This window comes from Mycolicibacterium sp. SMGY-1XX (assembly GCF_059132455.1).
The window spans coordinates 3,270,355-3,328,025 of sequence record NZ_CP101139.1 but is presented as its reverse complement, the minus strand read 5'-3'; the positions used below and the strand labels follow the sequence as shown (position 1 = coordinate 3,328,025).

Annotated in this window: 48 protein-coding genes (2 of these 48 only partly in view); 23 read left to right on the top strand and 25 right to left on the bottom strand. The window is 68.3% G+C overall.

Annotation, left to right across the window (positions count from 1 at the left end):
- The 9 genes from zwf to NL241_RS16340 form a co-directional block, all read left to right on the top strand.
- Positions 1–1,435, top strand: the 3' portion of a protein-coding gene (zwf, locus tag NL241_RS16380; protein WP_494398097.1) for a glucose-6-phosphate dehydrogenase. It extends 113 nt beyond the left edge of the window; the window shows 1,435 of its 1,548 coding nt (coding positions 114–1,548); its start codon lies beyond the left edge, outside the window; its stop codon occupies positions 1,433–1,435.
- Positions 1,436–2,347: a glucose-6-phosphate dehydrogenase assembly protein OpcA gene (gene opcA, locus NL241_RS16375; RefSeq protein WP_494398096.1), complete on the top strand. Its 912-nt coding sequence runs from the start codon at positions 1,436–1,438 to the stop codon at positions 2,345–2,347.
- Complete coding sequence (gene pgl / locus NL241_RS16370) at positions 2,344–3,090, top strand: 6-phosphogluconolactonase (protein ID WP_494398095.1); 747 nt, start codon at positions 2,344–2,346, stop codon at positions 3,088–3,090. The genes opcA and pgl overlap by 4 nt, the downstream gene beginning before the upstream one ends.
- 25 nt (positions 3,091–3,115) lie before the next feature.
- The gene (locus tag NL241_RS16365) at positions 3,116–3,496 is read left to right on the top strand and encodes a DUF3450 domain-containing protein (protein WP_487693633.1); all 381 of its coding nucleotides are present in this window, start codon (positions 3,116–3,118) and stop codon (positions 3,494–3,496) included.
- A 98-nt stretch (positions 3,497–3,594) separates the two neighbouring features.
- Positions 3,595–4,113: a DUF7700 domain-containing protein gene (locus NL241_RS16360; protein ID WP_494398094.1), complete on the top strand. Its 519-nt coding sequence runs from the start codon at positions 3,595–3,597 to the stop codon at positions 4,111–4,113.
- Between the two features lie 6 nt (positions 4,114–4,119).
- On the top strand, positions 4,120–4,935 hold the full coding sequence (locus NL241_RS16355) for a siderophore-interacting protein (protein WP_494398093.1): 816 nt from the start codon (positions 4,120–4,122) through the stop codon (positions 4,933–4,935).
- 5 nt (positions 4,936–4,940) lie between these two features.
- A complete protein-coding gene (locus tag NL241_RS16350) occupies positions 4,941–5,990 on the top strand; it encodes an iron chelate uptake ABC transporter family permease subunit (RefSeq protein WP_494398092.1) in 1,050 nt (349 codons plus the stop codon).
- A complete protein-coding gene (locus NL241_RS16345) occupies positions 5,987–7,033 on the top strand; it encodes a FecCD family ABC transporter permease (RefSeq protein ID WP_494398091.1) in 1,047 nt (348 codons plus the stop codon). The genes NL241_RS16350 and NL241_RS16345 overlap by 4 nt, the downstream gene beginning before the upstream one ends.
- Positions 7,030–7,836, top strand: a complete 807-nt coding sequence (locus NL241_RS16340; protein WP_494398090.1) for an ABC transporter ATP-binding protein — start codon at positions 7,030–7,032, stop codon at positions 7,834–7,836. The genes NL241_RS16345 and NL241_RS16340 overlap by 4 nt, the downstream gene beginning before the upstream one ends.
- 3 nt (positions 7,837–7,839) lie before the next feature.
- On the opposite strand, the gene NL241_RS16335 is transcribed toward NL241_RS16340, so the two are convergent.
- Both NL241_RS16335 and ppc read right to left on the bottom strand, forming a co-directional pair.
- Positions 7,840–8,760: an ABC transporter substrate-binding protein gene (locus NL241_RS16335; protein WP_494398322.1), complete on the bottom strand. Its 921-nt coding sequence runs from the start codon at positions 8,758–8,760 to the stop codon at positions 7,840–7,842.
- A 202-nt stretch (positions 8,761–8,962) separates the two neighbouring features.
- On the bottom strand, positions 8,963–11,758 hold the full coding sequence (gene ppc / locus NL241_RS16330; protein ID WP_494398089.1) for a phosphoenolpyruvate carboxylase: 2,796 nt from the start codon (positions 11,756–11,758) through the stop codon (positions 8,963–8,965).
- A gap of 167 nt (positions 11,759–11,925) precedes the next feature.
- Between ppc and NL241_RS16325 the strand changes: the two genes are divergently transcribed.
- Positions 11,926–13,722, top strand: coding sequence for an HNH endonuclease signature motif containing protein (locus tag NL241_RS16325; RefSeq protein WP_494398088.1), 1,797 nt, complete (start codon positions 11,926–11,928; stop codon positions 13,720–13,722).
- Positions 13,723–13,849: 127 nt separating this feature from the next.
- On the opposite strand, the gene secG is transcribed toward NL241_RS16325, so the two are convergent.
- The 4 genes from secG to gap all read right to left on the bottom strand — a co-directional run bounded on the left by secG (position 13,850) and on the right by gap (position 17,188).
- The gene (gene secG, locus NL241_RS16320) at positions 13,850–14,083 is read right to left on the bottom strand and encodes a preprotein translocase subunit SecG (protein WP_068916689.1); all 234 of its coding nucleotides are present in this window, start codon (positions 14,081–14,083) and stop codon (positions 13,850–13,852) included.
- Positions 14,084–14,148: 65 nt separating this feature from the next.
- Positions 14,149–14,934: a triose-phosphate isomerase gene (gene tpiA, locus NL241_RS16315; protein ID WP_487693624.1), complete on the bottom strand. Its 786-nt coding sequence runs from the start codon at positions 14,932–14,934 to the stop codon at positions 14,149–14,151.
- Positions 14,935–14,938: 4 nt separating this feature from the next.
- A complete protein-coding gene (locus NL241_RS16310; protein ID WP_494398087.1) occupies positions 14,939–16,165 on the bottom strand; it encodes a phosphoglycerate kinase in 1,227 nt (408 codons plus the stop codon).
- The gene (gap, locus tag NL241_RS16305) at positions 16,166–17,188 is read right to left on the bottom strand and encodes a type I glyceraldehyde-3-phosphate dehydrogenase (RefSeq protein ID WP_487693622.1); all 1,023 of its coding nucleotides are present in this window, start codon (positions 17,186–17,188) and stop codon (positions 16,166–16,168) included.
- A 163-nt stretch (positions 17,189–17,351) separates the two neighbouring features.
- Between gap and ligD the strand changes: the two genes are divergently transcribed.
- Positions 17,352–18,218, top strand: coding sequence for a non-homologous end-joining DNA ligase (ligD, locus tag NL241_RS16300; protein ID WP_487693621.1), 867 nt, complete (start codon positions 17,352–17,354; stop codon positions 18,216–18,218).
- Here ligD and whiA read toward each other — a convergent pair.
- The 8 genes from whiA to NL241_RS16260 all read right to left on the bottom strand — a co-directional run bounded on the left by whiA (position 18,215) and on the right by NL241_RS16260 (position 26,178).
- Positions 18,215–19,192: a DNA-binding protein WhiA gene (gene whiA, locus NL241_RS16295; protein WP_487693719.1), complete on the bottom strand. Its 978-nt coding sequence runs from the start codon at positions 19,190–19,192 to the stop codon at positions 18,215–18,217. The genes ligD and whiA overlap by 4 nt on opposite strands.
- Positions 19,189–20,232: a gluconeogenesis factor YvcK family protein gene (locus tag NL241_RS16290; RefSeq protein ID WP_487693620.1), complete on the bottom strand. Its 1,044-nt coding sequence runs from the start codon at positions 20,230–20,232 to the stop codon at positions 19,189–19,191. Before NL241_RS16290 ends, whiA begins: the two co-directional genes overlap by 4 nt.
- 19 nt (positions 20,233–20,251) lie before the next feature.
- On the bottom strand, positions 20,252–21,160 hold the full coding sequence (gene rapZ, locus NL241_RS16285; protein WP_487693619.1) for an RNase adapter RapZ: 909 nt from the start codon (positions 21,158–21,160) through the stop codon (positions 20,252–20,254).
- The gene (uvrC, locus tag NL241_RS16280; protein ID WP_494398086.1) at positions 21,157–23,190 is read right to left on the bottom strand and encodes an excinuclease ABC subunit UvrC; all 2,034 of its coding nucleotides are present in this window, start codon (positions 23,188–23,190) and stop codon (positions 21,157–21,159) included. The genes rapZ and uvrC overlap by 4 nt, the downstream gene beginning before the upstream one ends.
- Before the next feature lie 63 nt (positions 23,191–23,253).
- Positions 23,254–23,718 carry a PH domain-containing protein gene (locus NL241_RS16275; protein ID WP_487693617.1) on the bottom strand — a complete coding sequence of 155 codons (465 nt, stop codon included), beginning with the start codon at positions 23,716–23,718 and terminating at the stop codon, positions 23,254–23,256.
- Positions 23,715–24,170: a 6,7-dimethyl-8-ribityllumazine synthase gene (ribH, locus tag NL241_RS16270; protein WP_487693718.1), complete on the bottom strand. Its 456-nt coding sequence runs from the start codon at positions 24,168–24,170 to the stop codon at positions 23,715–23,717. Before ribH ends, NL241_RS16275 begins: the two co-directional genes overlap by 4 nt.
- 20 nt (positions 24,171–24,190) lie before the next feature.
- Positions 24,191–25,477 carry a bifunctional 3,4-dihydroxy-2-butanone-4-phosphate synthase/GTP cyclohydrolase II gene (locus NL241_RS16265; protein ID WP_487693616.1) on the bottom strand — a complete coding sequence of 429 codons (1,287 nt, stop codon included), beginning with the start codon at positions 25,475–25,477 and terminating at the stop codon, positions 24,191–24,193.
- A gap of 89 nt (positions 25,478–25,566) precedes the next feature.
- The gene (locus NL241_RS16260; RefSeq protein ID WP_487693614.1) at positions 25,567–26,178 is read right to left on the bottom strand and encodes a riboflavin synthase; all 612 of its coding nucleotides are present in this window, start codon (positions 26,176–26,178) and stop codon (positions 25,567–25,569) included.
- A gap of 134 nt (positions 26,179–26,312) precedes the next feature.
- On the opposite strand from NL241_RS16260, the gene NL241_RS16255 reads away from it, so the two are divergent.
- From NL241_RS16255 to NL241_RS16220, 8 genes are all read left to right on the top strand, one after another.
- On the top strand, positions 26,313–27,017 hold the full coding sequence (locus NL241_RS16255; RefSeq protein WP_487693612.1) for an LppX_LprAFG lipoprotein: 705 nt from the start codon (positions 26,313–26,315) through the stop codon (positions 27,015–27,017).
- A complete protein-coding gene (locus tag NL241_RS16250; RefSeq protein WP_487693611.1) occupies positions 27,017–28,663 on the top strand; it encodes an MFS transporter in 1,647 nt (548 codons plus the stop codon). Before NL241_RS16255 ends, NL241_RS16250 begins: the two co-directional genes overlap by 1 nt.
- Before the next feature lie 118 nt (positions 28,664–28,781).
- Entirely contained in the window at positions 28,782–30,032 is a 1,251-nt protein-coding gene (locus tag NL241_RS16245) for a hypothetical protein (protein ID WP_494398085.1), read from the top strand.
- Between the two features lie 176 nt (positions 30,033–30,208).
- Positions 30,209–31,072 (top strand): glycosyltransferase family 2 protein, encoded by an 864-nt coding sequence (locus NL241_RS16240; RefSeq protein WP_494398084.1) that lies wholly within the window; start codon positions 30,209–30,211, stop codon positions 31,070–31,072.
- Positions 31,072–31,743 carry a hypothetical protein gene (locus NL241_RS16235; protein WP_494398083.1) on the top strand — a complete coding sequence of 224 codons (672 nt, stop codon included), beginning with the start codon at positions 31,072–31,074 and terminating at the stop codon, positions 31,741–31,743. Before NL241_RS16240 ends, NL241_RS16235 begins: the two co-directional genes overlap by 1 nt.
- Positions 31,743–32,570, top strand: coding sequence for a glycoside hydrolase family 16 protein (locus NL241_RS16230; RefSeq protein WP_494398082.1), 828 nt, complete (start codon positions 31,743–31,745; stop codon positions 32,568–32,570). Before NL241_RS16235 ends, NL241_RS16230 begins: the two co-directional genes overlap by 1 nt.
- Entirely contained in the window at positions 32,567–33,829 is a 1,263-nt protein-coding gene (locus NL241_RS16225; RefSeq protein WP_494398081.1) for a glycosyltransferase family 2 protein, read from the top strand. The genes NL241_RS16230 and NL241_RS16225 overlap by 4 nt, the downstream gene beginning before the upstream one ends.
- Positions 33,829–36,051, top strand: a complete 2,223-nt coding sequence (locus NL241_RS16220; RefSeq protein WP_494398080.1) for an AbrB family protein — start codon at positions 33,829–33,831, stop codon at positions 36,049–36,051. Before NL241_RS16225 ends, NL241_RS16220 begins: the two co-directional genes overlap by 1 nt.
- Here the strand turns inward: NL241_RS16220 and NL241_RS16215 are convergent.
- Complete coding sequence (locus NL241_RS16215) at positions 36,048–36,851, bottom strand: glycosyltransferase family 2 protein (protein WP_494398321.1); 804 nt, start codon at positions 36,849–36,851, stop codon at positions 36,048–36,050. The two genes, NL241_RS16220 and NL241_RS16215, sit on opposite strands and share 4 nt — an antisense overlap.
- Positions 36,852–37,225: 374 nt before the next feature.
- Between NL241_RS16215 and NL241_RS16210 the strand changes: the two genes are divergently transcribed.
- Positions 37,226–41,089, top strand: coding sequence for an alpha/beta fold hydrolase (locus NL241_RS16210; RefSeq protein WP_494398079.1), 3,864 nt, complete (start codon positions 37,226–37,228; stop codon positions 41,087–41,089).
- Here the strand turns inward: NL241_RS16210 and NL241_RS16205 are convergent.
- The 7 genes from NL241_RS16205 to NL241_RS16175 are packed head-to-tail and all read right to left on the bottom strand — an operon-like array spanning position 41,056 to position 48,452.
- The gene (locus tag NL241_RS16205; protein WP_494398078.1) at positions 41,056–42,024 is read right to left on the bottom strand and encodes an endonuclease/exonuclease/phosphatase family protein; all 969 of its coding nucleotides are present in this window, start codon (positions 42,022–42,024) and stop codon (positions 41,056–41,058) included. The genes NL241_RS16210 and NL241_RS16205 overlap by 34 nt on opposite strands.
- A 32-nt stretch (positions 42,025–42,056) precedes the next feature.
- Positions 42,057–43,061 (bottom strand): bifunctional diaminohydroxyphosphoribosylaminopyrimidine deaminase/5-amino-6-(5-phosphoribosylamino)uracil reductase RibD, encoded by a 1,005-nt coding sequence (ribD, locus tag NL241_RS16200; protein WP_487693602.1) that lies wholly within the window; start codon positions 43,059–43,061, stop codon positions 42,057–42,059.
- Positions 43,058–43,738: a ribulose-phosphate 3-epimerase gene (gene rpe / locus NL241_RS16195; protein WP_487693600.1), complete on the bottom strand. Its 681-nt coding sequence runs from the start codon at positions 43,736–43,738 to the stop codon at positions 43,058–43,060. Before rpe ends, ribD begins: the two co-directional genes overlap by 4 nt.
- Before the next feature lie 10 nt (positions 43,739–43,748).
- A complete protein-coding gene (locus NL241_RS16190) occupies positions 43,749–45,149 on the bottom strand; it encodes an RsmB/NOP family class I SAM-dependent RNA methyltransferase (protein ID WP_494398077.1) in 1,401 nt (466 codons plus the stop codon).
- Entirely contained in the window at positions 45,146–46,075 is a 930-nt protein-coding gene (fmt, locus tag NL241_RS16185) for a methionyl-tRNA formyltransferase (protein ID WP_494398076.1), read from the bottom strand. The genes NL241_RS16190 and fmt overlap by 4 nt, the downstream gene beginning before the upstream one ends.
- A 32-nt stretch (positions 46,076–46,107) precedes the next feature.
- Positions 46,108–46,644 carry a LemA family protein gene (locus NL241_RS16180; RefSeq protein WP_494398075.1) on the bottom strand — a complete coding sequence of 179 codons (537 nt, stop codon included), beginning with the start codon at positions 46,642–46,644 and terminating at the stop codon, positions 46,108–46,110.
- The gene (locus NL241_RS16175; RefSeq protein WP_494398074.1) at positions 46,638–48,452 is read right to left on the bottom strand and encodes a DUF2207 domain-containing protein; all 1,815 of its coding nucleotides are present in this window, start codon (positions 48,450–48,452) and stop codon (positions 46,638–46,640) included. Before NL241_RS16175 ends, NL241_RS16180 begins: the two co-directional genes overlap by 7 nt.
- A 186-nt stretch (positions 48,453–48,638) precedes the next feature.
- Between NL241_RS16175 and NL241_RS16170 the strand changes: the two genes are divergently transcribed.
- The gene (locus NL241_RS16170; protein WP_494398073.1) at positions 48,639–51,305 is read left to right on the top strand and encodes an alpha/beta fold hydrolase; all 2,667 of its coding nucleotides are present in this window, start codon (positions 48,639–48,641) and stop codon (positions 51,303–51,305) included.
- 10 nt (positions 51,306–51,315) lie between these two features.
- On the opposite strand, the gene NL241_RS16165 is transcribed toward NL241_RS16170, so the two are convergent.
- From NL241_RS16165 to NL241_RS16155, 3 genes are read right to left on the bottom strand one after another with little or no spacing between them, the layout of a single operon-like run.
- Positions 51,316–53,322 (bottom strand): primosomal protein N', encoded by a 2,007-nt coding sequence (locus tag NL241_RS16165; RefSeq protein ID WP_494398072.1) that lies wholly within the window; start codon positions 53,320–53,322, stop codon positions 51,316–51,318.
- Complete coding sequence (locus tag NL241_RS16160) at positions 53,319–54,080, bottom strand: lysoplasmalogenase (protein WP_487693590.1); 762 nt, start codon at positions 54,078–54,080, stop codon at positions 53,319–53,321. Before NL241_RS16160 ends, NL241_RS16165 begins: the two co-directional genes overlap by 4 nt.
- Positions 54,081–54,139: 59 nt before the next feature.
- Positions 54,140–54,982 carry a sugar phosphate isomerase/epimerase family protein gene (locus NL241_RS16155; RefSeq protein ID WP_494398071.1) on the bottom strand — a complete coding sequence of 281 codons (843 nt, stop codon included), beginning with the start codon at positions 54,980–54,982 and terminating at the stop codon, positions 54,140–54,142.
- A 502-nt stretch (positions 54,983–55,484) separates the two neighbouring features.
- On the opposite strand from NL241_RS16155, the gene NL241_RS16150 reads away from it, so the two are divergent.
- Both NL241_RS16150 and NL241_RS16145 read left to right on the top strand, forming a co-directional pair.
- Complete coding sequence (locus NL241_RS16150) at positions 55,485–56,420, top strand: alpha/beta hydrolase (RefSeq protein WP_494398070.1); 936 nt, start codon at positions 55,485–55,487, stop codon at positions 56,418–56,420.
- A 9-nt stretch (positions 56,421–56,429) separates the two neighbouring features.
- Positions 56,430–57,671 carry the 5' portion of a flavin-containing monooxygenase gene (locus NL241_RS16145; protein ID WP_494398069.1) on the top strand. Its footprint extends 255 nt past the window's final position, so only the first 1,242 of its 1,497 coding nucleotides appear in the window; it begins with the start codon at positions 56,430–56,432; the stop codon falls past the right edge of the window.

The following is a 57,671-nucleotide window of genomic DNA, read 5'->3' as shown; positions in this document are numbered from 1 at the left end:
CGGTGACCTGGCCCGCAAGAAGTTGATGCCGGCGATCTACGACCTGGCCAACCGGGGCCTGCTGCCGCCGACGTTCGCGTTGGTGGGCTTCGCCCGGCGGGACTGGGCCGACGAGGATTTCGCCCAAGTCGTCTACGACGCGGTGAAAAAGCACGCCCGCACCCCCTTCCGTCAGGAGGTGTGGGATCGGCTGGCCGAGGGATTCCGGTTCGTCCAGGGCACTTTCGACGATGACGCGTCGTTCGAGCGACTTGCCGAAACGCTGAGCAAGCTCGACGTGGAGCGCGGTACTCGCGGCAACCACGCCTTCTACCTGTCGATCCCGCCGGATGCGTTCCCGGTGGTGTGTGAGCAGTTGTCGAAGACCGGGCTGGCCAAGAAGTCGAACGACGGCTGGAGCCGCGTCGTCATCGAAAAACCCTTCGGTCACGACCTGGCCAGCGCTGAGGCGCTCAACGCCACCGTCAACAGCGTGTTTCCCGAGTCGTCGGTGTTCCGCATCGATCACTACCTCGGCAAGGAGACGGTGCAGAACATCCTGGCGTTGCGGTTCGCCAACGAGATGTTCGAGCCGATCTGGAACGCCCACTACGTCGACCACGTGCAGATCACCATGGCCGAGGACATCGGATTGGGTGGGCGCGCAGGATATTACGACGGAATCGGCGCCGCCCGCGACGTCATCCAGAACCACCTGCTGCAGTTGCTGGCGCTCACCGCGATGGAGGAGCCGGTCAGCTTCCAGCCCGATGAGTTGCAGGCCGAGAAGATCAAGGTCCTGTCCGCCACCCGGCTGGCCGAACCGCTGGATCAGACCACCTCGCGCGGCCAGTACGCCGCCGGCTGGCAGGGCGGCCAGAAGGTGGTGGGACTGCTCGACGAGGAGGGCTTCTCCAAGACCTCGACCACCGAGACGTTCGCCGCCATCACCCTGGACATCGACACCCGCCGCTGGGCTGGGGTGCCGTTCTACCTGCGCACCGGAAAGCGGTTGGGGCGCAGGGTCACCGAGATCGCGTTGGTGTTCAAGCGGGCGCCGCACCTTCCGTTCGACGCCACCATGACCGAGGAGCTCGGCAAGAACGCGTTGGTCATCCGGGTGCAGCCCGACGAGGGCATCACGTTGCGGTTCGGTTCCAAGGTTCCGGGTAACAACATGGAAGTCCGTGACGTGAACATGGACTTCTCCTATGGTGCCGCGTTCGCCGAGGAATCCCCCGAGGCCTATGAACGGTTGATCCTGGACGTGCTGCTCGGTGAGCCGTCGCTGTTCCCGGTCAACGAAGAAGTCGAATTGGCCTGGAAGATCCTGGATCCCGCGTTGCAGAACTGGGAGTCCCACGGGGCGCCCGAGCCATACGAGTCGGGTACCTGGGGCCCGGATTCGGCGGACGAGATGATGCGGCGCAGCGGCCGAGAATGGAGACGGCCCTAGATGATCGTCGATCTGCCTGACACCAGCACCGACCTGATCAACAAGAAGATCATCGGCCTCCGCGAAGAGGGCGGCGCGGTCACCATGGGCCGCGTGCTGACCCTGGTCATCGCGCCCGATACCGAGGCGGTGCTCGAGGATTCCATCGAGGCGGCCAACGCCGCCAGCCACGAACATCCGTGCCGCATCATCGTCGTCATTCCGGGTGACCGGCTGTCGACCGAGGCCCGGTTGGACGCCCAGATCCGGGTCGGCGGTGACGCCGGTGCCGGTGAGGTGGTGGTGCTGCGACTGTCCGGCCCGCTGGCCAACCACGCCAGCAGCGTCGTGCTGCCCTTCCTGCTGCCCGACACCCCGGTGGTCGCGTGGTGGCCCGATATCGCTCCCCCGGTGCCGGCCCAGGATCCGTTGGGCAAGTTGGCGATCCGGCGTATCACCGATGCCACCAACGGCACCGACCCGCTCGAGGCCATCAAGTCCCGGGCCCAGGGTTACACCGCCGGTGACACCGATCTGGCGTGGAGCCGGATCACCTACTGGCGGGCGCTGCTCACCGCGGCCATCGACCAGTCGCCGTTTGAACCCATCGAGTCCGCGGTGGTCTCGGGTCTGCAGAACGAACCCGCGCTCGATGTCCTGGCCGGTTGGCTGGCCAGCCGTATCGACGGGCCGGTGCGCCGGGAGGTGGGTGAATTGAAGGTCGAGCTGGTTCGCGCCACCGAGACCATCACGCTGAGCCGTCCACAGGAGGGTCGCACCGCGACGCTGACCCGGACGGCTCGGCCCGACGCGCTGGTACCGCTGGCCCGCCGCGAGACCCGGGAGTGCCTGGCCGAAGACCTGCGCCGGCTGGACTCCGACGAGATCTACTTCGAAGCGCTGCAGGGGATCGACAAGGTGCAATACGCATGAGCAAGACAGTCGTCGAAACCTACAACGACGCCGACGAATTGGTGGCGGCCGCCGGTAACCGGCTGATCGCCGCGATCACGGCCGCCGTCAACGAGCGCGGGCAGGCTTCCATCGCCCTGACCGGTGGAGGGACCGGTATCGGACTCCTGAAGCAGGTCCGCGCCAAAGCCGATGGCATCGACTGGTCGGCGGTACACATCTTCTGGGGCGACGAGCGTTACGTGCCGGAGTCGGACGACGAGCGCAACGACAAGCAGGCCCGCGAGGCGCTGCTGGACCACATCGACATCCCGGACCGCAATGTGCACGCGATGCCCGCCTCCGACGGCGAATTCGGTCCGGACATCGACGCGGCCGCGCTGGCCTACGAGCAGGTGTTGGCCGCCAACGCCCCCGAGGGCGAGCCCACCCCGGTTTTTGACGTGCACCTGCTCGGCATGGGCCCGGAAGGGCACGTCAACTCGCTGTTCCCGCACACCGTCGCCGCCGCGGAGAAGTCCCGGTTCGTGGTCGGGGTCGAGGACTGCCCCAAGCCACCGCCGCGGCGCATCACGCTGACCTTCCCGGCGGTGGTGCGGTCGCGCGAGGTGTGGTTGGTGGTCTCCGGTGGCGGTAAGGCCGACGCCGTGGCCGCGGCCGTCGGCGGGGCCGATCCCCTGGAATGGCCGGCCGCCGGTGCCGTCGGCACCGAGAAGACGGTGTGGCTGCTCGACTCCGACGCGGCCGCCACCATCGCCGACTGAGTGTGGCGGCCGTCATAATGGCGGCATGGCAGACAAAGACGTCACGGCATCGGGGAAACCAAGGCCGGCTCAGCAGCGCCTGCGGACGCTCGCGCAGGCAGCGCTGAATGCCGACGTCACGGTCGGTCAGGTGGACACCCTGCTCGCGGGTCTCACCGAGACGCTCGAGGACCTCAACAACTCCACCGACAATCTCGACGCCACCATGGAACGCTTCAACGCCACCATCAGCCGCATCGACGAACTCGCCCCCCGGCTGTTGTCGATGGTCGACCGGCTGGAGGCCATCGTGGACCGGGTGGAGCGGATCGTCGGTGTCGGCGAGGCGGTGGTCTCGCCCATCTCGGCGACGGAGAATGCGGTGCGTGGTGTGGTCAACGCCGTGCGCAGCCGTGCGGGCTTGTAGCGACCGATGAACTTCTGCTACCGAAAAGGCGTAGCAGCCCACCGTTGATCTGCACCGCCGGCCGACGGATGCTGTGCCTTGTCGAAAGGCGGTATCCCATGGCCGAATTCACCTACACCACCACCCGGCTCGGAAAGTTGTACCAGGGTGATCCGCTTCCGGTGGTGGTGGAGGCCACCACCTACTACCCCGCGGGCGCAGTGACATTCGGGGTGGAGGGCCGGGCGCTGTACGAGGACGGCGGTGACGCACCGTGGGCCGGCGGCCCCACCCTCCATGTGTTCGACACCGCCTCCGGTCTGGAACACCTGCGGTTCGACGCCTTCCCCGGCGAAGAGCACTACCACTACCTGACTCCGGGTGTGCAGAACCACTGGGTCGGTTTCGACACCGTGGCCGATGGACCGTTTGTGGACTGGATCCTCGAGCGGGTCAGGAACAAACTTCCCGAGCTGCTGAGGTTCGCCGGTGCCACCGCGCTCGCCGACGAGGTCGACCGCGACGTCATCGCCGCCGTTCTCGACGACGTGGAGGCGCATCTGCGCAGCCGTGATCTCCAGCTCGCCGAGGTGGGCGCAAGGGACAAGCCGACAGCGAGGGCGAACACGCTAACGTAAGGGCCGATGAGTTTCTCGTATGCCGCCGTTGTGGAGACGATTCAGCTCAACACACGGCTGGTCCGGATCACTCTCGAGGTAGAAGATCCTGACGTGCTGGACGTGAAACCGGCCGCCGATTCCGCGGTGGGTGTGTACTTCCCCGGTTCCGACGAAGGCCGCAACTATTCGGTGCGGTTTCAGGACGGCGCCCGGATCGACCTCGACATCTTTCTTCACGAGCCCGGTTTGCACTCCGCAGGTCCCGGCACCACCTGGGCATCGGGCACCAGACCGGGTGACCGGGTGGGCCTTGATCATGCCCGTTCGTGGTATCGCCCACCGGCCGACACCGACTGGCAGCTGCTGATCACCGACCTGTCCGGGCTGCCGGCCACCGCGCGCATCATCGAGGCACTGCCCGCCGATGTACCCGCCGTCGCGATAGTCGAAGTGGCCGACGACGACGACCTGACCTACTTGCCGGCCCGGCCGAACGTCACCGTCATCGCCACCGTCGGCACCGGAAACGGCCATGCACCAAGCCTTCTGGCCGAACTGACCCGCGATGTCGAGCTGCCTGCGGGCCGCGGTTACTGCTGGTTCGCCGGGGAGGCCGCGCAGTCCCGGGCGGTCCGCAAGTACGTCCGCGGTCTGGGCTGGGCCATCGACCAGTTCGACATCACCGGTTACTGGCGGTTGGACTCCGAGACCTGGGATCAGAAGTTCGCCGCAGTTCAGGACGACGTGCTGGCGGTCTACGAGAAGGCCCTGGCCGACGGCAAAGGCGACAAGGTGGCCTCCGAGGAATTCGACGAGGCGCTCGAGCGGGTTGGTTTGTAGCGCTTGTGATCGCGCAGGCACCGGCACGCACGCCGCCCCCGTCGGCGGCGCGCTACCTGACCGGCAAAGCCAGAATGGCCGGGTTCCTTACTGCGGTGGCCGTACTGGGCGGGATGTGTGTGGTCAGTCTGGCGATCGGCACCGAGAACGTCGCACTGTCCACCGTGTGGCAGGCCGTCACGGATTACCGCGACGTCGGCGACCAGTGGATCGTGCACGATCTGCGCATCCCCCGCACCGTGCTCGCGCTGCTGGTCGGGCTGGCCCTCGGACTGGCGGGCACCCTGATCCAAGCGGTCGGCCGGAACCCGCTCGCCGATACCGAGATCCTCGGAATCAACTCCGGTGCAGCCCTTTTTGTGGTCGGTGCCATCGCCTTCCTCGGGGTGCGCGGCGTGATGGGCTACATCTGGTTCGCCTTCGCCGGGGCCCTGTTCGCCATGGTCCTGGTGTACCTCGTCGGGATGACGGGCCGGTCCACGGTGACGCCGGTGCGCGTGCTGCTTGCCGGGGTGGCGATCGCCGCGGTGCTCGACGGTATCGGATTCGCGGTGCGGCTGCGCCATCCGCGGGCGTTCGACAACATGCGCTTTTGGGACGCCGGTGCGCTGGACGGCCGTGCTCTCGACGTGTCGGCGGCCATCGCGCCATTCATCGTCGCCGGGGTGATCCTGTGTGTGGTGGTGGGGCGTTCACTCAATGTCACCGCACTCGGTGAGGACCTGGCCAAGAGCATGGGCGGCAACGTGGTTCGCACGCAGGTGCTCAGTCTGGTCGCGGTCACCCTGCTGGCGGGTGCGGCCACCGCGGGCGCGGGGCCCATCGGTTTCGTCGGGCTGATGGTGCCGCACGCCGTGCGCCGGTTCACCGGACCGGATTGGCGCTGGATCCTGGCCTACGCCGTGGTGGTGGCACCGGCGCTGCTGTTGGCCGCCGACATCGTGGGACGTGTGGTCATCCGTCCGGCCGAGCTGCCCGCAGGCATCGTGACGGCGTTCATCGGTGCACCGGTGCTGATCTGGCTGGTGCGCAAGCGTGGGGCGGATCGCACATGACCGCCCTCGATTTCGGCAAGCGCCAGTTCGTGATTCGCCTCGCAGGCACGTCGGCGCGGATGTCCTGGCGAGCGGTGCTCGTCGTGTCGGCGCTGGCGGCCGGCGCGCTGGTGATCGCCGTGCTGGCCATCGGGATCGGCAAGTACGCCATCGAACCGGCTGATGTGCTGGGCGTGCTGGCAGGTACCAACACCTCGTTCGACCGGGTGGTGGTGTTGGAGTGGCGGATGCCGCGGATGTTGATGGCACTGTTGATCGGGGCCGCGCTCGGGGTGTCCGGCGCGATCTTCCAAGCGCTGACCCGTAATCCGTTGGGCAGCCCCGACATTATCGGCATCAACTTCGGCGCCTACACCGGCGCGCTGGTGGTCATCGCGACCGTCGGCGTGGGTTACTTCGCGGTGGCAGCCGGCGCACTGGTCGGTGCGCTGGCCACGGCCGTGCTGGTGTACGCGCTGTCGTATCGCAACGGCCTGGCCGGTTATCGGCTGATCGTGGTCGGCATCGGTGTCAGCGCCGTGCTGAACTCGGTCAACCAGTGGATCGTCATCAAACTCGATTTCCACACTGCGGTCACCGCGTCGGTGTGGCAACAGGGCACGCTCAGCGGGCTGAGTTGGACGCAGGTGGTGCCGATGGCGATCTGCCTGGCCGTCATCACCGTGATCCTGGTCGCGCTGGGTCCTCAGCTTCCGGTTCTACAGCTCGGCGACGACGCCGCCGGCGCCCTCGGCGTGCGCACCGAACCAACCCGGCTGGCTTACCTGGGTGTGGGCGTCGCACTGGTCGCACTGGCCTGTGCGGCAGCCGGTCCCATCACGTTCATCGCGTTGGCGGCCCCGCAGATCGCCCGTCGGCTCACCGCGACACCCGGCGTGGGTCTGGCGCCCTCGGCCGCGATGGGGGCGGTGCTGCTGCTGATCGGCGACGTCATCGCCCAGCATCTGTTGCCCGGCAATGAACTTCCGGTCGGCGCCGTCACGGTGTCACTCGGCGGTGCGTACCTGATCTACCTCCTCATCACCCAGGCAAGGAAACGATGAGCAATTCCCGGCTGCGCACCGAGCAGCTCACCATCGGCTACGACGGCAAGACGGTGATCACCGACCTGACGGTCGACATCCCGGACGGCCGGGTCACCGCGATCGTCGGGCCCAACGCGTGCGGCAAGTCAACGCTGCTGCGCGGTCTGGCGCGGTTACTGAAACCGTCTTCCGGGCAGGTGATCCTGGACGGCGCCGATATCAACGGCCTGCACACCAAGGAGGTGGCCCGGCGGCTCGGCCTGCTCCCCCAGACGTCCATCGCACCCGAAGGCATCACCGTGGCCGATCTGGTGTCCCGCGGCCGTTTTCCGCATCAGAAGGTGTTGCGCCAGTGGGCCCGTGAGGACGCCGACGCGGTGGCCGAGGCCATGCGCGCCACCGCCGTCGAGGAGTTGTCGGGGCGCCTGGTCGATGAACTGTCCGGCGGCCAGCGCCAGCGGGTGTGGGTGGCGATGGTGCTGGCCCAGGAGACGCCATTGGTGCTGCTCGACGAGCCCACCACCTACCTCGACATCGCCCACCAGGTCGAGCTGCTGGATCTGTTCGCCAAGCTCAACCGCGAACAGGACCGCACCGTGGTGGCGGTGTTGCACGACCTCAACCACGCCTGCCGCTACGCCGACCACATCATCGCCATGAAGGCGGGAACTATTGTGGCCCAAGGCGATCCGACGGACGTCATCACCGAGGACCTGGTGGGCGAGGTCTACGGCCTGGCCTGCCAGATCATCGACGACCCGCAGACGGGGACGCCGCTGGTGGTTCCCAGGGCGTCACCTCATCTGCGGGTGCGGCGGTGATGCTCAGGCGTTGGCCAGATCCTGCACCGGCCGGCCGTTCAAGGCGTTGGCCAGCTGCGGGGTCAGCACGTCGAGGGCGTACAGCAGCGCATCGGGACCGCTATAGGTCAGTGCCCCACTGAGGTTCGACTCGAAGGTGGTGTAGAGCGTGCGGTCCTCGGTCACCACCGGCAGCCGCGCGAACGCCGGCGAAGCCACCATCTGCTCCTTGGTGGCGCCGTTGACGAACAGCACGTCGCGGTTGAGCAGGTCCAGCTTCTCCTCGCTGACATCACCGTCGACCTCCTGGGTCGCGAAACCCAGTGCGGTGAACAGTGATCGGCGCGGGTCGTTCTCCGGCAGCAGCCAGTGCCCGCCGCTTTCCGGGCCGAAATCCACCACCAGTGTCTTGCCGGCGAATTCGGGGTTGGCGGTCTTGGCCTCATCGATGCGGCCCTGCACCTTGTCGACCAATTCCTTGGCCTGGTCTTCCTTGCCGAGTGCCTTGCCGGTGGTCAGCAGCTGCACATCCCACGGGGTTTCCTCGTCGGCGTAGTCGGCCGACTGGATCACCGTCGGCGCGATCTGGGAGAGCCGGTCGTAGGTCTGCTGGTCGATGGTCTCGTAGATGGCGAAGATGACGTCCGGCTTCTCCGCGGCAATCGCTTCGAAGTCGATCTCGTCGGCGCCCCAGGTGGGGATCGGCTTGTCGCCGGTGGCGGCCTTCACCCACGGGTAGTCGTTGTACTCCTCGAAGAACTCGCGGCTGGCGACGGGAACGACGCCGAACGGAAGAACGAAGTCCTGGTCGGTCCACCCCACGGTCACCACCCGGGCCGGGTTGGCCGGGACGACCGTCTCGCCGAACTTGTGGCTGATGGTGACACCTTCGGGCGCCGCTTCGCCACCGGACTGGCCGCTGTCCGACGAGCTACATCCGCTGATCAGGCCGATCAGCAGTATCAGACCGGCAATCCAGCGCAGCGCGCCGGGCCCCCCGCTTCTCACGTTCAAGACCTACTCCTTCAACCTAGCGCCATTGCACTAGGGATGTTAGAGCAGCCTAACCAAATGACAACCCCTATGTCTCACAGCAAGTTGACAGGAAAGGGCTGTGGCGCAACTACTTTGACGCACCTGTCAACGGTTACCCGCTGTTGCGCAGGGCGGTGGCCAACCCGCTCATGGTGAGCAGAATGCCGCGCTGCACCCGTTCGTCGGTGGCTCCGGATCGGTACTGTCGCAGCAGTTCGACCTGCAGATGGTTCAGCGGTTCCAGGTACGGGAACCGGTTGAACACCGAACGCGCCAGCGCCGGATTGTCGGCCAGCAGGTCGTCGTGACCCGTGATCGCCTTGTGCATGGCGATGGTGCGCTGGTGCTCAGCAGCGATCTTGTCGAACACCCGGTGCCGCAGCGCCTCGTCCTCGACCAACTCGGAGTAGCGCGCCGCCAGGCCCATGTCCGATTTGGCCAGCACCTGCGCCATGTTGGACAGCACGGTGCGGAAGAACGGCCAGCGCCGGTAGAAGTCCTGCAGGACTTCCAGCCGTCCGTCACCCTGGGCGATCCAGTCGGCGAACGCGGTGCCGGTTCCGTACCACCCGGGCAGCATCACCCGTGACTGGCTCCAGGCCAGCACCCACGGGATGGCCCGCAGATCGGAGATCGAGGTGGTGGGTTTACGCGAGGTGGGCCGGCTGCCGATGTTCAGTGCGCCGATCTCGCTGACCGGTGTCGACGCCTTGAAGTACTCCACGAAACCCGGTGTCTCATGGACCAATTCGGCATAAGCGCGTTGAGCGCGGGCCGCCAGGTCGTCGAGCACCTCATAGGCCGCCTCGGCGGCGTCACCGAGGCCTTCGATGTCCAGCAGCGTCGACTCCAGCGTCGCGGCCACCAGGGTCTCCAGGTTCCGGTGCGCGATCCGGGGCTCGGCGTACTTGGCGGCGATGATCTCGCCCTGCTCGGTGATCCGCAGCGAGCCACGCACCGCACCGGGCGGCTGCGCCAGGATGGCGTCATAGCTGGGCCCGCCACCACGACCGACGGTGCCGCCACGGCCGTGGAACAACCGCATCCGGATCCCGGTCTTGGCCGCCATCTCCACGAGGTCGAGCTCCGCGCGGTACAGCGCCCAGTTCGCGGCGAGATACCCGCCGTCCTTGTTGGAGTCCGAGTAGCCGAGCATGACCTCCTGGCTCTCGCCGCGGGCGTGCACCATCGCGCGGTAGAGCGGGATGTCGAGGACCGCCTCCATGATGGCGGCGCCGTGCTGCAGATCGTCGATGGTCTCGAACAGCGGCACGATGCCGACGGGGCTGTACGGCGACTCCTCTGAGGCGTCCAGCAGGCCGGCTTCCTTCAGCAGCAGCGCGGCCTCGAGCATGTCCGACACCGACTGGCACATCGAGATGATGTAGTTGGGCACCGCGCTGGGACCGAAGACCGCAACCGCCCGCGCCGCGGCCCGCACGATGTCGAGTTCCTTGCGCGCCAGTTCCGACAACTCGGCATGCTCGCCGGTCAGCGGTCGTCGTGTGCTCAGCTCACTCACCAGCAGCGCCACCCGCTCCTGCTCGGGAAGTGATGCATAGTCAGGGTGGACCCCGGCCCAGGCCAGCAGTTCGGCGACCACCTCTTCGTGCACCTCGGAGTTCTGCCGCATGTCCAGCCCCGACAGATGGAAGCCGAAGACGTGCACCGCCTCGCGGAGCCGGGCCAGCCGGTCGTCGGCGAGCAGGGCGCTGCCGTGGGCGCGCAACGACGCGTCCACGGTGTCCAGGTCGGCCACCAACTCGGCGGGGTTGTCGTAGCGGTCGAGCCCGATGTCCAGCAGGTGTTCCGGTTGCCGGTCCAGCACCTCGGCGGCGGTGGCGGTGAGCCGGGCGTGGATCACCCGCAGCGCCCGCCGGTACGGTTCGTCGGCGCGCGCCGGTTCGTGACACATATCGGCCAGGGCAGCGAGCTCGGGGCTGATCTCGACCAGCCGCGCCGACATGGAGAGTTCTTCCTCGAGCGCCGTCAGCTCGGTGAAGTAGTGCGCGAATGCCGTGTAGGCCGCGCTGCCGGTGGCCAGCCGCACCACCTCGGCCGTGACGTTCGGATTGCCGTCGCGGTCACCGCCGATCCACGACCCCGGCCGCAGGATCGGTGCGGGCAGCAGGTCGGCCTCGGGCCAGCGGGCGCGCAGCGCCTGGCGCACCTCTCTGTTCACCTTGGGGATCACGTCGAAGAACGCCGCCGGGTAGTACCGCAGCCCGGTTTCGATCTCGTCCTGGATCTTGAGCCGGGACAACCGGATCAGTGCGGTCTGCCAGAGCATGAGGATCTGCCTGCGCAGCTCGACGTCGATCGGCGCGCCGTCGGCCGTGGACGTCAGCCCGGCGGCGTGCAGGCGCATCAGCTCGGTGATGCGGTGCTGGGTGTCGAAGATGGTGCGGCGCCGCGTCTCGGTGGGGTGCGCGGTGATCACCGGCGACACCAGCGCGCCGGTCAACGCGTCGGCCACCGTGGCCGCGTCCAGCTCGGCGGCATCGAGTTTCAGGTAGGTGGCGGCCAGGCTGCTGTTCTGCGGCGGCTCCCCCGCCGCCACGTGGATTGCCCGCCGGCGCTCCCGGTGGATGTCCTCGGCGACGTTGGCCAGCAGCGCGAAATGGGTGAAGGCGCGGATCACCGGGATGGCTTTCTTGGCCTCGATCCCGTCGAACATCTGCGCCAGCTCTGCGCGGTCGATCTCCGAGCGGCGCACCCGGAACGACTCCACCCGGGCCCGCTCGACGAGATCGAAGATCTCGTCGCCGTTCTGGTCGCGCACCGTGTCGCCGAGCATCGCGCCGAGCAGGCGGATGTCCTCTCGCATCGGTTCGGTGGCCTCCCGTCCGACCTGGGTGCGGCGTACCGCGCCGATCGGTTCCAGTGCGGTGTCGGAAGGTTCAACCATGGCCACGATTATCGACGACGCGACGTAGGTGCGCCCGCCGGCGTTCGCCGGTGACCGAACGCGCCCCTACACACCTGGTTGTGGATGAGTTTCAGACTGTGGACAACTCGGCGGTTTGGCAGTTCGGCACGGCTCGGGCGTCGGCGCCCGCTGGCATGATCGAACACATGTTCGATGATTTGCCAGATCCCGCCGGCCTCGCCGACGCCGCCTCTGCGGTGGCGGCGATCCAGAGCTATGTGCGCGCCGAGGCGTTCATGGCGGCCCGGGTGCGGCAGGCGGTGGCGGTACTGATGCGCATCCGGGAGGCAGAAGCCTCCGAGGAGCGCCAACGCTGGGTGGTCGATGCGTGGGCCTCCACCAGCCACGAAGTCGGTTTGGCCGCGGGGATCAGCGCACGCCGCGCGTCGGGAGTAATGCGTCAGGCGCATGCCCTGTCAGTTCGATTCCCCCGGCTCGGCACCCTGCTGCAGGACGGGGTCATCAACGCCCGGGTGGCCGCGATCATCGTCTGGCGCACCGGGTTGGTCGACAACCCAGCCGTCGCCGCCAAGACCGACGCCGCCCTGGCCGAACGCGCCGAAGGATTCGGGGTGCTCTCCGATGACGATCTGGAACTGGCCATCGACGCGGTGATCGAAGAACACGATCCCGACGCCTCGCGCCGCTACCGGGACGCCGCCAAGAATCTGGATGTGCAGTTCGGCAAACTCGACGACGCCGCCGGCACCCGCAGCGTGCACGGCCGGGTGTCGGCGGTAGCGGCTGAAACGGCGCGGCAGGTGTTGGCCGCATTGGTGGCCACGGTGTGCAAGCAGGACCCGCGCTCCCAGGGGCAGTTACGGGCAGCGGCGTTCGAAGCGCATTTCGCCGGTCAGAATCGGTTGATGTGCCAGTGCGGCACCCCGGACTGCCCGGCCGCCGATGCCAACTATCGCAATGTGAGCAATGTCGTCATCCACGTGCTCGCCGATCCCGACACCGTGCTGGCCGCCCTTGAAGAAGCCGCCGACTACGCCGCGAGTCAGCCACCCCTACCCACCGATGCCGCCGCGGAGGCCGCCGACACTGCCGATCCGTTCGCGTGGCTGACCGCCACGCCCGAACCGAACGACGGTGACGAGGAACCACCGTGGGTCACAGCCCAAACCCCCGCTGCGCCTGCCCCCGCCGAACGCGACCACCCAGACTCCACTGCACCTCAACCCTCAGACCGCGGCCCCGCCGCGGTCGGAAACGGGCCGCCTGCAACATCTTCGGACGCGGCGGATGCTCAGCGTCAACCGGACGGCCACCCGCCACCCCCACCGCAACCCGAACCATCACCGAGGCGGTGGTGTCGGGCGGCGGTCATGCTCGGCGCCCGCGAGGTGATTCCGACGCCGTTGCTGGCCGAGCTGATTCGCAAGGGCGCCAGACTGGAAGCCCTGCCAACTCCCGCGGACGCGAGCGAGGGTGGCCGTTATCCATCTCCAAAGTTGCGGCGCTGGCTGCTGTGCCGCGATATGACCTGCCGGATGCCGGGCTGCTCCCGACCGGCCGAGTACGCCGATGTCGACCACACCATCCCCCACCCGGCCGGGCCCACCCACCCGTCCAACCTGAAGTGCTACTGCCGCCTCTGCCATCTGTTGAAAACCTTCTGGGACGGCCCCGACGGCTGGCGCGAGGTCCAGCATCCCGACGGCAGCATCACCGTGATCGCCCCGACGGGCCACACCTATATCGGCCATCCCACCAGCCGACTCCTCTTCCCCGGCTGGGACACCACCACCGCCGAACTACCACCGTCGTCAGCGCCATCGCCGAAGGCCACCAACCGCGGACTGAAGATGCCCAAACGCAGCCGCACCCGCGCCGAAGACAACGCTCAACGCATCAAAGCCGAACGAGAACGCAACGCCGCCCGCCGCCACGCCGAACGTGAACCCAACACCAAAGAAGACCGTCCCCCACCACCGTGACGGTAGCGCCGATGGGTCGCAACGGTGAGTCATGCCTGCGGCGCACAGCTACCCGTTGTCGAAGGTGGTCGGTCACCAAAGCGCCGCCGAATGGTGCTCCCATTCGACGGCGCTTTGAAAGGCTGGTTTAGCCGTACTTGATCTGCAGGCCCACACCGATGATGGAGACCACCCAGATGCCGGTCACGAACAGCGTGAGCCGGTCGAGGTTCTTCTCCACCACCGTCGAACCGGACAGGCTGGACTGCACACCGCCACCGAACAGCGTCGACAGGCCGCCACCCTTGGCACGGTGCAGCAGCACCAACAGCACCACCAGCAGGCTGGTGACGATGAGGACGATCTGCAGGGCCAATTCCATGGTGGTCACCTTACATGGTGGGGATTTGGAGGTGAAAACCGCCGGTCAACGGGCAATTACGCTGCCTACGGCAGGGGTCCGCCCGCGGCGATCGCCGACAGCGTGGCGAACTGCTCACCGTCCAGCGAGGCGCCGCCCACCAGGGCACCGTCCACGTCCTTCTGCGCGACGATCTCACCGACGTTCTTGGCGTTGACCGAACCGCCGTAGAGCACGCGCACGCTGTCCGCGATCTCCGCAGAGCTGAGCTCCACGAGTTCCTTACGGATGGCGGCGCAGACTTCCTGGGCGTCGGCGGCGCTGGCCACCCGGCCGGTGCCGATGGCCCACACGGGCTCATAGGCGATGACCACCGACGCGATCTGCTCGGCGGACAGCCCAGCCAGCGACGCCTTCAATTGCGCGACGTTGTAGTCGACGTGGTTTCCGGCCTCGCGGACGTCCAAGCCCTCGCCGATGCAGACGATCGGGGTCAGGCCGTGCTTCAGCGCGGCCGCAGCCTTGGCGGCCACCAGCGCGTCGTCCTCATGGTGGTACGTGCGCCGCTCGGAGTGCCCGACGACGACGAACGTGCACCCGAGCTTGGCCAGGAACGCGCCGCTGATCTCGCCGGTGTAGGCACCCGAGTCATGCTGCGACACATCCTGGCCGCCGTAGGTCAGCCGCAGTTTGTCCCCATCTACCAGCGTCTGCACGCTGCGCAGATCGGTGAACGGCGGAATGACGGTGACGTCGACTTTGTCGAAGTACTTGTCCGGCAACGAGAATGCGATCTTCTGCACCAGAGCGATGGCCTCGAAGTGGTTGAGGTTCATCTTCCAGTTGCCGGCTATCAACGGCTTACGGGCCATGAATCTAAGACTCCAGTACTTGGATGCCGGGCAGGTCTTTGCCCTCGAGGTATTCCAGCGACGCCCCGCCGCCGGTGGAGATGTGGGAGAAGCCGTCCTCGGGCAGGCCGAGTTGGCGCACCGCGGCAGCCGAATCGCCGCCGCCGACAACGCTGAACGCACCTTTACGGGTGGCCGCGATGATCGCCTCGGCGACGCCCTTGGTGCCCGCCGCGAACGCCGGGAACTCGAACACACCCATCGGTCCGTTCCAGAACACGGTTTTGGCGTTGGACAGCAGGGCGGTGAAACGCTTCACCGACTCCGGGCCGATGTCCAGCCCTATCTTCCCGTCGGGAATCTGGTCGGCGGCCACGGTCTCCGGCGGCGAGTCCGCGGCGAACTTCTCCGCCACCACGATGTCGACCGGCAGGTGGATCACGTCGCCGTAGTCCTCGAGCAGTTTGCGGCAGGTGTCGATCATCTCTTCCTGCAGAAGGGAACTGCCCACCGAAACCCCTTGCGCGGCAAGGAAGGTGAAGCACATGCCACCGCCGATGATGAGACTGTCGGCCTTGGTGGCCAGATTCTCGATCACCGCGAGCTTGTCGGAGACCTTGGAGCCGCCCAGCACCACGGCGTACGGGCGCTCGGTCGAACTGGTCAGCTGCCGCAGCACCTCGACCTCGGTGGCCACCAGGCGACCGGCGTAGTGCGGCAGCACCGTCGCGACGTCGTACACCGACGCCTGCTTGCGGTGCACCACACCGAAACCGTCGGAGACGAAAGCCGCCGGATTTCCGCCCGGGTCATCCACCAGTTCGGCCAACGCCTTGGCCAGCTTGAGCCGCTCGCTGTCGTCCTTACTGGTCTCACGCGGATCGAAGCGGATGTTCTCCAGCAACAACACGTCGCCGTCGGTCAGGCCTTCGGCGCGGGCCAACGCGTCGGTGCCCACCACATCGGCGGCCAGCTGCACGTGCCGGCCCAGCCGCTCGCCGAGCGCGGCAGCCACCGGCGCCAGCGAGAACTTCGGATCCGGCTCGCCTTTCGGACGCCCCAGGTGGGCCGTCACGATCACTTTGGCGCCCGCGTCCGACAACGCTTTCAGCGTGGGTGCCGAAGCGATGATCCGGCCCGGATCGGTGATCTGACCGTTGTCGTCGAGGGGGACGTTGAGGTCGGAGCGCACCAGCACGCCCCGACCTTCGACGCCCTCGGCCAGCAGGTCGTCAAGCGTCTTGACGGCCATTTACAGCGACTTACCGACCAGGCCGACCAGGTCGACGAGGCGGTTGGAGTAGCCCCATTCGTTGTCGTACCAGGAGACGACCTTGGCCTGATTGTCGATCACCTTGGTCAGGCCGGAGTCGAACAGCGAGCTGTGCGGGTCGGTGACGATATCGCTGGAGACGATGGGGGCGTCGTAGTACTTCAGGATGCCCTTGAGCGGTCCCTCGGCGGCCGCGGAGAACGCGGCGTTGATCTCGTCGACGGTCGCGGACTTCGAGAGTTCCGCGGTCAGGTCGGTCACCGAACCCGTGGGGATCGGCACCCGCAGCGCGTAGCCGTCGAGCTTGCCCTTGAGCTCCGGCAGCACCAGGCCGATGGCCTTGGCGGCGCCGGTGGAGGTCGGGACGATGTTGACGGCGGCGGCGCGGGCGCGACGCAGATCCTTGTGCGGCCCGTCCTGCAGGTTCTGGTCCTGGGTGTAGGCGTGGATCGTGGTCATCAGGCCCTTGACGATGCCGAACTCGTCGTTGAGCACCTTGGCCAGGGGGCCGAGGCAGTTCGTGGTGCACGAGGCGTTGGAGATGATGTTCTGGCTGCCGTCGTACTTGTCGTCGTTGACGCCCAGCACGATGGTGATGTCCTCGTCGCTGGCCGGCGCCGAGATGATGACCTTCTTGGCACCCGCGTCGAGGTGGCCCTGCGCCTTGGCGCGGGCGGTGAAGATGCCGGTGGACTCGACCACGACGTCGACACCCAGGTCGCCCCACGGCAGCGCCGCCGGTCCTTCTTTGACCTCGAGAGCCTTGAGCTTGTGGTCGCCGACGACGATGGTGTCATCACCTTCGAGGCTGACGTCGTACGGCAGCCGGCCCAGGATGGAGTCGAACTTCAGCAGGTGGGCCAGTGTGGCGTTGTCGGTGAGATCGTTGACCGCGATGATCTCGATGTCGGTGTTCTTGCCCTCCGCCTTCTGCGCGTCGAGTGCGCGGAAGAAGTTGCGTCCGATACGGCCGAAGCCATTCACGCCTACCCGGATGGTCACTTGTCTCTCCCTAGGTCCGCTTCGTGTAGTGCTCGGCAGTCAGCCTAGTAGTGCGCCAACATCGCTGTGCGAGTTGGTCGCCTAGAAGCCGGCGTAGTTTGACGCCGGCGAAAGTGATCCCCCCGACAAAGCCGGGTATCCGCCCCCTGTGATCGTCGCGAGGGTGGACATATCCAATCCGGACAAAGAGCTGTTCACGGACGGCATCACCAAGCTCGGCCTGGCCAAGTACTACCAGTCTGTGGCCGCCACAATGGTGCCCTACCTGGCCGAACGCCCCATCAGCATGCAGCGCTTCCCGGACGGGATCTCGGCTTCGGGCTTCTATGAGAAGAAGGCGCCGGCGCATTTCCCGCCGTGGATCGACACGATCAAAGTCGAGACCGCCGACGATGTGCAGTGCCAGGTGGTGATCAACGATCAGCGCTCACTGGTCTATCTGGCCGACCAGGCCTGTATCACCGTGCACACGTGGCTCAGCCGGGCACGCGCGTTGGACTCCCCCGATCAGCTGATGTTCGACCTGGACCCGTCGACCGACGACGTCGATGCGGTGCGGCGGGCCACCGCCATGACCGGTGAGCTGCTGGACCAACTCGGGTTGACGTCATTCGTCAAGACCACCGGATCACGCGGGTACCACGTCGTGGTGCCGCTGCGTCAGCGTGAGAGTTTCGACGAGACGCGGGCATTCGCGCGTGACGTGGCCGACGTGCTGGTGCAGCGGGCACCCGATCTGCTGACCACCGAACAACGCAAGGCGGAGCGCGGCGACAAGGTGTACATCGACATCGCCCGCAACGGTTACGGCCAGACCGCGGTACCTCCGTACGCCGTGCGGGCCCGGCCGGGCGCACCGGTGTCCACACCCATCGAGTGGTACGAACTCGACCGGGTGAACCCAGATGAATTCACCATCAACACGATCCTGAACAGGTTGTCGCGCCGCGGTGATGCCTGGCACGGAATGCGCCGCCGCGCCCACGGATTGGACCGGGCCCGCGACAAGCTGGCCCGCCTGCAGACCTAGCTGTCTTCGAGCAGGTCGGGGGTGACCGCCGACTCGGTGTCCGGGATACCGTCCTGCTTTGCTTTTCGGTCAGCCATCGACAGCAAGCGCCGAATACGGCCTGCCACAGCGTCTTTCGTCATCGGCGGATCAGCCAGTCGGCCCAGCTCCTCCAACGAGGCCTGCCGGTGCTCGACGCGCAGCTTGCCTGCCGATGCCAGATGGCTCGGCACCGAATCACCCAGGATCTGCAGCGCGCGCTCCACTCGGGCCGCCGCCGCCACCGCAGCGCGCGCCGAACGACGCAGGTTGGCGTCATCGAAATTCGCCAACCGGTTGGCCGTGGCGCGCACCTCCCGGCGCATGCGGCGCTCTTCCCACGTCAGCCGGGTGTCCTGCGCCCCCATCCGGGTGAGCAGAGCGCCGATGGCTTCGCCGTCGCGGACCACCACCCGGTCGGCCCCCCGCACCTCGCGCGCTTTGGCGCTGACGCCGAGGCGTCGCGCGGCGCCGACGAGGGCCAGCGCCGCCTCCGGACCCGGGCAGCTGACCTCCAGGGCCGACGACCGGCCGGGCTCGGTCAGCGACCCGTGCGCCAGGAACGCGCCGCGCCATGCCGCTTCGGCGTCGGCGACGCTGCCACCCACCACTTGAGCGGGCAGGCCGCGCACGGGGCGGCCCCGCAGGTCCAGCAATCCGGTCTGGCGAGCCAGCGCCTCACCGTCTTTGGCGACGCGCACCACGTAGCGGGTGCTCTTGCGGATTCCGCTGGCCGACAACACGTGGACCACGGCGTTGTACCCGTAGAGATCGAAGATGTCCTTGCGGAGCCGGCGCGCGATGATGCCGAGGTCCACCTCGGCTTCGACGACCACCCGGCCGGAGACAATGTGCAGACCCCCGGCGAAACGCAGCAGCGATGCCACCTCGGCCCGCCGGGCGCTCACCGAATTGACCACGAGTCGGCTCAGCTCGTCTTTGACCTCGGCCGTCATCGCCACGGATCGTCACCTCTCGGTCCATTCAGGTTTGCTCCATCCACACCGGGAGCCGTCGTTGGCGTGGTCGGTGCCACCGGGTCGCCCCCTCGTACCGAGACGCCTTGCAGCGCCGCGGCGAGCTTCGCCGGATCATGTAAAGGTGTACCAGGTCGGGACACGTCAGCGAACTGAACTCGAGCATCAAGTGCGTTTGCGGTGCGCTGGAGTTGCTGGCGTTCGCGTTCGCCGCGGACATTGCCGGCGTCGACGATGATGTCGTGCACGGTGAAGTCGGGAGCATGCTGGCTCAGCACGTGCAGGTGCCGCTCGGCGGAGAAGCCGGCCGTCTCCCCCGGTTCGGCGGCCAGGTTCAGCACCAGTGCCCGACGTGCGGTGGTGGCACGCAGCGCCGCCGCCAGGTCCGGCACCAGCACGTGCGGGATGACGCTGGTGAACCAGGAACCCGGTCCCAGCACCACCAGGTCGGCGTTCATGATCGCGTCGATGGCCTGTCGCGTCGCGGGCGGATGACCGGGCAGCAGCCGCACCCGCCGGACTTTGCCGGGAGTGGTGGCGATGGCGACCTGGCCGCGGATCACCCGGCTCATCCGCGGATCCGACTCCAGCCCGGCGACATCGGCTTCGATCTGCAGCGCGATCGGGCACATCGGCAGCACCCGCCCCTTGACGCCCAGGATCCGGCCCACCTCGTCCAGGGCTGCCACCGGATCGGCCAGCACCTCGTTCAGGCCGGCCAACAGCAGGTTGCCGATGGGGTGGCCGGCCAGCGCGCCGCTGCCGCTGAACCGGTGCTGGATGATGGTGGCCCACAGCCGACCGTGCGGACTGTCAGATGCCAACGCCGCCAAGGCCATTCGCAGGTCACCGGGCGGCACGATGTCGAGTTCGCTGCGCAACCGGCCCGACGAGCCGCCGTCGTCGGCCACCGTGACCACCGCGGTGACGTGGGCGGTCAGCCGCCGCGCCGCCGACAGCGTCGCGTACAGCCCGTGGCCGCCCCCCAGGGCGACGATGCGCGGGTTCGCCGAATTCATCGGCCGCTCGTCACGGATGTCATTCGCGCCCCAGGTCCCGGTGCAGCACCCGCACCGAAGTCTGCTCACCGCCGGACAGCCGGGCCGCCAGCGCCTCGGCGATGGCGACACTGCGGTGTTTGCCGCCGGTGCAGCCGATGGCGACGGTCATGTAGCGCTTTCCCTCCCGGCGATAGCCTTCGACTACCAGGCCCAGCAGCTCATGGTAGGTCTCCAGGAACTTCTCCGCGCCCGGCTGACCCAGCACGTAGTCGCGCACCTTGGGGTGCTGGCCCGAGTGCGGTCGAAGGTCGTCTACCCAATGCGGATTGGGCAGAAAACGCACATCCATCACCATGTCGGCGTCCATGGGCAACCCGTACTTGAAGCCGAACGATTCCACGGTGACCGCTGTCAGCGGCACGGTTTCCCCGCCGAAGGCCTGCTCGATGCTGGCGCGCAGGGCCGGCACCGGCAGGCTGGACGTGTCGATCACCAGGTCGGCGCCGGCCCGCACCGGTGCCAGCATCACCCGTTCGGCGGCGATCCCCTCGGCCAGCGTGAGCCCCGCCTGCAGCGGATGGCTTCGGCGGTTCTGCTCGTAACGCCGCACCAGGATGTCGTCGGAGGCCTCCAGGAACAGCACCTGCGGCGTGATACCGCGGGTGGCCAACTCGCTGCGCACGGCGTCGAGGTCACCGGTGAATCCCCTGGACCGGGCGTCCATGACCACCGCCAGTTGGGTGATCCGCGATCCCGCGGCCAGGCCGAAGTCGACCATGCGGGCGATCAACTCGGTCGGCAGGTTGTCCGCCACGTACCAGCCCAGGTCTTCGAGCACCTTGGCCGCTGTCCCCCGGCCGGCTCCGGAAAGCCCCGTCACCAGCACCACATCTATGCCGGGATCGATACCTCTACCCGGTTCTTGTTCGTCTGTGTTGTCCGTCATCCCCACACCCGTTGCCCGGTGTCATCATCGCTCACCTGCGCCTCCGGCGGGGCTGTCTCGGTGACAACGATTCCGGCGACCGGCTCATCAGCCTCCGGCACCACCCCCAGCGCCGCGAGCACAGCCGTTGCGGTGGTCACCCCGATCCCCGGGACGGCGGTGATCTCCTCCACCGATGCCTGCTTCAGTTTGGCCACCGAACCGAAATGCGTGACCAGCGCCTTGCGCCGATGCTCACCGAGCCCCGGGATGGCGTCGAGGGCGGAGGCGGTCATCCGCTTGGACCGTTTGCTGCGGTGGAAGGTGATGGCGAATCGGTGCGCCTCGTCACGGACCCGCTGCAGCAGGTACAGCCCTTCGCTGGTGCGCGGCATGATCAGCGGGTCGGGCTCGCCCGGCACCCAGACCTCCTCGAGCCGTTTCGCCAGACCGATCACCGCGACGTCGGTGACCCCGAGATCGTCGAGGACGGCTTGCGCGGCGTTCACCTGGGGCGCGCCCCCGTCGACCACGTAGAGGTTGGGCGGGTAGGCGAACTTGCGCGATTTGCCCTCGGGGGCGAGTTCCTGCGGTTCCTGGCTGTCCTTGAGATGACGCCAGAACCGGCGGCGGGTGACTTCCGCGATGGAGGCCACATCATCGGAGCGACCGTCGCCGGCGGCCTCTTTGATCGAGTAGTGCCGGTAGTCCGACTTACGCGGTAACCCGTCTTCGAAGACCACCAGTGAGGCCACCACATCGGTGCCCTGCACATGGCTGATGTCCACACACTCGATGCGCAGCGGCGCATCGGCCAGCCCGAGAGTGTCCTGAATGGCTTGCAGCGCAGCCGATCTGGCGTTGAAGTCACCGGCCCGCTTGAGCTTGTGCTGCTGCAGCGCCTCCTTGGCGTTGCGTTGCACAGTCTCGGCCAGGGCCTTCTTGTCGCCGCGTTGCGGCACCCGCAGAGTCACTCTGGACCCACGCAGCCCGGACAGCCAGCTCGACAGCTCGTCGTAGTTCGGCGGCAGGCACGGCACCAGCACCTCGCGCGGTACGGGGTTGGTGGCTTCGTCTGCGGCACTGCCCAATTCGGCTTGTTCGCCGTAGAACTGGGTGAGGAACTGTTCCACCAGCTGTGCGTGGGAGCCGCCGTCCGCATCGTCGGGTTCGCCGGCTTTCTCGACCACCCACCCGCGCTGGCCGCGGACCCGGCCACCGCGCACGTGGAACACCTGCACGGCGGCTTCCAGATCGTCGTCGGCGAACGCCACCACGTCGGCGTCGGTGCCGTCACCGAAGACCACCGCCTGCTTCTCCATCGCCCGCCGCACCGCGCCCAGGTCGTCGCGCAACCGGGCGGCGCGCTCGAAGTCCAGCACCTCGGCGGCCTCGTTCATCTGGCTCTCGAGCTCCCGCGCGAAGCGGTCGGTCTTGCCGGACAGGAAATCGCAGAAGTCCTCGACAATGGTGCGGTGCTGCTCGGCGCTGACCCGGCCCACACACGGCGCCGAGCACTTGTCGATGTAGCCGAGCAGACACGGACGGTCGATCTGTTTGTGCCGCTTGAACACTCCGGCCGAGCAGGTGCGCGCCGGGAACACCCGGGTCAACAGGTCCAGAGTCTCGCGAATGGCCCAGGCGTGTGAGTAGGGGCCGAAGTAGCGCACCCCTTTGCGGCGGGGCCCGCGGTAGACGTACAGCCGGGGGTACTCCTCGCCCAGGCTGACCGCCAGCACCGGGTACGACTTGTCGTCGCGGTAGCGGACGTTGAACCGGGGATCGAACTCCTTGATCCAGTTGTATTCCAGCTGCAGCGCCTCGACCTCGGTGTTGACCACCGTCCACTCCACCTTGGCGGCCGTGGTGACCATCTGGCGGGTACGCGGATGCAGGCCGGAGACGTCGGCGAAGTACGAGTTCAGACGGCTGCGCAGGCTCTTGGCCTTGCCGACGTAGATGACGCGTCCGTGCGCGTCGCTGAACCGGTAGACCCCCGGTTCCACCGGGATGGATCCCGGGGCTGGCCGGTACGTCGATGGATCAGGCACTGCACCAGCCTAATACCGAGGGGTGACGTGACCGGCGTCGCTTCGGGGCCCGGGCGGCGGGGTTCAGTGGCGCGGACCGGCTTGGTGTTGATACTTGTCGAGCATCACACGTACGTCCTCCATGGCCGCCACCGCACGCTCCTTGTCGACCGCCTGGATGGCCATCAGCGGGATGTACTCGTCGTCGGGCAGGTCCACCCGGGCCCACCGGGCGCCCTGCGGAAACGACACCCCCACCACATCGGACCACGGAATCAGCTTGTCGTTCACCAGGTTTCGCACCGAGAGGCCGGCGGCACCGATCCGCAGGCGGGGCCGGGCGAACAGCAGCACGACGCCCGCGATCACCACCCCGACGAGCGCGATGCCCACCTGATCGGCGGTCTGGAAGATCACCCCGCTGGACCCCACCTTCAGCAGGAACCCCACCACGATGTGCGCGGCGGCGATGAGGAACGCCGCCGCGTAGGCGAAGTACGGCGTCAGGTGGGGACGGACCGTGAGCTCCCACTCGGAGGGACTGGTCACGACGCCGTTCGCAGATCGCGCAGCAGCAGCGCGGTGGCCAGTGCGGCGGCCGCGGCCTGGGCGCCCTTGTCCTCGGCCGAGCCCGGCAGCCCGGCCCGGTCGATCGCCTGCTCTTCGTTGTTCACCGTCAGCACGCCGTTGGCCACCGGGGTCGAGGCATCCAGCGAGACCCGCGTCAGGCCTTGGGTGACGGCATCACAGACGTACTCGAAATGCGGCGTGCCACCGCGGATCACGACGCCCAGCGCCACCACCGCGTCGTAGCGGCGGGCAAGTTCCTGCGCCACCACCGGAATCTCGATGGCACCGAGAACGCGGACCACCTTCGGGTTGTCGACACCACCGGCTCGGGCCACCCGCAGCGCGCCTTCGAGCAGCGCGTCACACACGGTGTCGTGCCACGTGCTGGCGACGATCGCCAGCGACAATCCCGAGGCGTCCAGCTCGGGCATGTCCGGGACGCCGGTACCACTCACAGGGCTCCCCCGAAATCGCCCGGCAGCGGCATGTCTTCGCTGAGCTCGGAGAAGTCGTCCAGGCCGGCCAGGTCGTGACCCATCCGGTCCCGCTTGGTCATCAGGTACCGGATGTTCTCGGCGTTGGCCCGCACCGGAAGCGGCACCCGTTCGATGATGTGCAGCCCGTACCCGTCCAGGCCCACCCGTTTGGCCGGGTTGTTGGTCAGCAGGCGCATCGACCGGATTCCCAGGTCCACCAGGATCTGCGCGCCGATGCCGTAGTCGCGGGCGTCGGCGGGCAGACCCAGTTTGAGGTTGGCGTCCACGGTGTCGGCGCCCGCGTCCTGCAGCTGGTAGGCCTGCAGTTTGTGCATCAGGCCGATACCGCGGCCCTCGTGGCCGCGCATGTAGAGCACGACACCGCGGCCCTCGCGGGCCACCATCGCCATCGCGGCATCCAGCTGCGGGCCGCAGTCGCACCGGCGTGAGCCGAACACGTCACCGGTCAGGCATTCGGAGTGCACCCGGACCAGGACATCGTGGCCGTCGCTGTGGGGGCCGGCGATCTCACCACGGACCAGCGCGACGTGCTCGACGTCTTCGTAGACGCTCTTGTAGCCCACCGCCCGGAACTCGCCGTGCCGGGTGGGGATACGCGCTTCGGCGATCCGCTCGATGTGCTTTTCGTGTTTGCGCCGCCATTCGATGAGGTCGGCGATCGAGATCAGTGCCAGTTCGTGTTCGTCAGCGAAGACCCGCAGCTCGTCGGTCTGCGCCATGGCGCCTTCGTCTTTCTGGCTGACGATCTCGCAGATGGCGCCGGCGGGCTGCAACCCGGCCAGCCGCGCCAGATCCACGGCGGCTTCGGTGTGCCCGGGCCTGCGCAGGACGCCACCGTCCTTGGCGCGCAACGGCACCACGTGACCGGGCTTGGTGAATTCGTCGGCGGTACTGCCCGGGTCGGCCAGCAACCGCATCGTGGTGGCCCGGTCCGAGGCCGAAATGCCGGTTCCCACACCCTTTTTGGCGTCGACCGTGACGGTGTAGGCGGTCTGGTGCTTGTCCTGGTTGACCGCGTACATGGGCAGCAGGCCCAGCTTGTCGCAGATCTCGCCGTCCAGCGGCACACACAGGTAACCGGAGGTGTAGCGGACCATGAACGCCACCAACTCCGGGGTCGCTTTCTCGGCGGCGAAGATCAGGTCGCCTTCGTTCTCGCGGTCCTCATCGTCGATGACGACGACGGCCTTGCCTGCCGCGATGTCGGCGATCGCCCGTTCGACGGGATCGAGCCTCGTCATCTATGCCACCTTAGAAAAGAACTGGCGGTTCCCACCGGAACCACAGATTTCACTGCTGCCGATCAGTATGAACCACTATTCCCGGTCACTTATTGCCCGCTCCGGTCCATCAGTCGCTCGACATATTTGGCGATCACGTCGACCTCCAGGTTCACCGGCGTTCCGACAGGTGCCTCACCCAGTGTGGTGAGCTGGCGTGTCGTGGGGATGAGGGACACCTCGAACCAGTCCTGGTCGGAGTCCCGACCCAGGGCGGACACGGTCAGTGAGATGCCGTCGACGGTGATGGACCCCTTCTCCACCACATAACGCGCCAGGGTGTCCGGCAACCCGATCCGCACCACTTCCCAGTGCTCGGACGGGGATCGGGAGATCACCGAGCCGGTGCCGTCGACGTGGCCCTGGACGATGTGGCCGCCCAACCGGCTGTTGACGGCGGCGGCGCGTTCGAGGTTGACCCTGGACCCGACACCCACCTGCGCCAGGCTGGAGCGGTTGAGCGTCTCGGCCATCACGTCGGCGCTGAACTCACCGCCCGGCAGCACCTCGACGACGGTCAGACACACACCGTTGACGGCGATCGAATCCCCGTGGCCGGCGTCGGAGGTCACGACGGGCCCACGGATCACGAAGCGCGCCGCATCGGTCAGATCGTCTTTGCCGACGACCTCGCCCAGTTCTTCGACGATTCCGGTGAACACCGCACCAGGCTATCTCTGACGCAGGCGCGGGTCACACGCGCTTCCCCGCCGGAGAAGCTGGCGGCGGGGCCGCTCCACCGCAACGCGCGTTGTCAGAGAACAGCGAGAACAAGGGCACCCTTTACGATGCACCTATGCAGACCCCCCGCCTCAACAAGGCCACGAGAATGCTTGCCGCCCTGGGCGCAGCCGCGGTGCTGGTCGCCGGCTGCTCGTCCTCGGACACCTCCACCGAGAACCTCCCGGACGCCGCCGAGCTGCTGCAGCAGTCCAGCCAGACCACCAAGGGCCTGCAGAGCGCCCACCTCGACATCACCGTCACCGGCACCATCGAGGGCCTGCCGCTGAAGACGCTGACCGGAGATCTGACCAATGTGCCGGCCACGGCGGTGCAAGGTCAGGCGACCATCAGCATGGGGGGCTCGGACGTCGATGCCGGGTTGATCGTCATCGACAACATCCTCTACGCCTCGCTGACCCCGGACAGCTGGCTCGACCTCGGCCCCGCCGCCGACATCTACGATCCGTCCACGATCTTGAATCCCAACGGCGGCTTGTCGGCGATGCTGGACAGCTTCACCGAGCCCACCTCCGAGGCCGCCGAGAACGTCAACGGTGTGGACACCGTGAAGGTCTCCGGCAAGGTCAGCGCGGATTCGGTCAATGCGCTGATCCCGCAGCTGAAAGCCACGGAAGCCATCCCGGCCTCGGCATGGATCGAAAAGGACGGCGACCACAACCTGGTTCAGGCTCAGCTCGATCCGAGCGACGGCAACTCCATCCAGGTGAAGCTGTCTGAGTGGAACAAGCCGGTCACAGTCACCAAGCCGCAGGTCTGATGCGCGCGGGAATCCGGCCCGGACCCGCCGTAGGCACCAACCGCAGCATCGCCATCGGTGCCGGCGGGCTGGCCGTCCTGCTGGGTGCCCTCGACACCTATGTGGTGATCACCATCATCCGCGACATCATGACCGATGTCGGGATCCCGCTGAACCAGCTCCAGCGGGTGGCGCCGATCATCACCGGCTACCTGGTCGGGTACATCGCGGCGATGCCGCTGCTGGGCCGGGCGTCCGACCGGTTCGGGCGCAAACTGCTGATCCAGGTGGGTCTGGCCGGTTTCGCCGTCGGCTCGGTGGTCACCGCGCTGTCGACGGATCTGACGATGCTGGTGATCGGCCGGATCATCCAGGGCTCGGCCAGCGGTGCGCTGCTGCCGGTCACCCTGGCGCTGGCCGCCGACCTGTGGGCCGAACACAAGCGGGCCGCGGTACTCGGTGGTATCGGCGCCGCACAGGAACTCGGCAGCGTGCTGGGCCCGCTCTACGGCATCGGGCTGGTGGCGCTGTTCGCACACTGGCAGGCGGTGTTCTGGGTCAACGTCCCGCTGGCCCTGCTGGCCATGGTGATGATCCATTTCAGTGTTCCCGGGAAACAGGACAGCGAGGGTCCCCCGGTCAGAGTCGACGTCGTCGGCGGCGTGCTGCTGGCGGTCGTGCTGGTTCTCGTGGTGTTCGGCCTGTACAACCCCGAGCCCAGTGCCCGGGAGGTGGTCCCCACCTGGCGACTGTGGCTGCTGGCCGGCGCGGTCGTCGTGGCCATCGCGTTCTTCGCCTGGGAGCGGTACGCACGTACCAAACTGATCGACCCGGCCGGGGTGCGGTTCACGCCGTTCCTGGCGGCCCTGGCCGCCTCGTTCGTCGCCGGCGCCGCCCTGATGGTCACGCTGGTCAACGTCGAACTCTTCGGCCAGGGCGTCCTGGCGCTCGACCAGAACGAAGCCGCGTTCCTGCTGATGCGGTTCCTCATCGCCCTGCCGATCGGCGCCCTGCTCGGAGGCTGGCTGGCCACCCGGTTCGGTGATCGGCTGGTCACCTTCCTCGGCCTCATCATCGCCGCCGGCGGCTACTGGCTGATCTCGCACTGGCCGGTCGACTTGATGGCCGCCCGGCACGATCTCGGCCTGTTCACCGTGCCGGTCCTGGACACCGACCTCGCGATCGCCGGGTTGGGTCTCGGCATGGTGATCGGACCGCTGACCTCGGCCGCACTGCGGGTGGTTCCGCCGGTCGAACACGGCATCGCATCGTCGCTCGTGGTGGTGGCCCGGATGACGGGCATGCTGGTGGGTGTCGCCGCCCTGTCGGCGTGGGGCTTCTACCGCTTCAACATCATCCTCGCCGAACTGCCCAAGCCGCCGTCCGGCAATCTCCTGGAGACGGCCGCCGCGGTCCAGGCCAACTACAAGCTGGCCTTCGCGATGCAGTACGGCGAGATCTTCGGCATCACCGCGATCGTCTGTGTGGTGGGCGCGTTCGTCGGCCTGCTGATCGCGGCGAAGAACGCCCATCCGAAGAGCGGGCCAGGCGACTCGACCGGCCAACCGGCGGCGGACGACACCGACACCCAGGTGTTCTCGGTGCCGGTCGATCCGCCGACGGTGCAGATTCCCCGGCAGAACCCGCGTGGCCGGCACGCCCGCTGACCAACAGGTTGGTTTGCCCGGCGGGGACCTTGAGTCGATGACCTCCGCCATGACCAGCACGCCCGCTGGGACAGGCCCGGCGGCGGCCACGAGCATCGTTTGCTAGTGTTGGCCGTCTATGGCCGGCTACGCACCCCGTCGCGGCGGGATCGAGACCGTACGGGTTGCAGCTCTGGACGTGGCGCACAGCCACCGCAGATCGACGGTGGTCGTCGGGCCGTTGCGGTTGCCCCCGCTGGACGAGCTGAACCACCGGTTCGACGCCATGGCCCGCCACGGCGCCGGCACCCGCCTGAGCCTCGATCCGTCCACCCGGTCGTCCAGGTGGCGGCTGGCTCCCGGTCCGGGTCCCGCGGTGGTCGAGACACCGCCGCTGCCGCCCGGCGGTGACCCCACCACGCTCGTCGCGCGAGTCCGTGCGGCGCACGACCAGCGCGGCGTCGCCGTCATCACCGCAGGTGACTACCTCGCCATCGATTTCAGCCACGGCCTCGGTGAGGTCTTCTTCATCCATTCGCTGCTGGATTCCATGCTCGGCGCCAACGACCCGGCGGACCCCGCCACGTGGTCCAGGTATCAGCACCGGCTCTCGCCGCTGCTCGTCGCGGCGTCACGCACCTTCGCGCGGAACCCGCGCAAGATCGCCGAACTGGCCGCGCTGCAGCGACGACGCCCCCGGCCGGCGGCTCCGCCGGTGTCACCCGGCCCCCCGCACCCACCCACCCCCACCACACGGTCGGTCGGTCTTCCTGCAGATGTCGTGGCCGGGGTGCGCCGTCACCGTGATGCCGCCCTGCCCGGGATGAGCCTGGTCGCACTGTTCACGCACGCCCTCTGGACGGCATTGGGCCGAGCCGGGGTGGCGATGGACCCAATTGTGAAGGTGCCGTTCGACGCTCGCCGCTATCTGCCCCCCGACCGCGACACCCTGGCGACCTTCTCCGCCGGTCTCGACTTCGAAATCACCGGTGGCCCCGGACAATTGACGGCAGCGATGAAAGAGGCCGCGCGCAGCGGCCGACCCGTGGCCAATCTCGTACTCGGCACTGTGGCCGCCCGCCGCAGACTGTGGAGACACGATGATGCACACCGCGTTCCCGGTCCGGCCCCAATTCAGTTGTTGCACTCCAATGTCGGCGATATCCCGAGGACCGACAGCTGGCCCTTCACCGACCGGTCCCAGGCCCGACTTCTCGTCGCCAGTGACCCGGCCGACACCAATGCGGTCACGGTGACGTCGGCCACCACACTGGGCAACATGTGGTTCACGGCGGAGTTCCACAGCAGTGCCATGGACCCCGATCTGGTGGCCGCGGCCTTGCGCTCAGTGGCTGAGCGAGCCGCTTCTGATTCGCTTGCTGTAAATTAGGGTAGCTGTATTTAGATTCATCTGAATCGACGTGCCCAATCGCGCTTTACTTCGCGCCCTTGCCTCGGAGCCCTATTCCTGTGCCTGGATCCGCTACCGCCGGTGTCGACCGCACCAGCCTCGCCTCATTGACCGTGGTCATTTGCTGTTTTACCGACCAACGACTCCTCCAGACCGTGGCTGCCGCCCAATCAGCACTTGAGCAGCTTCTTCCGAATGAGGACCTGATTGTCGTCGTCGACAATAATCCTTCGCTGCATCACGACCTCAACGACACACTCGCTCGCCGCGTCACCGTCGTGCCCAATCAGTTCGAGCAGGGCCTGTCGGGCGCCCGCAACACCGGTCTGCACTTGGCCTCCGGGGACGTGGTGGTGTTTCTCGACGACGACGCCGTACTGCATGAAAATTCGCTGGAACGGGTACGAGAGGTGTTCGGCGGCGGCGGCGTGGTGGCAGTCGGGGGCGCCGTGGAGGCCCAGTGGCAGACAGGAGAGGCACCGAGTTGGTTCCCGCGCGAGTTCGGCTGGGTGGTGGGGTGCGACTACCGCGGCCTTCCCGGCCACGGTCAGGCCATCCGCAATCCGATCGGCGCCGCCATGGCGGTACGCCGCGATGCACTCACCGAGATCAACGGTTTCTCACCGGAACTGGGCCGGGTGGGCACCTTGCCGGTCGGTTGTGAGGAAACTCTCATGGGGGTGTCGCTGCGCCAGCGGTTCCCCCACCTCGAGATCGTGCGCGACACCACTTTTCGTGTCGCACATCACATTCCGGCGGCCCGGATGACATTCACCTACTTCGTCCGCCGCTGCTTCCACGAGGGCGCGTCCAAGGCGGTGCTGTCCCGGATCAGCGGCCATCAGCTCGCCCTGTCCAGTGAGCGTGACTACACCACCCGGATCCTGACATCGGGCCTGTGGCACTCGCGCACCAATCCTCTTCGCGCCCTTGCATTGATCGCGGGCTTCACCGTCACCGCCTTCGGCTTCACGTCCGGCACGGTGAAACAGCTCCGCAGCAGGAAGGTCACCGCCTGATGACGTCCACCACCTCGGGTCTGCAGCGCCCGCGCATCCCGCGGTACGCATCGCTGGTGATCCTGCTGTACTTCGCAGCCGAATGGGTGGTTGCCGCCACCTGGCGCGGGCTCTACAGCTACCGCGCCGACGGATTCGGGCTGCTGGGCCTACCCTTCTGCGGCCCGGGCGGCAACTGGCCGTGCAGCGCGCTGTACCCGGCCTTCAACGCCGGATGCGTCCTCAGTGGGCTCGCAATCGTGATCGTGGTGCTCTCCTGGCAGGTCAACCGCCTGATCGCCGCGCCCCAGGCGCTACTGCTGATCGGCGGCGGGGTCGGCCTCGCACTGTCCGGCGTAATCACCCAACGGGTCGACTACGACTGGCACGTCACCGCGGTCAACGTGTTTCTCGCGCTCGGCGCGGTGGGCGTGTTCCTCGCCGGGGTCAGCGCCTCGACGCATCTGGCTGCCGCGGCGAAGTGGTACGCGGTGGCAGCGGGTGTCGTGGCGATGGTCGGCTACTTCAGCTATCTCGGCAGCCTGACCACATTGCTGGGCCCCGGAGGCACGCAGCGTCTTGCGGTGTACGCAATCCTGTCAGCGATCGTCGTGCTCGGCCTGACCACACGCGCCCGTCCGGCGGTCACCGACTCCCGCGATTCCGGCGCTCGCCACCGGGTGTCCGTGTGATGCGCCGCTGCGCTGCCCGTGCCGCGGCGATCACCCTCGCCGCCGTGACGGTGTTCGCCACGGGGTGCTCCGGGCCCGATTTCGTCAGCTACGCCGAACCACCCGCGCCGGATCCGGGCCTGATCCTGTCCAGTGAATTCGACGGTCCCGAAGGCGCTCCACCGGGCGGGCCCTGGCGCGCGGCCACGGGCGGCGGCGGCTGGGGCAACAACGAGGCGCAGATCTACACCGCGGACCCGGCCAGTGTCCGGCTGGACGGCCGCGGCAACCTGGTGCTGGCGGCGCACACCGCGCCGGACGGCACCATCACGTCGGCCCGGATCACCACGGCGGACTCGTTCTCGTTCACCTTCGGACGGGCCGAGGCCAGGATCGCGCTGCCCGCGGGCCGCGGCCTGCATCCGGCCTTCTGGCTGCTGGGCTCGAACATCGACACCGTCGGCTGGCCGGAGAGCGGCGAGATCGACGTGATCGAGACACTCAACGACGCCGCGGACTACCACACCGGTGTGCACGCACCCCGGGACGGCTCGGCGCGCGGGGCGGAAACTTCGGCCGCCGGGCCCGCGCCGTTCCCGCTGGCCGGAGAGTTCCACACCTACTGGGTGGAACGCACGCCCGGGCGGATCGTCACCGGTATCGACGGGCTCACGCTGTTGACCGTCACTCCCGCTGACCTCCGGGAGGGTGCGCGATGGGTGTTCGACCAGCCGTTCCATCTGCTGCTGAACCTGGCGGTCGGCGGGAACTGGCCGGGCCCGCCGGACGCGTCGACCCCGAATCCGTCCACGATGCTGATCGACTGGGTGAGAGTGCGCAGCCTATGACAACCACACGTGCGATCCCGCCCGCGATGCCGCTCATCGAACCACCCAACTGGGCTGGCGCTCAGTGGGTTTCGATGCTCGACATCGACGACTCGGCGGCCTCGGCGGGTACCATCACCATCACTGCGCTGGAGGCCGACGGCTATCACCGGGCCCGGGTGCTGGTGCGCAACGGTCTCGACCCGGTGCAGTTCATCGACACCGAGATCGTCGACGGCACAGTCACCCTGCCGCTGCCCGCCGCGGCCGGCGGCGCGGCGCCGGAGCGTGTTGTGCAGCAGCCCATCTCGATCGTGCTGTGCACCAGGGACCGGCCCGAGCACCTGGCCCGCGCGCTCGCCTCGATCCGGGAGCTCAGCTATCAGCACTTCGAGGTGGTGGTCGTGGACAACGCCCCGGCAACCGATGCCACCGAGCGGGTGGTGGCCGCCATCGGCGACGACAGGATCCGCCGCGTCCTGGAACCCACTCCGGGTCTGTCGAATGCCCGGAACACCGGGCTGCGTGCGGCGCGCCACGAGATCGTCGCCTTCACCGACGACGACGTGGTGGTCGACCGCCGCTGGCTCGAAGGGCTGGCCCGCGGGTTCGCCCGGGGTGACGAGGTCACGTGCGTGTGCGGACTGGTGCCCAGCGGTGAATTGCGCACCGCGGCCCAGGGTTACTTCGATCAACGGGTCTCCTGGGCCGGCACGTTGCGGCCGCGGAGCTACTCGCTCACCGATCCACCCGACGACATGCCGTTGTTCCCGTTCCAGGTGGGCCGATTCGGCACCGGTGCGAACTTCGCGGTGAAACGCAGCCGCATCATCGAACTCGGCGGCTTCGACGAGGCACTCGGAGTCGGCACGCCGACCTGCGGGGGCGAGGACCTCGACCTGTTCTTCCGGGTGATCGCGGCCGGCGACACCCTGGTCAACGACCCGGCCGCCATCGTCTGGCACCGGCATCGCTGCGACAGCGCGGCACTGCTGGAGCAGGCTCGCGGGTACGGGCTCGGCCTGGGAGCATGGCTCACCAAGGTGTTCCTCACCCGGGAGCATCGCCGCAGGGCGGTGTCGGTCATCCGGCACCGGCTGCGCTCCGCGGTGAAGTTCGGCGCCGACTACGGTGCCATCGCGGCGCCGTCGCGCACGTTCGGTGACGAGATCCCCAAACACGTCGGCCGCAAAGAGGTGCTCAGTGTCCTCGGCGGGCCGCTGGCATTGTGGCGCGGGCGCCGTCAGGGGCGCAGGCCCGCACCGATGTTGGAGCCGTGATGGCGGCGCCGACGATGACCTCCGAGACCCCGGGCGGCGATTCCGTGCCGGCCCAACCGCAGGCACCGGCACCGCCACCGGTACCGGTACCGCGGACGTTCCGCCGGACCACCCGCCCCGCCGATCTCGCCGCCATGGGCGCCCTGGCCGGCTATCTGGCACTGCTACCGCTGCCGTCGCCGGTGCGAGCTCTGTTCGTCATCGCCTTCATCGCCCTCGGTCCGGGTGCCGCGGTGCTCACCTGGGTCGACATCCCGGTGCGCGCCCGGCTGTCCACGCTGCCGGTGCTCGGTATGTCGATCATGACCATCGCCACCATCGGGGCGATGTGGTCGTATCGCTGGAATCCCTTCGGCATCCTGGTCATCGGAATTCTGGCCGTCACAGCCAGTTCCGTGCTGTGGTACACCAAGAACTCCTGGCCCACCACGAAATCCCTTCGTGCCCAGCGCACGACGCTCATGACGGCGCAGTGGCGCGCCGGGGTACGCGCGCCTGCGGTGCTCCTCACCGTTGCCGCGCTGGCCATCTGGGCGGTCAGCCTGCCCTGGCTACCGGGCGTGGATGCCAACAACATGGGACTGCTGTTCTCGGGCAGCGGTCCAGCGCTGGCGGTCGCGATCGCGGTGTGCACCGCGGCATTCCTGATCGCCATCCGGCGCCGGCAGCTGGTTGCCGCCGCGGGCGCTCTCGGTGCGGCCATTGTCATCTCGCGACTGACCACCACGCTGGCCACCGAGATGCCGCTCTACGACTGGACCTACAAGCACATCGCAGTCGTCGACTACATCCTGGTCCATGGTCTGATTCAGCCCAACGGCACCGACATCTACGCCCAGTGGCCGGCGTTCTTCGTCTTCTCGGCGTGGTTCTGCGATGTCACCGGGCTGTCACCGATCACGATGGCGCACCTGTTCGCTCCGGTGGTCCACATCCTGATCGCATTGACGGTCTTCTCCGCCGCCCGGGTGCTCAGATACAGCCGGCGCACCGCGCTGGTCGCCTGCTATGTGGTGGAAATCGTCAACTGGGTTGGCCAGGACTACTTTTCGCCCCAGGCGTGGACGCTGATCCTGGCCTACGGGCTGCTGGTGTTGCTCCTGGCCTCGACCGCCAGCCGTAATGCCGGCATCCTGGCCATCGTTCCGTTCGCGGCAATGGTGCCCAGCCATCAGCTGACCCCGTTCTGGCTGCTCCTCACAGCGTCATTGTTGGTGCTCACCAAGCGGGCCCGCCCGTGGTGGGCAGTCGGCGTCATGATCATCATCGCGGGCACGTACCTCGCGTTGAACTTCGCCGCGGTGGCACCGTACGGCATCCTGTCCGGCGGCAGCCCGGTGAGCAACGCGACCAGCAATTTCGAGGTCGCGGGCAGCAGCGTCGAGAAATTCCTCACCTCCGGTGTGTGCCGCGGCATCTCGGTACTGGTGCTGGCCTCGGCGTTGGCCAGCGCGTTGTGGCTACGCCGCCGCAAACAACCGGCGCTCGCCGCGGCACTGCTGGCCTTCTCTCCGCTGGCCCTGCTGCTGGGCCAGAGTTACGGCGGCGAAGCGATCTTCCGGGTCTTCCTCTACGGGCTGCTCGGCTGCGGTCTGCTGATCGCCCCGGCACTGATGTCCGGCATCAGCGGGTTCGCCGCGGCGGCACGGCCACGGCTGCGCCGCGCCGCGGTGTGGTGCTGGATGACGATCTGCGCCGTCGCCGGTCTGCACGCCTATGTCGCCCTGTGGCCGATGATCATCGAAACCCGGGCCCAGGTCAGCTACATGGAGCAACTGACCACCGACATCGAGCCGGGTACGCGGGTGATCATGATGCATCCGGGCGGCATGCCGACCCGGGTCAACGACGATTACGCCATGTTGACCCTGGAGGATCCGTATTTCGACCAGCCGTTGAGCCATGATCTGACGGGGGAAAAGGCGACCTTTCCGACCCCTGATCAGCTGGGTGCTTTCCAGTGGGCCGTGGAGAACCACCAGTTCCCCACCTACGTGCTCTTCAGCGAGCAGTCGCGCAAGGCGGTCGAGTACTACAACGAGTACCCACAGGATGCGTTGCCGCGGTTCCAGCAGTTCCTGGCCGGCGGGCGGGACTGGGAGGAGATCCACCGCGACGGTGAAACCGTGGTGTTCTACCACCCGGGGTCGGGCGCGGCCGAGGAACGACGGGCGAAACCGGGTCACTCCGTCATCGCGGGATCGGAGTGGAACGGCAATTAACCGGCGCGCCGGGCGTTTTCACGCTCAGCCGCGGTGGCCGGCCCACAAGCCCTGTGCTGCATCCATTCGGTGCCGATGGTGCGCAGCACCCGCAGACCGTCGGTCACGGCATTGAGATTGCTGCTACCGAAGATCCGGTCCCGCTCGAAGCTGCCGACCTCGCTGATCGTCAGCCCCGCGCGAGCGATCCGCACGTTGATCAGCGTCTCGATTTCGAAGCCGTCACCCCACTGTGCGCCGCTCAACGAGGTCGACGGCAGGCGCAGACAAGGTATGGCGCTGCGCCAGAACGTGTTGTATCCGTAACACAGATCGGTGAAGCGGGTACCGAACACCTTGTTCACCAACCAGTTCAGGCCCAGATTCCCCGCGCGGCGCACCCGGGTGAGGTCGGAACTCCCGCCGCCGTGAACGAATCGGCTTCCCTTCGCCAGGTCGGCTCCCTCCATCAAAGCCCGAACGAACAGCGGGATCTCGGCGGGATCAGTGGAGCCATCGGCATCGAGCATCACGATGACTTCACCGCTGGCGCGTTCGAAACCGCACGCCAGAGCATTACCTTTCCCGTGCCGGGTTTGTTCGAGGAGGATCGCCTCGGGCCACAGCGCCCGCGCCACTGCGAGCGTGTCGTCGTGGGAATGTCCGTCCACAACGATGATCTCGTCGACCGGCGGCATTCGGCTCGCCACGAACGGGAGATTGCGGGCTTCATTGCGGGTGGGGACGATGACGCTCACAGTGGGCCGGGGGCTCCGACCCGACCGATCGATCCGCCTCGGACCGGGAACAGCTTCGACCACGTGATCAGACACCTTCGGGTAACTCGCGCGCGGTTCGGGAGATTTTGCTGCCAGTAGCTCTGGCGATGACAGCGCTGATGTGCGCGATGTGGACTTCGCAGTTAGGATAGCCTCAGAAAAGCGCGCTGTCACATGATGCATGTCACAGGATGTAGTGCACCCCGCGGTCCACGCCTGTGGCAGGGTTTCATCCAAAGTTGTTGCTTTACCGGAAAGTCGAGGATATGCGCTGTCGGGTGGCCCACACCGGCGCCGGGCCCGCTCGCCGAAGCCCGGCGCGCCGACTGCGCGCCGCGGCGGTGCACCATGGCGCAGTGGGCGTCACAGCGCTCCCCGCCGCGCAACTCCGGCAAGACGCACCTACTTTGCTCACCATGGCTGACTCGGCACCCCGGCGGCAAGCCGCTCTGGGCATCGACATCATGGCCGTGATGACGTCCAGCGTCGCCACCGGCGCCCTGGGCTTTGTCTTCTGGGCCTTGGCCGCCCGTGGCTACAGCGCCGCGGAAGTGGGCCGGGCATCGGCCATCATCTCGTCGGCCACGCTGGTGGCGATCCTGGCCAATCTGAGCCTGGGCAGCTTGTACGAACGGTTCCTTCCGGTCTCTGGTGCACACGGCCGCCGCTACGTGCGCTGGGGAATGCTGGTGGTGATCGGCGCGGCATTGACTTTCGGCGCGGTGTTCCTGGCGGTGGGACCGCGTGAACAGCTCTTCACCGGTTCGGCGGAAGCGGTGCTGTTCCCCGGCTTCGTCGCCGTGCTGGCCATCTACGCCATCCAGGATCAGGTGCTCATCGGGCTGGGCCGGGCCCGTTCCATCGCCGTCAAGAACGTCACACAATCGGTGTGCAAGCTCGTCGCGGTGGCCGCGTTGATACCGCTGGCCACGGGTTCGGCGATTGTCTGGGCCTGGGTGTGTCCTGCCGCGGTGATCTCGGCCTGGTTCGCCGTCGGGGTGATCAGGCCCGAAACCCTCAGGCGGACAGGGCCACCGGCACTGCCGCAACGACGCGAACTTCTCCAGTTCTTCGCCAGCTCGTACGCCATCAGCGCGGTCGGCATCGTGGTGCCCTTGCTTGTCCCCCTCATCATCGTCGGGATGCTCGGCACCGAGACCAATGCCTACTTCTCGATGTGCTGGCTCGTGGTGAACACCGTCGGTGTACTGATCGGTGCCACGGCGGCTCCGTTCATTGCCACCGCTTCGACGCCGGGAACCGATTTGCGTTCGGCCACCACACGATTCGCGCTGATGAGTGCAGGTGCGGCGGTCGCCGGTGCAGTGGTGCTGTTGGTCGGCGCGCCGCTGGTACTCGGCATCATGGGCCCCGACTATGCCGCCGAAGGCACCGACCTCATCCGGTTGATGGCGCTGACGCTGCCGTCGGTGGCACTGCTGACCATCTACACCGCGCTGGCCCGCCTGCAACGCCGCCTCCGCTTGGCCGTGGGCGTGCAGCTGATTGTCGGGACCGTCGTTGTCCTCGGGGTGTGGCTGACCACCCCCCGACTCGGCATCAACGGCGTCGGTTACACCTACTTGACCGCCGAACTGATCTCGACCCTGATCATCGCCGTTCCCGTCGCCCGGTTGTTGCGCCGGGTCCGGCGTCACAACAGCCTGTCCCCCGCCCCGTCCCCTCCTCCCGTGAGTGAAAAGCCGCCCATGTCCTCGTGTTCCGCGCAACCCGCTGCATCCTTCACCATCCCGGACGAATCAACGGTGCCCGCGGCGTTCGCCGACGTCGCCCGCGAACACGGCGAACGGGTGGCGCTGCACACGCTCGACGGACGGGTCACCTACCGCGAACTCGCCTCCGCCGCCGACGAGTGGGCGCTCACGGCGCCGGCCGCCGAACGACTGCGCGACAGCCGCGCGGTGGTACTCATGCAGGCCGGTTTCACCCTCCGATCGGTGGCCGCGGTACTGGGAATGTTCAGCGCAGGCCGGGTTCTCGTGCCCCTGGACCCGGCGCTGCCGCCGGGCCGAACCGACCGCGTGATAGAAGCGCTGCAGGGCAATGGGTACCGCATCGCGGCGCTCATCACCGACGCGGCCGACCAGTCGAAAGCCGTTGCCCTGGACTCCGCCTGCGCGATCTGGCCCACGGCCGAGCCGGCAGCGCGGGTCCAGCCCTGCGACACATCGGGTAGAGGCGTCCACACCATCAGCAGTGTGCAGATCACCTCGGGCTCGACCGGTGTCCCGAAGGCGGTGTTGCACACTCACGGAATGTGGTTGGCCGACGCCCAGTTGTTCGGCTCGGAATTCGGCATCGGTGTCGGCACCCGGGTGGCGGTCTGCATGCCGATCAGCTTCGCCGCCGGGCTCAACATCCTGCTCGGGTCACTGCTGTGCGGCGCTGAGGTGATCGCCTTCGACCCGCGCGACCTGACTGCCGGACAGGCATTCGATCACCTCGACGCCACCGGCGCCGACGTGGTGGTCTGCACCCCGACCTTCGTGCAGAGCGTCAGCGACGCGGCGCAGGGTCGCACACTGCCGCAGGTACGGCGGGTGGTGACCACCGGCGAAGCCGTCCAGGCCGGTGGCGTGCACGCCGCCCGCCGCATCGCGCCGGCCGCCACCTTCACCAACTGGGTCGGCTCTTCGGAGACCCTCGCGATCGCGACGTTCGACGTCCGCCCCGGCGACCCCGTTCCCGATGGACCGATCCCCGCCGGAAAACCGGCGCCGCACAAGCGAATCAGCCTGGACGCCGACGGCCTGGTCACCGTGACCTCACCGTACGTGGCATGGGGTTACCTCGACGCCGGATCCGCCACCACCCGATTCGAACACCACGGCCACGAGCGAAGTTTCGTCACCAACGACATCGGCAGGTGGGACGCGGAGGGAAACCTCGTCCTGCGCGGCCGGGCCGACACGGCCGTGAAGATCCGCGGGTACCTGGTGGAGCCCGCCGAGATCGAGAGCGCCCTGTCGCGTCACCCCGACATCCGGGAGGCCGTGGTGGTCGCACGCGCAGCCGGGTCAGGTTCCGGCGATCAGGTGCTCAACGCCTACGTGGCGCCGGCCGTCGGAGCGCGTACACCGTCGGTGGCCGAGATCCGCACCCGGCTGCACCAGGATCTGCCGGCGTGGATGGTGCCGGCGCACATCGTCATCATGGCGGCGCTGCCGCGCACCGAACGAGGCAAGGTCGACAGGATGGCGCTGCCGAAACCCCTTCGAGCAGAGATTGTTCCGCCACTGCCCGGCCTCGAGAGCACCGTGGCCGCCATCTGGGCCCAGGCACTGGCCCTCGACGAGGTGGGTCGCACCGAGACCTTCTACGAACTCGGTGGAGACTCGCTGACGGTGGCGCAGATCCTGGTCCGGATCAAGGATCACCTCGGCGTCATGTTCACCCAGGCCGACCTCGCCGGCGCACCCACCGTCGCCGAGTTCACCGCCACCGTCTCGGCGCGGCTGCAATCGGATCGGCTGCCGGCGCGCAGCTTGGCGTCGACCACGGTCGCGCTACGGGTACCGGCGGTTTCGACCACCACCCCGCCCTGGTTCTGTTTCGCCGGCGCCGGCGCGTCGGCGCTGACGTTCACGTCCCTGGCCGGTCACACCGAACCGGACCGAGCCATCTATGCGTTCCAACCCCATGGCCTGGAAAACCGGGGCGTTCCGGACTGGACGATCGTCCGGGCCGCGCGTCGACACCTCAAGGATCTGCGCCGGCTCCAGCCACACGGCCCGTACACGCTGATCGGCCATTCCCTCGGCGGGTTCATCGCGCTGGAGGTGGCGCGCCGGCTCGAAAGTGAGGGTGAGACCGTCGAACTCGTCGCGCTGCTCGATCCGTTCCTGCCCCCGGGCGCGGTACGCGAGGTGCGCCGCCGGCTGCCCGACGCCACCTTGACCCTCGATGCACCCCCGTTGCGTGGACGTGAGCTCTGGGCGCGACGGCTGCGGGTGCCGTTGGCCGGCATCGTTCAGTTCGAGCGCGAGGCGCAGGCCAAGGCCCTCGAAGAAGTCGGTGTCCGGGTCGGGCTCATGCACCGCCCCGCACCGTGGGCGGGCCGGACCCTGCTGATGCTGAGCCATCTCAACCAGGACGACCCCCGGTTGTGGGCGCACATCCTGACCGGTGAACTGCAGGTGACGCGGGTGCCGGGTGATCACCACTCCCTGATCCGCGAACCCTTCGTCGCCGACGTGGCCCGGCTGATCCGCGACGCGGGCAGTGCTCAGGTGAAGCGGATGTCGCCGATCACGCCGTAGTGATCCGATCCCGGAATGTCGGTGCGGCGGAACGAGACCGGGGTGGCCCCGCGGGTCAGGATGCGATCGATGGCCAGCACCGCCGGAATGCGGCGATTCGCCGGATAAGTGGCGACGATCCCGGCCCCCACGTACTCGGCGGCATCCAGCAGGCCCGGCGTCCCCGCCGCGCCGGATCCGGCGAGAAGATCACGAAAACGCTTGTGATCGAACGTCGAGTTGAAATCCGCACCGATCACCAGTGTCCGCGGGTCGGCGGCCAGAAAGGTGCGCAACCGCTCGAGATCGGTGGCCCAGCGCCACGCGGGTTCCGGGTACGGGGGAACCGGGTGCAGCGCGTACATCGCGATGGGCTCGTGGCCCGGCATGCTGAGTTCGGCACGCACATTGTGCAATTCGAGACCCGGTAGCGATTCGGCATTGGCCAGTGGGTAGCGCGAGTAGATACCCGCTCCCCCACCACCGCCCCGGGGGAAGGTCACCGCGTACGGCAGTACGTCGCGCAGACCCGCGGCGTCCAGACGCGACAAAGCTCCGCGGGTGAGTTCGATCACGGTCAGTACATCCACGTGCTCGGTCCGGACCGTATCGACCAGAGCGTCCGGATCGGCCTGTCCCAGCATGATATTCGCCTGCATCACCCTCAGGTCATCGGCCGCGGAGTCGCCCGTGGCCGCCTCCGCGCGATACAGCGGCACCTGAGACCAGACACCCACCCCGGTGACCACCAGCGTCAGTGCGGCCGCGATCCAGCGGCGCGAGGCCGCGAACAGCACACCGGCGACCACCGCCGACACGACGGCCAACGGGGTGAACGAGGCGATGATCGTCGCTGTGGTGCTCACCGGATCGATGAAATGTGCTGTGATTCCGGCAATACCCACCACCAGGCACACTGCGCCGAGGACGGTCATCACCCGCCGGAACCACGTCACCCGTCCATAGTGTCACGCCCGGCGGGGCGCGATCAGGCCTCCGGCACCAGGGAGATCAACAGGTCGGCGCCCATCGCGCTCACCCCGTCGAACTGCCAGCGCCGGGCCCGCCCGATGGAGGGCACTCCGACATCACCGACGGCGGTGATCGGCCCGCCCAACAGGATCGGGGCGACATACGCCAGGATCCGATCCACCAGACCGGCCCGCAGGAACGCACCGGCCAGCGTGGGACCGCCTTCGAGCATGACGTCGGTCCGGTCCGACAGCGCCTTGAGCACCTCATTCGGGTCATGGGTGCGGATGACCATGGTGTGCGAGTCGTCGTTGAGCACGTTGGCCTCCGACGAGATCTCCCGTTCACCGACCACCACCCGCAACGGCTGATGCCCGGCCAGCGATCCGTCGGGTAGCCGCGCCGTCAGCGTCGGATCGTCGGCCAGCACGGTTCCGGTGCCGACCACGATCGCGTCGGCGTGTGCCCGCCGCCGGTGCACATCGGCGCGCGCGGTCTCTCCGGTGATCCACTGGCTGGAGCCGTCGGCAGCCGCGCTGCGGCCGTCGATGCTCGCAGCGTATTTCCAGGTGAGGTGTGGTCGGCCGGTGCGTTGCCGGTGCAGCCACTCGCGCAGCGGGCCGCCCGACACCGCGTCGGCGTCCAGGCCCGTCTGCACGTCGACACCATGACTGCGCAATCGGTCGGCGCCCCCGGCGGCCACCGGGTTCGGATCGGACACGGCGTACACCACCGCCGAAACCTCCGCCGCCAGAAGCGCATCCACACAGGGCGGGGTCCGGCCGTGGTGATTGCAGGGCTCGAGGGTCACCACCGCGGTGCCTCCGGCGGCCCGCTGCCCGGCCGCCCGCAACGCCACCACCTCGGCATGAGCCCCGCCCACCGCTTCGGTGCCCCCGACCCCGGCCACTTCGCCGTCGCGGTCCAGGATCACCGCCCCCACCGGAGGGTTGGGGTAGGTCGTGCCTTTGACCAGCTCCGCCTGCTCGATGGCCAGGCGCATCGCGGCCTCCGGCGTCATCGCGCAGGCGAGGCGGCACCCGCGGAGCGACGCAGGGCTGCCACCGCCGCCGCGGGGTCCTCGGCACCGTAGACCGCCGATCCGGCGACAAAGCAGTCGACACCGGCCTCGGCCGCCATCTCGATGGTGTCGGCGTTGATACCGCCGTCGATCTCGACGAGCACCGTCAGCTCGCCGGAATCGACCAGCCGGCGTGCGGTGCGGACCTTGTCGAGCACGTCGGGGATGAAACTCTGCCCGCCGAAGCCGGGTTCCACCGACATCACCAGCAGCGTGTCGAAGTCACGCAGGATCTCCAGGTACGGCTCCAGCGGGGTGTTCGGTTTCACCGACAGCCCGGCCTTGGCGCCGGCGGCGCGGATGTCCCGTGCCACAGCTACGGGATCATCGGTGGCCTCGGCGTGGAAGGTCACGTTGTAGGCCCCGGCTTCGGCGTACGGCGGCGCCCAGCGACCGGGATCGTCGATCATCAGATGACAGTCCATCGGGATGTCGGTGGCCTTGAGCAGGCTTTCCACCACCGGCAGTCCCAGGGTCAGGTTGGGCACGAAGTGACCGTCCATCACATCCACGTGCACCCAGTCGGCACCCTTGATGGCCGTCAGTTCATCGGCGAGGCGAGCGAAATCAGCGGACAGGATGGACGGCGCGATGAGCGGCTCCGAGGACGAACGCATGGAGCCCACCTTAAAGGCCCTTGCGCAGCGCAGCGGCGAACATGGCGTCGGTGCCCTGCCGGTGCGGCCACAGCTGCACGTGGGGGCCGTCACCGAGATCGTCGACGGGGGTGAACAGCGGCCGGGTGTCCAGCGCCGTCACCGGATGACGCCGCAGCGCGTCGGCCACCACCCCGGCCGTCTCGGCCAGGTGCGGTGAACAGGTGGCGTACAGGATCACTCCGCCCGGCCGGGTCAGTGCGATCGCGGCGGCCAGCAGTTCGCGTTGCAGCTTCGTCAACGCCGGCACGTCTGAAGGGGTGCGGCGCCACCGCGCTTCGGGACGGCGCCGCAGCGCCCCCAGGCCGGTACAGGGCGCGTCCACCAGAACCCGATCGAAGCCCGGCTCCAGCCCGCTGTCACGCCCGTCGCGGCGCACCACCTCCACCGGCAGCCCCGCCGTGTTCTGCTCCACCAGATCAGCACGGCGCTCGGCGGGTTCGACCGCGGTCACCACGGCACCCTCGGGTGCCAGCGACGCGATCATCGCGGTCTTGCCGCCGGGGCCCGAACACAGATCCAGCCAGCGCCCCTGGTCCGGCCCCTCCAGCGGTGCCAACGTCAACGCCCGGGCCACCAGTTGGCTGCCCTCGTCCTGCACCAGGGCATGGCCGTCACGCACGGGTGCGAGGCTGCCGGGATCACCCCCGGACAGATACACCGCATACGGCGAAAAGCGCCCGGCCTGACCGCCGGTCGCGTCCGCCAGTTCCGCTGCGGTCAGCTCTCCCGGTCGTGCGGCCAGATGCACCACCGGTCGTTCGTCGTCGCTGCGCAGCAGCTGCTCCAGTTCGCCTGCCCGTGTCCCGAGTGCGTCCACGAAAGCCTGCGCGATCCAGCGCGGGTGGGCGTGGGTGAAGGCCAGCCGCCCCACCGGATCCGTCGCGGCCGGCGGAGCCAGTTCGTTGACCCAGCCCTGCTCGTCACGGGTGGTCACGGTGCGCAACACACCGTTGACGAATCCGGCTCTGGCATTGTCGAATTCGATCCCCGCCTGATCCACCGTGGTGGCCACGGCCGCGTGTGGTTCGACCCGGGTGCGCAACAGCTGGTAGGTACCCAACCGCAACAGATCCAGCAGCACCGGATCGATCTGGGTGATCGGGCGGCCGGCGGCCGAACTGATCACGGCGTCCAGCAGTCCCCGGGTACGGCAGGTGCCGTAGGTCAGTTCGGTGGCGAAGGCCGCATCGCGGCCGGTGATCGACCGGTCCCGTAGCAGCGCGGGCAGCGCCAGGTTGGCGTAGGCATCGTTGTCCGACACCGCCCGCAGAACGTCGAAGGCGGCCCGGCGCGCCGGATCCAGCGGGGTGCGGTTCGGCCGTTTCGGCGGCCCGCTGCGTTTACCGCGCTGCGGCGGTCGCGCGCTCATGATGCCCGGGCCGTCTCGTCGAGACGGGCGCCGCGCGCCCAGTCGGTGGCATTCATCGGTTTTTTGCCCGGCGGCTGGACGGTTCCGAGGGCCACGGGCCCCGATGCGGTACCCACCAGCACCTGACGTCGCTGCACCTGCAATTGACCGGGCGCCAGGCCGGGGTCGTCGTCGATCGGCGTGACGGGCCCGACGCGGATCCGGGTGTCGGCGATCATGGTCCAGGCACCGGGTTTGGGAGTCACCGCGCGGATCCTGCGGTCCACCACGTGTGCCGGCAGATCCCAACGCACCCGGGTACTTTCGACGGTGACCTTTGGGGCGAAGCTCACCCCTTCGGCGGGTTGAGGCACCGGTCGCAGGATTCCCTCGGCAATGCCGTCCAGCGTCGACTCCAACAGTGCGGCACCCGAAATGGCAAGGCGGGCAAGCAGATCGCCGGAGGTATCGGTGGGTTTGATGGGTTCGGTGACCGTCCCGTAGAGCGGGCCCGAGTCCAGGCTGGGCTCGATCTGGAAGGTGCTGGCCCCGGTCAGTTCGTCACCGGCGGCGATCGCGGCCTGTACCGGCGCGGCTCCACGCCAGGCGGGCAGCAAAGAGAAATGCAGGTTGACCCAGCCGCGCGCAGGTGTCGCCAGCAGATCGGCTCCCAGCAGCGCGCCGAAGGCCACCACCGGGCAGCATTCGGGTTCGAGCTCGGCCAGTTCGGCGACGAACTCCGGCGCGTTGGGTTTGGCCGGCCGCAGCACCGGGATGCCGTGGTCGGCGGCCAGCTGCGCCACCGGCGACGGCGTGGGCTTGCCGCGCCGCCCGGACACCGCGTCGGGACGGGTCAACACCGCCACCAGGTCGTGGCGCGGCGAGTCGATCAGCCGCTGCAGCGACGGCAGGGCGGGCTCCGGGGTACCGGCGAACACGAGACGCACCGAGCCAGTCTAGAGACGGTGACGGCCGTCCCCTACCGGGGCGTCTGGTAGTACTCGCGCTCGGAGACGCCCGCCCGGCCGGCGACGTACATCCACGGGATGGTGCTGACCAGCTTGTTCACCGTCGCCACCGCATCGTTGTAGTACTGCCGCGCGAAAGCCAGCTTGTTCTCGGTGTCGGTGAGGTTGCGTTGCAGGTCCAGGAAGTTGTTCGACGAGTTCAGCTGCGGATACGACTGCCCGAGCGCCAGCACCTGCCCCAGCGCGGCGTCCAACTGCTGTTCGGCAGCGCTGCGCTGGGCCACCGACGGTCCATGCACCGACGAATCCAGCGCCGCCCGCGCCACCGTGACCCGCTCGAGGATCCCCTGCTCGTGTGCGGCGAACGACTGCACGGTGTGCACCAGACTCGGAATCAGCGAGGCCCGGCGGGTGAGTTCGACATCGATACCGCCCAGGGCCTCCGCGACGCGGACGTCGGCCGCGCGCAGTTTGTTGTAGCCGGTCACGAACACGACCAGCACCGCGACCGCTATCACCAGCACCAGGACCAGCACCACCGTCACCATGAACCGCCTCCTCCTCCGCCGCCCCCACCACCGCCACCGCCACCACTGCTGCTGCTGCCGCCGCCACTGCTGCTCGAGGACTGCGATGCGGTGTAGGCGCTGATCGAGGAGGACAGCGCTGATTCGAAACTGTCGAAATCCGGGCCCGAGCTGCCGACCAGTGTCTGATGCCCACCGGCGGTGTAATACCAGTTCGGTTGCGGCGCAGGCACTCCGGTGGTCGCCTGATACTTCTGCGCCCACAGCGCCGCGACACCCGCGGCCACCGCGTAGGGCACGTAGGCGGAGTAGAGATCCTGGCGAGCACCGAAGTCGAAACGCGCCTCGGCCGAATCGGTGGCCAGCATACGGTGGAATCCGCCTGCCCGCGACCACAATTCGCGCCCCGCCGGGGTGCGCCGGCTCCCAACGCCGGCCCGCCACGATCGTGCGGTCAGCACGAAGACCACCGCGAACGGCACCACCCAGACCGTGCCGGCGAACCCCCAGCGCAGGCCTGCCATGACCGCTAGGAGCAGGGCCAGCGCGTTGGCGGCACGCACCCACAGCTCACCGCGGCGCTTCACCAGCAGCCCGTTCTCGGAGGCCCACTTCTCGACGGCATCGGCCATGTCCTTCTTGGCCTTCGAGAGTTTCTTTCCGGCGGTTTCGGTGCCGTTGGCGTGGAACTCGGTTCCGGGTCGCATCACCTTCAGCGCCGAACCGACAGCGACGCCGACCGGATCCACCGACCCCCAGGCCCCCGGTTCGGCCCGGCCGTGAACCGCCCATTTGGTCTCGCTGACCTGGTGCAGCTCGACCAGATCACGCTCGGCCAGATGGAACAGCGTCGCGGTGAGCCCGTTCTTGGGCACCGATTCGGTGCGGATGTACTCGAACTGCACCGGCCCCAGCCCCTCCGGCGGTGCGTACTGCAGCGGGAAACCGGGGGGTTTCTCCACCGTCATGCGGAACAGGCCCACCGCGAGGGCGGCGCCGACAGCGGTGAGCGCGGCCACCCACACCAGCGTCGCCTCGGAACGCCCGAGTACCCGGTCCCAGGCAAAGGACCACGGCACCTCGTCGCGCGGCGGAGTGGGCACCTCCACCCCGGCGCGCACGGTGATGGGGGTGCGCGGCGCCAGATCGCCGGCCCGGACGGACACCGTGTCGCCATCGACTTCCAGGAGATCGCACGCCTCGCCGGTGCCGTGTCCCACACTGCACTGCGCCCCGGGCACCGGTCCGGGCAGGCTCACCGAGATGCGCGCCCGTTCGATGACGTTGTTCCACCCCGGCGGGATGACATTCCAGTAGAAGACCGACGAAGCCACGTCCGGGATTCCGTTCCGGGTGGCGAATGTCTTACCGGCACCGGTGCGGGACGGGTCCAGCACACCGGCGATGGTGTAACGGACCTCGAACACGTGTGTTCCGGCGTCGAGGTACCGGTCGGGATCGCCGATCTTGGCCACCCGGAACCGCTCGCCGTCCTCCCACAGCATCTGGTAGCTGACCGGATCGCCGTCGAGGGTGATCGAGATGTTCTCCGGCTCCTGCCGAACCCGCGAATCGTTCTGGTTGGCCACATCCCAGTAGCGGAAGAGTCCGTGCCGGTCGTCGGGGAACTCGGCGACGATGGCCTCCGTCGCGTCGAGGTTGCCGTCCCGGTCGATGACGAACTCGGCCGAGTAGTGGGTGAACACCACCGGATCCTCGGCAAGGGTGCCCGGCGAGGAGGAGCCGGTGAACAGCAGTGGCCACAGTACGGCGAAAACCGTGAGCGCCAACAGGATCGACCACCTGGCGATCCGCCAGAACCACCCCATGCCGTGCCTCCGTCTGCAGCCCTGGGCCTCACCTTATGTGCAGCTGGTCCGTCGGCGTACCCGAGACGGCGTCCGAACCGGCAACGAGGTTGCTGGTAATCAATGGTTAGGTTACCCTTCCCAAAGTTCTCGCGAGCTCTTCACTGTCGCTGGGGTTCGCCACTATCGCGATGGGATGCCCGCATCATGACCCGGTTCGACTTCACCCGCGACGACGCATCGACGGGCTCGTCGCCCTGGGCGCGGGCGCAGGCGCTGTGGGTGGCGGCGTTGCTGGCGATCTGCGCCGCGCTCGCCCGGCTGTGGTCGCGGCTGCGTGCCCGGGACACGGCCACGCCGGCACCGGGCCCGGAGCCGGCCGTCGCCCACGACCGCTTCACCGTCCCACCCGAACTGCCCATCGAGTACCGCTCGGTGAACGCGCACCTGGCCGCGACGACCACGGCGCGCGCCGATCAGGTGGCGCTGCGCACGGCTGCACAGACCATCACCTACGGCGAGTTGCAGACCGCGGTGAATCGCTGGGCCGAGTCCCGACCGCAGCACCTCACGTCCCCGGCAGCCTTGGTCAGGGCCTCACTCGACGGCGCGACCGTGTCGATGATTCTCGGCCTGTTCGCCGCGCGGACCACCGTGGTCACCGTGGACCCGGCCACACCGGCCAACCGGACCGAGACCATCGCCACGATTCTGCGCGAGCACGGTTACGACGTTTCGTGGGTCGATCAGGAAACCGATGCCCCGGGACGGGGCACGGTCTCGGGTGCGGCACCCCTCGAGGAACCCGGCATCGCGGACGTGACGAGTATCCAGTTCACCTCGGGCTCCACCGGCACTCCCAAGGCCGTGCGGCACACCCACGGTCTGTGGCTGGCCGACGCCCAGCTGCTGAACCACCGCTTCGGCCTCACCGACGGCCGCAAGGTGGCGCTGTGCATGCCGATCAGTTTCGCCGGCGGACTCAACGTGCTGATCGGCTCACTGCTCGGCGGCGCCGAGATCATCGGGGTCGACCCGCGCGAGCACACCGGCCGCGAGGCCTTCGCCCGCATCGACTCGTCCGGCGCCGAGATCATCACCTGCACACCGGCGTTCATCGACGTCCTGCACACCGCGGCCCAGGGCGCCACGCTGGCCGGGATCACCCGCATCGTGGCCACCGGGGAGCCCCTGCACGCCCGGCACATCCGGCTGGCGCGCGAGGTCGCACCCAATGCCGTGATGACCAACTGGGCCGGCTCCACCGAGACGCTCGCCATCGCCAGCCACGACATCCATCCGCGGTCGCCGCTGCCGCACGGCGTGATTCCCATCGGAATCCCGTCACCGCACAAGCAGATCGACGTCCGCGATGACGGCTCGGTCTCGATCAGCTCGCGGCATCTGGGTGGGGGCTACCTGGATCCGACGGCGGCGGCAGCGTCGTTCACCGCGAACCCGGATGGCACCACCACCTACGCCGGCGGCGATATCGGCCGCTGGGACGCCGACGGCAACCTGGTGTTGTCGGGCCGCGCCGACAGCACCGTCAAGATCCGCGGTTATCTCGTCGAGCCCGCCGAGATCGAAGTCACCCTGCTGTCCTATGACGACATCCGGGAGGCCGTGGTGGTCGCCGACCGCGGCCTACCCGCCGCCCTGACTGCCTATGTCGCACCCAGCACCACCAGCCGCACCCCGGCGGTGGCCGACCTGCGCACCCGCTTACACCGGGATCTGCCCCCCTGGATGGTGCCCGCGCACATCGTGACGCTGCCCGCCCTGCCCCGCGGCGATCGCGGCAAGATCGACCGCAGCGCCCTGCCGCGACCGTGCCGTCCCCTCTTCGATCCGCCACGCGGACACCTCGAGAAGCTGGTCAGCCGGATCTGGGCCGACGTGCTGCACATCGAGTCGGTGGGCCGGTCCGACAGCTTCTACGCCCTGGGCGGTGACTCGATGTCGGTGGCTCAGATGTTGGTGGCGCTCAAGGACTCTCACGGACTGGCGCTGCAACCCTCGGATCTGGCCGGCGCCCCCACTGTCGCGCAGTTCGCGGCGCGCATCGCCGTCGGTCGGCATCTGACGCCGGCACAGCAGGTGCTCAACCCGACCACCGTCGCCCTGCGGGCGGTGTCGGCGAGCACGCGGGGCACACCGTTGTTCTGCTTCACCGGCGCCGGCGCGTCGGCATTGTGCTTCGCACCGCTGGCCGAACACGTGGGCGACGACACCGCGGTCTACGCCTTCGAGCCACAAGGCTTGGGCCGGCGCGCGATTCCCGATTTCTCCGTCCGGCGGGCCGCCCGCCGCCACGTCGCCGATGTGCGCCGCATCCAACCGGAGGGGCCGTACACCCTGATCGGGCATTCGCTGGGGGCCCACGTCGCGCTGGAGGTGGCGCGGCTGCTCGAGGGTCAGGGCGCCGCCGTCGAGATGGTGGTCATGCTCGACCCGTGGGTGCCGCCGAAGGTGGCCCAGGACGCCAAGCGCGAGAGGCCGGACACCGAGGTGACGTTGCACTCCAACGTCGACGCCGACTGGCGCGTCTGGTGGGACCGGCAACGACGTTTCCCGTTGGCCGGCCTGTTCTTCGGCGGTTACGAGCGCCGCACGCTCGCCACCGAGGAAGTCGGGATGATGTCGGTGTTCTTCCACCGCCCACAACCGTGGGACGGGCGCGCGCTGTTGATCCTGAGCCATCTCAACCAGGACGACCCGAGCCTGTGGCCCCGCATCCTCACCGGAGACCTCGACATCCGGACTGTCGACTGCGATCACCATTCGATCGTGCGCGAACCACACATCGGCGCCGTCGTCGACATGCTCGCCGCGGCATCGAGGAAGCCGGCGCTGGGCGCCTCGGCGGGCTGAGCCCGGCGGCTCAGCCGATGTGCAGCGGGTCGATCTGCACCCGGACCGGCTCGTTGTCCTTCTTCGCGCTGCGGGTCCCGGCGGCCCGGCGCAGCGCGGCGGCCAACGGCAGACCTTCGTTGCGGCCCACCCGCACCAGCATCCGGATCACGTCGTCGTCATCCTTGGCCCCGGCCGGGCGGCGCACCCCCGGGGGCAACTCCACCGGCCCCAGGACATCGGCGTCCTCGGGCAGGTGGGCGTCCTCCAGCAGCGCCGAGACCGCCGCGCCGGTGCCGTCCAGGGCGGCCATGTGCACACACGGCGGCAGGCCGACATCGCCACGCCCGTCCAGTTCGGAATCGGCGTGGCCCACCGGATCCCAGCGGATCAGCGCCTGCACGGCGGGGATCGCCGCCTCCGCCACCACCGCCACGGTGCCGCCGTCCCCGCGCGGACGCACCAGCGCCGCCGCCCCCATCCACCGGCGCAGAGTGTCCTCACCGGCGCGCAGGTCCTGCCTGCCCAACAACGCCCAGCTGTCGAGCAGCAGCGCCGCGCCGTAACCGCCCGTTGCGCTGGGTTCGGCGCCCGGGGTGGCGACCACCAGCGCAGGGCCGGCGTCGACCGTCGAGAGCATCGACTCCCCCGACGAGGTGAACACCGGCACCCCGGGAAACGTGCGGCCCAACTCCTCCGCGGTGCGGCGGGCACCGATCACTGCCGCCCGGACGGCATCGGAGCCGCACCGCGCACACCGCAGCGCGGCCTCGGCGCGACCGCACCAGCGGCACAACGCGATTCCGCGGTCACCGACCGGCCCGGTCAGCGACAGCGGGCCGGTGCAGTGTCGGCAACGGGCGATGGTGCGGCACCGCCCGCACGCCAGCGACGGCACGTAACCCCGGCGCGGCACCTGGATCAACACCGGGCGCTCGGCGGCCAGTGCGGAGCGCGCGGCCTGCAACGCCATCGAGGGCAGCCGCGCGGTCCGCGCTGCGGGGTCGCGCTCGTCGGCGTAGCCGCTGTCGTCGAGCGCGACCACCCGCGGCGCGTGAGCCCGTACCACCGGGCGCGGTGCCACCAGGTCGTGCGCCCATCCGCTGCGCACCAGCGCATGCACTTCCGCGGTACGGGAGAATCCACCGATCATCGCCGCGCAGCGCAACTGGTGGGCCCGCAACATGGCCACCTCCCTGGCGTGCGGATACGGTGACCGGGGTTCGGACAGCGTGTCGTCACCGTCGTCCCACAGCAGCACCAGGCCCAGCTCGTGTACGGGCGCGAAAACCGCGCTGCGCGTGCCGATCACCACCCGCGCGGACCCCCGCAGCACCGACAGCCACCGGCGATAGCGTGCCGAGGGCCCCAGGCCCGCGGCCAGAGCCACCACGCTGTCGGCGTCACAGTGCCGGATCATCGCCGCGTGCAGGGCATCGACATCGCGCTGGTCCGGCACGATGGCCAGTACGCTGCGATGCCCGAGCAGGGTGGTGGCGGCCGCCTCGGCGAACCGGTCCACCCAGTTCTCGCCGGGCAGGGCCTGCCAGGCCGCGCGGGCGGCACGGCCGTGGCGCAGCGCCTCGAGGAAGGTGTTGCTGCGGGCGTAGTTGCTCCAGCCCGTGACATCCGGGGCGATGACCGCGGAATGCACGGTGGCAGTGGGTGTTTCCTTCTCCACCTTGGCGTGCCGCGGCGGGATGGCCAGCCGCAGCACATCAGGGCGGGTGCCGGCATAGCGGGCGGCCACCGCTTCGGTGAGCCGGCGCACCTCCGGGGTGAGCACCGGTTCCGGCGACACCACCCGGTCCAGCCAGCCGAGCTTGCCCTCGTGGTCGGTGTCGGATCGCCGTTCCAGGACGTACCCGTCGACCAGACGGCCGTGAAACCGGACCCGCACCCTCACCCCGGGCTGGGCATCGTCGGATTGCTCGGCCGAGACCAGATAGTCGAAATCGCGATCGAGGTGGGGCACCGTCAGCATCGGCAGCACCCGCGCGATGGGTTCGTGCTCGGCGGCCCGGCGCGGCGCACTCATATCGCGGGTGTGGCGGAGCCGTTCGACGCAGCGGCGGGTTCCCGCCCGAAGAGCAATCCCGCGGTGATCAACACGATGGCGGCGCCGTAGGCCCACCAGATCGGGACCGCCAGAAGCTGGTCACCCCGGACGAATTCGCTGACGCCGATCATCCCGTCGGAGATCGCGAAACACACCGCTCCCAGCGCGATCCACGGGGTGGGCAGCCGGGCCAGCAGGGCCGCGCACACCATCGCCGCGAGCACACCGATATAGGCCACCACCGGGATGGTCAGCCCCTGCGCCGCCAGGGCCGGCCAGAACCAGACCAGCAGTGCCACACAGGCCGCCACCACGAGCGCCGACGCCAGCACCCGCCCCCGGGCGGCCGAGCGCACCGGCCGGGCCAGGGGTACCAGGGCGGCCAGGAAGCACAGATGCGCCACCAGAAACGACGCCAGACCACCGACGAACGACGGCTCCCACCACGGCATCGCCAACAGGTAGTCACCGCAGGCCGAGAACACCAGCGCCGCACACAGCAGCCACCGCTCGCGCAGCCCAGGGCAGGCCAGCGCGGCCGCGGCCAGCAGAACCGCCATCACGGCCTTGAAGGCGGGCTGCCCGGCGAACTGTCCCGTCAGCTCCGACCCGGCCGGCAGCCGCAGCGCGACCAACACCAGGAACACGCCGTAGCACGCACCCACCACCGCGCCGGTGAGCCACAGTCTGGTGGACCACGCGGCGGAGGTTGTCCGGGTGTCAGCCGTCGACGCCATGCAGAGAAAGGTACTGGACGCGCTCCACTACGGATTCGGCGTTCCCACAGGGCCGGCGCTCAGGCGTAGCGCAGCCGTTGGTCGTCGCCGTCAATCAGCTCCAGCACGGCGCGCGAGGCGCGCTGCGCCGCCCGCGCCCGCACCCTCGGTGGCGCATTCCAGAGCACCGGCGCCTCCACACTGATCGGGATCTCGGCGGGCAGCGCCTCCAGCATCGAGATCAAGTCGATGCAGCCCTCCCCCGGGAACAGTCGCGCATTGCGACCCTGATACACCAGCTCCTCGACGCTCTGCGGCGGCTCGGCCACCGCGTCGCAGATCTGCGCGTATCGGATCCACTCCAGCGGCAGGGCGCCCAGATCGGCCGGAGTGTTCGACGCCCGGTGGTAGTGGATGGCGTCGACGAGCAGACCCACGTTGTGGTGCCCGCTGCGGGTCAGCACCGCGGTGGCCTCGCCGAGGTCGCGCACATGGGTCCACGGCATGGGTTCGAGATTCGGCGTGAGGCCGTATTCGGTTGCCAATTCTGCCAATTCGGCGAAGTTGTCAGCGGTCCGGCCATGGTCCGGGTCGTAACCGGTGACCAGTACCTGCTGCGCGCCGAGGTAGGCACCGGTCTCCAGGAACGCGCCGTAGTCGTCGCGGATCCGGGTCTCGGGTGTCAACCGGAGCACCTCGATGTCGATCAGTTGCACCCCGGAGTCGTCGAGACGCCGCTTGGTGTCGCGGACCAACGGCGTCATGCCGATGGTCGGCCGCAGCGGCTCCGCGGGCGTCGCACGGATCAGGCGCAGGCCCACCGCATCAAAACCCACCGCGGCCGCGACCTCGACCATTTCGTCCGGCCCGAGTTCGAGGACCGTCAACGGAGCCAGGGCCAGCAAGCGTCCCGATCTGGTCATGCTGTCTCCTGACGTCCGCACGGTTCCGGACGGGGAACCTCACAAAAAAATCCGACTGGGAATTCTCGCCGCTGGGGAACCGCTTCGGGGGGCTACCTTTTGGCCCCACCGGCTACAGCGAAGCGCCTCACGCGTTGCGCCGCTGTCCACACCGGCCGGGAATGTGTGACAGGTCACCATGGATTTGCCGAAAGCACGGTGAGGGGTTCGTTGCTACCGGATATCGACCCGCCGGGCCGCCGCCGTTCGAGCCCTCCACATGGCACCTGATCGCCCAAAGACCAGCGCGTACACCTCGGCCGGCTACCGGCTCGTGATCCGCCCGCGGGCCAGCCGCGTTTGCCGGCGGCCAGGGTGCACCGCAGCGAGGCGACCCGGTGCCACCGACAGGGCAGAGTCGGTGGGCAAACAGAAAAGTTCCTGGCGCTCGGTCTGGGCTTGGCCATTTCGGTGGTACCACCTGGTGCCCGCAGCGTCCGGCGCGGCCCGTACGTTTGATCACGTGCCCGCTATCGACGCCCTCCTCCAGCAAGTTCTGGATGCTGTTCCCTTCCAACTGACCACAGACGGCGGAGTCGAGGCCGCCCGAGCGCGGTTCCGTGACCTGCCGCGGCAGCCGATCCTGCCGGAGGTCACCGCGCGCGACCTGGTGCTCGACGGGCCCGGTGGGGCGCTCCCGATAAGGGTCTACACGCCGCCGTCCTCGGGCGCAGCCCTGCCGGTGGTGCTCTACTTCCACGGCGGCGGATTCGCGGTCGGCGACCTGGACACCCACGACGGCACGGCCCGTCAACACGCGGTGGGCGCCGACGCCGTGGTGGTGTCGGTGGATTACCGGCTGGCCCCCGAGCATCCGCATCCGGCCGCGGTGGACGACGCCTGGGCGGCCACCGCCTGGGTGGCGAGCCACGCGCCGGAACTGGGGGCCGACGCGTCGCGGTTGGCCGTCGCCGGTGACTCGGCCGGTGGCAACCTGGCGGCGGTGATGGCGCAGCTGGCCCGCGACGACGCCGGCGTGGACATCGCCTTTCAGCTGCTGTGGTATCCGACTGTGTTGTGGGACAACACGTTACCGTCGTTCATCGAGAATGCTCAGGCGCCGATCCTGGACCTGCGGGCCGTCGAGGCGTTCTCGGCGTGGTACGCCGGGGCCCTGGATGTCACCGACCCCGACGCCATCCCGACCACCCTGGCACCGGGGCGGGCGACGGACTTCACCGGGCTGCCACCTGCCTATATCGCCGTCGCCGGACACGACCCGTTGCGTGACGACGGTATCGGGTACGCCGAAAGACTCTCGGCGGCAGGGGTTTCCGTGACGCTGGATCACGCCGAGACGCTGGTGCACGGCTATCTCGGTTACGCCGGGATCGTGCCCGCCACCACCGAGGCGATGAATCGTGGCCTAACCGCGCTGCGGGCGGCGCTGCACTCATAGAGTGGGGTGATGCCCGACCATCACTGCCTGATCATCGGCGCCGGATTCTCCGGTATCGGCGCCGCCATCAAGCTCGATGAGGCCGGGCTGCACGACTACCTGATCGTCGAGGCCGCCACCGAAGCCGGGGGCACCTGGTTCTGGAACACCTACCCCGGCATCGGCGTCGACATCCCGTCGTTCTCCTACCAGTTCTCCTTCGAGCAGAGCCCACACTGGTCACGTACGTACGCGCCGGGCCGCGAACTGAAGGCCTATGCCGACCACTGTGTCGACAAGTATCGCCTCCACGATCGAATCCGGTTCGCCACCACTGTCATCGCGGCCGAATTCGACGACGCCGACGACCTCTGGCGGCTACGCACCGCCGAGGGTGAGGAGATCACCGCGCGGTTCTTCATCAACGCTGCCGGTGTGCTGACGGTGCCCAAGCTGCCGGACATCCCCGGGGTGGACAGCTTCGCCGGCCTCACCATGCACACGGCGCGCTGGGACCACAGCCAGGATCTGAGCGGCAAGCGGGTCGGCGTCATCGGCACCGGCGCCTCCGCGGTACAACTGATCCCCGAGGTCGCCCCGATCAGCGCACATCTGACGGTGTTCCAGCGCACCCCGATCTGGTGCTTTCCCAAAGCGGATCTGCCGTTGCCACGTCCGGTGCGCTGGGCGATGCGGGTGCCGGGGGCCAGGACCGTGCAGCGGCTGCTGAGCCAGGCCTTTGTGGAGGTGACGTTCCCGCTGACCGCGCACTACGCCACCGTGCTGCCGCTGGGGAAACGCGCCGAGGCCTTCGGCCACAGTTATCTGCGCAGCCAGGTGCACGACCCGGTGGTGCGGGACAAGCTGACCCCGCGCTACGCCGTCGGCTGCAAACGGCCGGGATTCCACAACACCTACCTGTCGACGTTCAACCGCGCCGACGTGCGGCTGGTCACCGCACCCATCGAAGCGGTGCACCCCGACGGCGTGGTGACCGCCGACGGCGAACTCCACGCGCTCGACGTACTGGTGCTGGCCACCGGCTTCAACGTCCTCGACGTCGACTCCACCAGCTTCACCGTCACCGGAAGCGGCGGCCGGTCACTGGCCGCCTTCTGGACCGAGAACCGGATGCAGGCCTACGAAGGTGTCAGCGTGCCCGGCTTCCCCAACTTCTTCTCCATCTGCGGCCCCTACGGATACGTCGGGTCGTCGTTCTTCGCGCTGATCGAGACCCAGACCCGCCACATCGTGCGGTGCCTGCGCGAAGCG

Excerpts from the sequence above, each read along its gene's own strand:
- opcA (WP_494398096.1), top strand. The coding sequence starts at position 1,436 with ATGATCGTCGATCTGCCTGACACCAGCACCGACCTGATCAACAAGAAG.
- pgl (WP_494398095.1), top strand. The coding sequence starts at position 2,344 with ATGAGCAAGACAGTCGTCGAAACCTACAACGACGCCGACGAATTGGTG.
- NL241_RS16365 (WP_487693633.1), top strand. The coding sequence starts at position 3,116 with ATGGCAGACAAAGACGTCACGGCATCGGGGAAACCAAGGCCGGCTCAG.
- NL241_RS16360 (WP_494398094.1), top strand. The coding sequence starts at position 3,595 with ATGGCCGAATTCACCTACACCACCACCCGGCTCGGAAAGTTGTACCAG.
- NL241_RS16355 (WP_494398093.1), top strand. The coding sequence starts at position 4,120 with ATGAGTTTCTCGTATGCCGCCGTTGTGGAGACGATTCAGCTCAACACA.
- NL241_RS16345 (WP_494398091.1), top strand. The coding sequence starts at position 5,987 with ATGACCGCCCTCGATTTCGGCAAGCGCCAGTTCGTGATTCGCCTCGCA.
- NL241_RS16340 (WP_494398090.1), top strand. The coding sequence starts at position 7,030 with ATGAGCAATTCCCGGCTGCGCACCGAGCAGCTCACCATCGGCTACGAC.
- ppc (WP_494398089.1), bottom strand. The coding sequence starts at position 11,758 with ATGGTTGAACCTTCCGACACCGCACTGGAACCGATCGGCGCGGTACGC.
- NL241_RS16325 (WP_494398088.1), top strand. The coding sequence starts at position 11,926 with ATGTTCGATGATTTGCCAGATCCCGCCGGCCTCGCCGACGCCGCCTCT.
- secG (WP_068916689.1), bottom strand. The coding sequence starts at position 14,083 with ATGGAATTGGCCCTGCAGATCGTCCTCATCGTCACCAGCCTGCTGGTG.
- tpiA (WP_487693624.1), bottom strand. The coding sequence starts at position 14,934 with ATGGCCCGTAAGCCGTTGATAGCCGGCAACTGGAAGATGAACCTCAAC.
- NL241_RS16310 (WP_494398087.1), bottom strand. The coding sequence starts at position 16,165 with ATGGCCGTCAAGACGCTTGACGACCTGCTGGCCGAGGGCGTCGAAGGT.
- whiA (WP_487693719.1), bottom strand. The coding sequence starts at position 19,192 with ATGACGGCCGAGGTCAAAGACGAGCTGAGCCGACTCGTGGTCAATTCG.
- NL241_RS16290 (WP_487693620.1), bottom strand. The coding sequence starts at position 20,232 with ATGAATTCGGCGAACCCGCGCATCGTCGCCCTGGGGGGCGGCCACGGG.
- rapZ (WP_487693619.1), bottom strand. The coding sequence starts at position 21,160 with ATGACGGACAACACAGACGAACAAGAACCGGGTAGAGGTATCGATCCC.
- ribH (WP_487693718.1), bottom strand. The coding sequence starts at position 24,170 with ATGCCCGAGCTGGACGCCTCGGGATTGTCGCTGGCGATCGTCGCCAGC.
- NL241_RS16265 (WP_487693616.1), bottom strand. The coding sequence starts at position 25,477 with ATGACGAGGCTCGATCCCGTCGAACGGGCGATCGCCGACATCGCGGCA.
- NL241_RS16255 (WP_487693612.1), top strand. The coding sequence starts at position 26,313 with ATGCAGACCCCCCGCCTCAACAAGGCCACGAGAATGCTTGCCGCCCTG.
- NL241_RS16250 (WP_487693611.1), top strand. The coding sequence starts at position 27,017 with ATGCGCGCGGGAATCCGGCCCGGACCCGCCGTAGGCACCAACCGCAGC.
- NL241_RS16245 (WP_494398085.1), top strand. The coding sequence starts at position 28,782 with ATGGCCGGCTACGCACCCCGTCGCGGCGGGATCGAGACCGTACGGGTT.
- NL241_RS16235 (WP_494398083.1), top strand. The coding sequence starts at position 31,072 with ATGACGTCCACCACCTCGGGTCTGCAGCGCCCGCGCATCCCGCGGTAC.
- NL241_RS16230 (WP_494398082.1), top strand. The coding sequence starts at position 31,743 with ATGCGCCGCTGCGCTGCCCGTGCCGCGGCGATCACCCTCGCCGCCGTG.
- NL241_RS16225 (WP_494398081.1), top strand. The coding sequence starts at position 32,567 with ATGACAACCACACGTGCGATCCCGCCCGCGATGCCGCTCATCGAACCA.
- NL241_RS16220 (WP_494398080.1), top strand. The coding sequence starts at position 33,829 with ATGGCGGCGCCGACGATGACCTCCGAGACCCCGGGCGGCGATTCCGTG.
- NL241_RS16210 (WP_494398079.1), top strand. The coding sequence starts at position 37,226 with ATGGCTGACTCGGCACCCCGGCGGCAAGCCGCTCTGGGCATCGACATC.
- ribD (WP_487693602.1), bottom strand. The coding sequence starts at position 43,061 with ATGACGCCGGAGGCCGCGATGCGCCTGGCCATCGAGCAGGCGGAGCTG.
- rpe (WP_487693600.1), bottom strand. The coding sequence starts at position 43,738 with ATGCGTTCGTCCTCGGAGCCGCTCATCGCGCCGTCCATCCTGTCCGCT.
- NL241_RS16190 (WP_494398077.1), bottom strand. The coding sequence starts at position 45,149 with ATGAGCGCGCGACCGCCGCAGCGCGGTAAACGCAGCGGGCCGCCGAAA.
- NL241_RS16180 (WP_494398075.1), bottom strand. The coding sequence starts at position 46,644 with ATGGTGACGGTGGTGCTGGTCCTGGTGCTGGTGATAGCGGTCGCGGTG.
- NL241_RS16175 (WP_494398074.1), bottom strand. The coding sequence starts at position 48,452 with ATGGGGTGGTTCTGGCGGATCGCCAGGTGGTCGATCCTGTTGGCGCTC.
- NL241_RS16170 (WP_494398073.1), top strand. The coding sequence starts at position 48,639 with ATGACCCGGTTCGACTTCACCCGCGACGACGCATCGACGGGCTCGTCG.
- NL241_RS16165 (WP_494398072.1), bottom strand. The coding sequence starts at position 53,322 with ATGAGTGCGCCGCGCCGGGCCGCCGAGCACGAACCCATCGCGCGGGTG.
- NL241_RS16160 (WP_487693590.1), bottom strand. The coding sequence starts at position 54,080 with ATGGCGTCGACGGCTGACACCCGGACAACCTCCGCCGCGTGGTCCACC.
- NL241_RS16155 (WP_494398071.1), bottom strand. The coding sequence starts at position 54,982 with ATGACCAGATCGGGACGCTTGCTGGCCCTGGCTCCGTTGACGGTCCTC.